Below are 53,835 nucleotides of genomic sequence, written 5' to 3'. Positions count from 1 at the left end.
CACGACGGGCAGCGCCTGATGGAAGAGCTGGGCAAGCTGTCGCAGCCTGCCCAGAACATGGCGCTGACCGCCGGTCGCGTGGTGGGCAGGGGCGTGTTGGACATCGCCCTGTCGGTGTTCCTGGCCTTCTTCTTTTTCCTGCATGGCGAGTTGCTGGCCGCTCGCCTGCACATTGCCTTGGCCCACCTGGCGGGCGAGCGCGCCACCTACCTGCTGGGCATCGCCAGAGGCACGGTCACCGGCGTGATCTATGGTGTGTTGGGCACGGCACTGGCCCAGGGTGTCTTGGCCGCCATCGGCTTTGCCATCGCGGGCGTGCCGGGTGCCGTGCTGCTGGGCGGGCTCACTTTCTTTCTGTCGGTGATCCCGATCGGGCCGCCCCTGGTGTGGGGTGGCGCGGCCATCTGGCTGTTCCAGCAAGGCGAACCGGGCTGGGCCGCCTTCGTGGTCGCATGGGGGTTTTTTTTGGTCAGCATGGTGGACAACGTCATCAAACCGCTGATCATCAGCCGAGGCTCCCGCCTGCCCTTCGCCATTGTGTTTTTGGGCGTGCTGGGCGGCGTGCTGGCCTTCGGGGTGATTGGTGCGTTCCTGGGCCCGACCTTCCTGGCCGTGGGATATCGCCTGGCCCATGAATGGACGTCCACTGAAGAACCGGGCCCGGACCAAGGGTAGTCAGGCCATCACCGGCGTGTCGAGCACCGCGCTCAGCGTCAAGCTCACATTGTTCTTCGTGGCATCCACATACGGGCAGATGCCCTTGGCGCGCTCAATCAGGTTGTCGGCCGTGGCCTGGTCCAGTGGCCCGGCCATGTGCACCGTCAGGGTCAGCGCCATGCGGTAGGCGTCTTCAAAGGTGATGAACATCGACAAGGCGGCCTCCACATAACAGCCTTTGAGCGGCAGGTGGCCCTTCTTGGCGATGTGCCTCACCGACTGTTCAAAGCAGGCGCCGAATGCACCTGCGAACAGTTGCTCGGGGTTGGGCCCATCGCCCTGGCCCCCCATGGCCGCGGGCACGGCCAGCTTGAGCTTGAAGCTGCCATCGTCGCTCTGGATGGTGCCAGTGCGACCGCCTTGGGTCAGCATCTGGGCTTTGTAGACAAGGTCCATGGAAGTCTCCGGTCAAACGTGGATGGGTCATGTTTGTCAGCTTCGAGACAGCTTGGACCGCTCGGCCTTGCTGTAGTTACTGAAATGCCCTTCGGCCGCCGCGCGCTGGCGGCCACTCTGGATGATGGCGGCACTGCGTCCTGGCGCCTGCGGTGCGCTCACGCACTTGGCCACCGCGGTTGAACCGCACTGCGGGCAAGCAGGGATGGTCGTGCTGCGCACCAGCAGCTCAAAGCGCTTGTCGCAAGCAGGGCATTGGTAGTCGTAGAGCGGCATGGCGGCAGGTCGGCAAAGCGACAAAGGTTCACGGATGGAGGGCCTTGTTTGCAAGATCAATGCCTTGCCAAATGGCTGACAAACCCGACAAAAATCACAAGGCTTTGTCGCGCATCGCTCAGTGTCATCAAGCCCACACCCGGTTGATTTATCCATACAAATCAACAACTTGATAAAAGTTGAAAGGGTGGCACTCAAGTTGCATAGAGACCCTTGAGTCCAGCATTGAACGCACAGACCAAGGAGCCCTTTCATGACCAAGTTGACCGTGCAGCCCAACCGCCCTGTGTATCTGGACTATGCCGCGACCACCCCGGTGGACCAACGGGTGGCGGCCAAGATGATTCCCTACCTGTGCGAACGTTTTGGCAACCCGGCCAGCCGCTCTCATGCCTATGGCTGGGCCGCCGAAGAAGCCGTCGAACTGGCCCGAGAACAAGTGGCCTTGCTCATTGGTGCCGACCCGCGCGAGTTGGTCTGGACCTCCGGGGCCACTGAGAGCAACAACCTGGCCATCAAGGGTGCAGCCCAGTTTCACCAAGCCAAGGGCCGCCACCTGATCACCGTGGCCACTGAGCACAAAGCCGTGCTGGACACCATGCGTGAGATGGAGCGTGCAGGCTGGGACGTCACTGTGCTGCCCGTGCTGGACACCGGCCTGGTCGACCTTGATCAGTTCAAGCAAGCCATCCGCCCCGACACCGTGCTGGCCTCGGTCATGTTCGTCAACAACGAAACGGGTGTCATCCAGGATGTCGAAGCCCTGGGCCAGATCTGCCGCAGCCACGGCGTGCTCTTCCATGTGGATGCAGCCCAGGCCACCGGCAAGGTCCACATCGATTTGAGCGTGATGCCCATCGACCTGATGTCGATGTCGGCCCACAAGAGCTACGGCCCCAAGGGCATCGGCGCCCTGTACGTGCGGCGCAAACCCCGTGTGCGCATCGAAGCGCAAATGCATGGTGGCGGCCACGAGCGCGGCATGCGCTCGGGCACCTTGCCCACGCACCAGATCGTGGGCATGGGCGAGGCCTATCACCTGGCGGCCCGCGAGATGGCCCCGGAGCTGGAGCGCATCCGCAGCCTGCGCGACCACCTGTGGGCGGGCCTGTCACGCATCGACCAGGTTCAGATCAACGGCGACTTCGAGCGCCGCACGCCGCACCACCTCAACGTCAGCTTCAACTATGTCGAAGGCGAGTCGCTGCTCATGGGCATGAAGGACATCGCCGTGTCGTCAGGATCGGCCTGCACCTCGGCCAGCCTGGAGCCCAGCTATGTGCTGCGCGCCATGGGCCGCACCGACGAGCTGGCCCACAGCTCGGTGCGCTTCACCATTGGCCGCTACACCACGATGGAAGAGATCGACTTCGTCATCGACCGTGTGTCCGACGTGGTGGCCAAGCTGCGTGACATGAGCCCGCTGTGGGACATGGTCCAGGCCGGCGTTGACCTCAACAGCATCCAGTGGGCAGCGCACTGATTGCCCCATCCCAACCCATCCCCGGAGAAACCACATGGCCTACAGCGACAAGGTGATTGAGCACTACGAAAACCCCCGCAACGTCGGCTCATTCGCCGCCGACGAAGAAGGCGTGGCCACCGGCATGGTGGGCGCCCCGGCCTGCGGCGACGTGATGAAGCTTCAGATCAAGGTGAACCCCGTCACTGGCGTGATCGAAGACGCCCGCTTCAAAACCTACGGCTGCGGCTCGGCCATCGCGTCCAGCTCGCTGGTGACCGAGTGGGTGCGCGGCAAGACGCTGGACCAGGCCTTGGCCATCAAGAACACGGCCATTGCTGAAGAGTTGGCCTTGCCCCCCGTGAAGATCCATTGCTCCATCCTGGCCGAGGACGCCATCAAGGCGGCCGTGGCCGATTACCAGGCCAAGCGAGCCCTGTCTGACCAGCCCATCTGCCACCCCAACTGACCACCCAAGGAGTCCGCCCATGGAAACCGCATTGACCGCCACCACCGCCGCCGACATGGCGCCCCCTGTTCCCTTGAACTTCAGCACCGCCGCCGCCGCCAAGGTGAGTGAGCTGATCGTTGAAGAAGGCAACCCCAACCTGAAACTGCGCCTGTACGTCACGGGTGGCGGCTGCTCGGGCTTTTCGTACGGCTTTGCCTTTGACGACCAGCTCAGCGACGACGACACCCGCATCGACAAAGACGGCGTCTCGCTGGTGGTGGACGCCATGAGTTTGCAGTATCTGATCGGCGCCGACATCGACTACGAAGACGGCCTGGATGGCTCGCGCTTCGTGATTCACAACCCCAATGCCCAGACCACCTGCGGTTGCGGCAGTTCCTTCTCGATGTGAGGTGAGCCATGTCCATCACCATGACCGAGGCGGCAGCCAGACACGTGCAAAAGTCCTTGAGCAAGCGGGGCAAAGGCGTGGGCCTGCGCCTGGCGGTCAAGACCAGTGGCTGCTCCGGGCTGGCTTACGCCATCGAGTTTGCCGACGAGGCCTTGCCCGAGGACCTGTCCTTTGAAAGCCATGGCCTGCAATTGCTGGTGAACGCCAACAGCCTGCCTTTCCTGGAAGGCACGCAGCTGGACTTTGTGCGCGAAGGCCTCAACGAGGGCTTCAAGTTCAACAACCCGAACGCCAAGGCCGAATGCGGCTGCGGCGAAAGCTTCGCGGTCTGAACCATCATGGCACTGCTTCAAATCGCCGAACCCGGTCAAAGCGCCGCGCCCCACCAGCACAAGCTGGCGGCCGGCATTGACCTGGGCACCACCAACTCCCTCATCGCCAGCGTGCAAAGCGCCCTGCCCCGTGCCTTGGCCGATGAGGCGGGCCGGGTGCTCTTGCCCTCGGTGGTGCGGTATGAAGCCGTGTTCCAGTCGCCCCCGGTGGTGGGCTTCGAGGCCCTGCATGCCCAAGCCCACGACCCGCTCAACACCATCGCCTCGGTCAAGCGCCTGATGGGGCGCGGCATGGCCGATGTGCTCAAGACGGGCGCGCCGTCCTACCGCCTCATCGACGAACCCGGCATGGTCAGCATTGACACGGCCGCTGGCACCAAAAGCCCGGTCGAGGTCTCGGCCGACATCCTGCGCGCCCTCAAGGCCCGTGCCGAAGCCTCGCTGGGCGGTGACCTGACCGGCGTGGTCATCACCGTGCCCGCCTACTTTGACGACGCCCAGCGCCAGGCCACCAAAGACGCGGCCCGCCTGGCCGGCCTGCACGTGCTGCGCCTGCTCAACGAACCCACCGCCGCCGCCATCGCCTATGGCCTGGACAAGGCCGCCGAGGGCGTCTTCGCGGTCTACGACCTGGGCGGTGGCACCTTCGACATCTCGGTGCTGCGCCTGTCGCGCGGCGTGTTTGAGGTGCTGTCCACTGGCGGCGACTCGGCCCTGGGGGGCGATGACTTCGACCGCGCCCTGGCCCTGTGGTTGGTCGATCAAGCCCAGCTGAACTGGACCACGCTGAACGCCAGCGAACAGCAGCATTGGCTGATCTCGGCCCGCGCCGCCAAAGAGGCTTTGTCCAGCTTCGACGCGGTGGACGTGGCGGGCATCACCTTGACCCGCGAAGTGTTCGCGCAACGCACGGCCGCCCTGGTCAAGCGAACCCTGATCGCCACCAAGCGCGCCTTGAAGGACGCCGAAATGGCCATTGAGGCCATTGACGGTGTGGTGCTGGTGGGCGGCTCCACCCGCATGCCCGTGATCCGCGAGGCCGTGGCCCAGTACTTTCAAAAGCCACCCCTGACCGACCTGAATCCCGATGAGGTCGTTGCGCTGGGCGCCGCCATGCAGGCCGATGCCCTGGTGGGCAATGGCCAGGCCGATGGCCAATGGCTGCTGCTGGACGTGTCGCCGCTGTCGCTGGGTTTGGAAACCATGGGCGGCCTGGTTGAAAAAATCATCCCCCGCAACTCGACCCTGCCCACGTCCCGCGCGCAAGATTTCACCACCTTCAAAGATGGCCAGACCGTGATGTCGGTGCATGTGCTGCAAGGCGAGCGCGAAGGTGTCAACGACTGCCGCTCACTGGCCCGCTTCGAGCTGCGCGGCATCCCACCCATGGTGGCCGGAGCCGCCCGCATCCGCGTGACCTTTCAGATCGATGCCGATGGCCTGCTGTCGGTGTCGGCCAGCGAGTTGAGCAGTGGCGCGCTGGCCGAGATCCAGATCAAGCCCTCGTATGGGCTGAGCGATGAGCAGATTGCCGCCATGCTGGCCGACAGCGTGGGCCGAGCGCAGGCCGACATGAAACTGCGCATGCTGCGCGAGGCCCAGATCGATGCCCGCCGCCTGCTGGACGCCACCGAATCGGCCCTGGCCGAAGACGGCCCTGCGCTGCTGTCACCCGCCGAGCGCCAGCACATCCTCGAAGCCATGAACCTGGTGGCCGAGCAACTGGAAACCGAAGCGGCCACCGAGGCCGTGAAAGCCGCCTGCCAGGCCCTCAACGCGGCCACCGGCCCCTTTGCCGCGCGCCGCATGGACGCCAGCATCAGGCAAGCCCTGACCGGCCGCGTCCTCGACTCCATCACCTGATTCTTCAAGGTCACTGCCATGCCTCTGGTCACAGTCCTGCCCCACGCCGAGCTGTGCCCCCAGGGCACGCAGTTCGAGATCAAACCCGGACGATCGCTGTGCGAGGGCCTGCTCAAACATGGCGTGGCCATTGAGCATGCCTGCGACATGGTGGCGGCCTGCTCGACCTGCCATGTGCTGGTCCGTGCGGGCGCCGACACCTTGCCCGAACCCGATGACGAAGAGAACGACCAACTCGACAACGCCTGGGGTGTGGAACCCTGTTCGCGTCTGGCTTGCTGCGTCAGGGTCAAGGAGGGCAACCTCACCGTCGAACTGCCCAAGCACAGCCGCAACCACGCCCGCGAACGCTGAAGCGAGTGTGTGAAATGGCGCAAACCCGACACGACATTTCAGGCGATTCAACGCGCCACGCCCCGTGAAGGCACTGGCACAGCGATTGCAATCAAGGCATCAGGCACCCCCGCCCCACACCCTCCGAGTCCACCCCCCATGCACAGCGCGATCATCAACGACACGACCTTGCGCGACGGCGAGCAGACCGCAGGCGTGGCCTTCACGCTGGTCGAGAAGTGCGCCATCGCCCGGGCCCTGTCGAACGCCGGTGTGCCCGAGCTGGAAGTGGGCGTGCCCGCCATGGGCCTGGCCGAGATCGAGTCCATCAACACCCTGGCGGCCATGGGTTTGAGCAGCCGCCTGATGGTGTGGGGCCGCATGTGCGAGGCCGATGTGACCGCGGCCCTGGCCTGCGATGTCGACATCATCCACCTGTCCATCCCCGCCTCCGATGTGCACCTTCAGCACAAGCTCAAGCAAAGCCGCCTGTGGGCCTTGGAGCAGATCGAAGCGTTCGTGGGCATGGTCCATGACGCGGGCCATGAGGTGTCGGTGGGCTTTGAAGACGCCTCGCGCGCCGACCCCGTCTACCTGGGCCAGATGGCTCGGCTGGCCCAACGTTGCGGCGCCCGGCGCATCCGCTATGCCGACACCCTGGGCGTGCTCGATCCCTTCTCCACGTTTGACTCAATTGCCCTGCTGCGCCACGCCGTGGACATCGAAATCGAGATCCATGCGCACAACGACCTGGGCCTGGCCACCGCCAACACCCTGGCCGCCTTGCGCGCGGGCGCCACCCACGCCAGCACCACGGTCAACGGCCTGGGCGAGCGGGCCGGCAACGCCGCGCTGGAAGAAGTGGTCATGAGCCTGCGCCATCTGCACGGCCTGGACTGCGGCGTGCGCACCACCGACCTGTACGGCATCTCGCAACTCGTGGCCAGCGCCTCGGGGCGGCCCGTGGCGGCCAACAAAAGCATCGTGGGCGAGGCCGTGTTCACGCACGAGTCGGGCATCCATGTGGACGGTCTGCTCAAGCACCCCGGCAACTACGAAAACTTCGACCCCGCCGAGCTGGGCCGCGAACGCCGCACCGTGCTGGGCAAGCACTCGGGCTCGCGGGCCGTGCGCGTGGCCTATCAAGCGCTGGGCCTGCCGGTGGTCGATCCGCAAGTGCAGCCGCTGCTGGAGCGCATCCGCGCCCACGCCGTGCGGACCAAACGCGCGCCCACGCCAGACGACCTGCAACGCTTTTTTCTGGAGGCCACGGCCTCCGAGGGGCAGCCCTCATGAAGCGCGATGACCCTGCCCTGCAAGCCATGGCCATGATGCACCCCCACCCCTCAGCCGCCTGGTGGTCGCTCATCAGAGAAGACGTCAACTGCGTGCTGGCCCGCGACCCGGCCGCCCGGTCGCGCTTCGAGGTGTGGACCATCTACCCCGGCGTGCAAGCCGTGGCCCTGCACCGCATGGCCCACGCCCTGTGGCGGCAAGGTTGGCGCTACCTGCCGCGCTGGATGTCCTTCGTGGCCCGCTGGTTCACCAACGTCGACATCCACCCCGGCGCGCGCATCGGCCGACGCTTCTTCATCGACCATGGCGCGGGCGTCGTGATCGGCGAGACCGCAGAGGTCGGTGACGACGTCACGCTGTACCACGGCGTCACCCTGGGCGGCACCACCTGGAGCCCCGGCAAGCGCCACCCCACGCTGGGCGATGGCGTGGTCGTGGGGGCAGGCGCCAAGATCCTGGGCCCCGTCACGCTGGGCGCACGGGTCCGCGTGGCGGCCAACTCCGTCGTCATCGACAACGTGCCCGAAGCCGCCACGGTGGTGGGCATTCCGGGCCGGGTGGTGGTCAGGCGCCGCCGCACCGTCAACAGCCTGCCCGACGACCTGCTGCTGGACCTGGACCACCACCTCATCCCTGATCCGGTGGGCAAAGCCATCGGTTCCCTGCTCGACCGTATTGGCAACCTGGAACAGGAAGTCAAGCGCCTTCAACACACCGAAGACACCCCCACCGGAGCCCGATCATGACCGACACCCTCGCTCTGCAACTGCGCCAGCTTTCATCGGCTGAAGACTTCCTGCAATTCTTTGGCGTGCCGCACGACCTGTCCGTGCTCAACGTCAGCCGCCTGCACATCCTCAAGCGCTTTTACCAGTACATCCGGCAAGAGCCCCAGCTGCCCGAGAACAACGAGCAAGCGCTCTACCAGTGCTACCGCACGCTGCTGGTCAAGGCGTATGAAGACTTCGTCAAGTCCACCCCCGCGCAAGAAAAAGTCTTCAAGGTGTTCCAGGATGTGGACGGCCACCAGCACGTGAGCCTGCAAAGCCTGAAGGCCTCGCTGCCCGCCCGGCCCCAGACCACCACGGCCTGACCGCAGCCCCCTCACAGGAGCCTCACCATGCACATCGTCGTCTGCATCAAGCAAGTGCCTGACTCGGCCCAGATCCGCGTCCACCCGGTCACCAACACCATCATGCGCCAGGGTGTACCGGCCATCGTGAACCCGTACGACCTGTTCTCGCTGGAAGAGGCCCTGCGCCTGAAGGACCAGTTTGGCGGCCGCGTCACGGTGCTGTGCATGGGCCCACCACAGGCTGAAGAGGCCTTGCGCAAATGCGTGTCCTTCGGGGCCGACGATGCCGTGCTGGTCACCGACCGGGCCTTTGCCGGGGCCGACACCCTGGCCACCTCGTACGCACTGGCCGCCGCCATCCGCAAGCTGTCCAGCGAACAGGCCGTGGACCTGGTCTTCACCGGCAAGCAGACCATCGATGGCGACACCGCCCAGGTCGGCCCCGGCATCGCCAAGCGCATGGGCCTGCAACTGCTGACCTATGTGTCCAGCATCAAAGAGACGCAACTGGACGAAGGCACCATCACCGTCGAGCGCCGTGGCGAAGGCGGTGTGCAGGTGCTCAAGACCCGCCTGCCCGCGCTGATCACCATGCTTGAAAACACCAACGAGATGCGCTTCGCCAGCCTGCCCGCCATGATCCACGCCGCTGGCCACCCTGTGCGCAAGTGGAACAAGGAAGACGCCGGCATCGAAGACCTCACCAAGATCGGCCTGAAAGGCTCGCCCACCGTGGTCAGCAAGGTCTTCGGGCCCACGCCTCGGTCAGAGAAGGCCGAGATGGTGAACCTGGACACCACCACCCTGCGCGACATGACGCTCAACCTGCTGCAGTCCATCTTCACGCGCCACCCCACGCTCGAACAAGACCTGATCAACAAGGGAGTCACGCCATGAGCGTCGCCGCCAAAGCCCCCCTCAAGCCCGCAGGACGCGGCCGCAACCTGGAGTTGTCCGATGAGCTCAAGGCCTACAAGGGCGTGTGGGTCTTCATCGAGCACGAGCGTGGCCACGTGCACAGCGTGTCGTGGGAGCTGCTGGGCGAAGGCCGCAAGCTGGCCGACCAGCTGGGCGTGACGCTGAGCGGCGTGCTGCTGGGTGGTCTTGATGAGCCCTTAAACCAATTCGCCAAAGAGGCCTTCAGCTTTGGCGCCGACCACGTCTACCTCACCCGCGACCCCGTCCTCAAGGGCTACCGCAACGAGCCCTTCACCAAGGGCCTGACCGACCTGGTCAACAAGTACCAGCCCGAGATCGTGCTGCTGGGCGCCACATCACAAGGCCGTGACCTGGCGGGCTCCGTGGCCACCACGCTGCTCACAGGCCTGACCGCCGACTGCACCGAGCTGAACATCGACCCCGTGACCCGCGCCCTGGCCGCCACACGCCCCACCTTTGGCGGCTCGCTGCTGTGCACGATCATGACCCTGGCCTACCGCCCACAGATGGCCACCGTGCGCCCCCGCGTCATGGCCATGCCCAACGCCGACACCACGCGCACCGGCACCACCAGCGAAGACACGCTGGGCCTGATCGAAACCAACATCGTCACCAAGCTGCTGGACTTCATCCTCGACACCAACTCCAACAAGATCAACCTGCCCTATGCCGACGTGATCGTCAGCGGCGGCAAGGGTTTGAAGAACCCCGAAAACTTCAAGCTGGTGTTCGACCTGGCGCGGGTGCTGGGCGGCGAGGTGGGCGCCACCCGGCCCTGCGTGCAAGCTGGCTGGGTCGAGGCCGACCGCCAGGTGGGCCAAACCGGCAAGACCGTGCGGCCCAAGCTCTACATCGCGGCGGGCATCTCGGGCGCCATTCAGCACAGGGTGGGCATGGAGGCCGCGGACGTGATCGTGGCCATCAACACCGACCCCAACGCCCCCATCTTCGACTTTGCGCACTACGGCATCGTGGGCAACGCCTTGCAGGTGCTGCCCGCCCTGACCCAGGCCTTCCAGGCGCACCTGGACCAACGCATCCGCAAAGTGGCTTGAACGCCCACCCAACCGCCCCGGAGCCTCACCATGAACGTGAACAAAACCTTTGACGCCATCGTCGTGGGCGCGGGCCCCGCGGGCAACGCCGCCGCCTACACCATGGCCAAGGCGGGCCTCAAGGTCCTGCAAATCGAGCGCGGCGAATACCCCGGCTCCAAGAACGTGCAAGGCGCCATCCTGTACGCCGACGCGCTGGAACGCATCATCCCCGACTTCCGCGACGACGCCCCACTCGAGCGCCACATCATCGAGCAACGCATGTGGGTGCTGGACGACGACTCCTTCGTGGGCAGCCACTTCCGCAGCGAAAACTACAACAAGCCGCCCTACAACCGCTACACCATCATCCGCGCGCAGTTCGACAAGTGGTTCTCATCCAAGGTGCGCGAAGCCGGTGCCCTGCTGATCTGCGAAACCACCGTGCAAAACCTGATCATGGACGGCGACCAGGTGGTGGGCGTGCGCTGCGACCGCGAAGCCGGCGATGTGTTCGCCGACGTGGTCATCCTGGCCGATGGCGTGAACAGCACGCTGGCGCGCAAGGCGGGCTTCCACCCCGAGATCAAGGCGGGCAACGTGGCCCTGGCCGTCAAAGAGATCCTGTTCATGCCCGAAGAGCTGATCCAGCAGCGCTTCAACATCAAGGGCGACGAAGGCGTGGTCATCGAGATGGTCGGCAAGATCACCGACGGCATGATGGGCACGGGCTTTTTGTACACCAACAAAGACTCGCTCACCATTGGCGTGGGCTGCATGCTGTCGGACTTCAAGAAGAACGAGCAAAAGACCTCGCCTTACCAGTTGCTGGAGCACATGAAGCGCCACCCCTCGATCGCCCCCATGATTCAAGGCGGCGAGATGAAGGAGTACTGCGCCCACCTGATCCCCGAAGGCGGCTTCTTCGCCATCCCCCAGGTGTACGGCCATGGCTGGATGATCGTGGGCGACTCGGGCGGCTTCGTCAATGCCGTGCACCGCGAAGGCTCCAACCTGGCCATGACCACGGGCCGCCTGGCCGCCGAAACCGTGATCAACGCCAAGGCCGCCAACAAGCCTTTCAGCCAGGCCACGCTGAAGGCCTATCAACGCGCGCTGGACGACAGCTTCGTGATGAAGGACTTGAAGAAGTACCGCGACATGCCCAAGGTCTTCCACGAGAACCCGCAGTTCTTCACCACCTACCCCGAACTGATCAACCAGGCGGCCCGCACCATGGTGACGGTGGACAACGTGGACAAGAAAACCAAAGAGCGCCAGATCTTTTCCAGCTTCCGCCAGACCCGCTCCATCACCGGCTTGGTGGGCGATGCCTACAAGCTGTGGCGGGCCATCCGCTGAACCGCACCACACCAGGAGCCACGCCATGCAACCCATCCAAGTCAATGTGGAAGAAAAGCTCTTCCAGAACCGCTACAAAGTCGACGCGGGCCGCCCGCACATCAAGATCAAGGACGCCGAGGTCTGCCGCACCGACTGCAAGGAGCGTTCTTGCACCTATGTGTGCCCGGCCTCTTGCTACAAGGAAGAAGGCAACGGCGCCGTCACCCTGATCACCGACGGCTGCCTGGAGTGCGGCAGCTGCCGCATCATCTGCTCGGACTTCAGCAACGTGGACTGGGAGTACCCGCGCGGCGGCCACGGCATTTTGTTCAAGTTTGGCTGAGCGGGCGCACCCACCATGGACGACATCCACGTTTTTCTGGCGCACGCCATCTTGCTCGAGTTCGAGGCGGCGCGCCGCTATGAGGACCTCAAGGCCACGATGGGCACGGCGGGCAACCACGAGGCCGAAGCCTTCTTCGGCAAGATGGCCGAGTTCTCGCGCCTGCATTTAAAAGACGCCATGCAACGCGGCGGCTTTCGAGACCTGCCCCAACTGGCGCCCGAAGAATGCCAGTGGCCCGAGGGTGTAAGCCCGGAGCAGGCCGCTTGGGCGGGCGTGGATGGCTTCATCGACGTGGCCTCGGCCTACCGGCTGGCGCTGGATGGCGAAGAGCGCAGCCAGTTGTTTTACGCCGCCATTGCGGCCTCCACAAGCGACCACGAAGTGCGCCGCATGGCCCGCGAGTTTGCCAAGGAAGAGAGCGAGCACGTGGCCGAGCTGGAGCGGATCATGGCCCGCCTGGCGGCCTGAGCTTTTTTCATTTGATCCATCTGGAGTTGACCCATCATGTCCCGTCCCGACCGCAGTGTTTTCGTGTGTTCACAGCAGCGCCCGCCCGGCCACCCGCGTGGCAGTTGCGCCGCGCAGGGCGGCCAGGCGGTGTTGCAGGCATTCTGGAAAGAGGTGCAGGCGCGCAATGCCCATGAGCAAGTGGGCGTGACCTACTCGGGCTGCCTGGGGCCCTGCGATGGCGGGGTGAACGTGGTGGTGTTTCCGGAGAGCGTGCTGTACAGCCGCGTGAAGCCGGAAGACGTGCCCGAGATCTTCGAGAAGCACCTGCTGGGTGGCGAGGTGGTCAAGCGCCTGGCCGCCTCGGCCGGGTCATGGTGAACCTTTTCACGGGCGAGACCTCGGCCGAGTTGTTCGGCGGCGAGGTACCGCCACAGGTCAAGCACCTGGTTGAAGAGGCCCGCAAGGCGGCTACGCCCGAGCGCGCGCTGGCCTTGTTGTGGACGGCTCAGGTGTGCGCGCCGGAGTGCCCTTCGCTGTACTACCTGCTGTACAAGCTGCATGCTCAGGGAGCCGACTTTGAGCAGGCCGAGCTGGCCGCCTTGAAGGGCTTGGATGTGGCCGCCGAGCAGGCGCATTTGCCCGACGACTGGCGCGCGGTGACGGCTGAGATGGCCGACTTCATGGCGCCGGGGCCGGCGCGGTTTTGGCTGTTCACCTTGAAGGCGCTGGCTTTCATCAGGCTGCGTCGGCAGGATTTGGTGTCGGCGCAGTTGTACTTGGACAAGGTGCTGCAGTTTGATCCGCTGGGCGGGACGGGGGCGCTGGTGATTGAGGCGTTGATCAAGGGGGCGCGGGGGTGAGGTAACCGGCTCATGGGTGTTGGGGAAGATGGGCTGGGGACGACCCGTTGGGGTCACCCGTCAATCCCCTTGCGACAGATGGCTTTGCAGCGATGGCGGACGGTCGTTGCAGGCTACTCGGCAGCGTTGACTGTCTGTAGTCGCGCAGACGCCGCCCGCTTGTCTCTGGTCGGCGGCTGCCCGTACATCCGGGTGTATTCGCGGCTGAACTGCGACGTGCTCTCGTATCCCACCTCAAATGCGACTTGGCTAAGGATCTTGCCGCTGGAGACGATCAAGCGGCGGGCCTCGATCAACCTCAGCTGTTTTTGAAACTGCAGTGGCGTTAGTGATGTGATGGCTCGAAAGTGCTGGTGAAAGCCTGAGCGGCTCATGCCGGCCGCCTCAGCCAAGCGCTCGATCGACACTGGCTTGGCATAGTTGTCGCGCAAGATCGCCGCCGCTCGGGCGATCCGCCTTGCGTGGCTGTCCGGCAAGCCCAAATGTCGGATGGCCAGGCCTTGACGGCCCAACAGCAACCAGTGGTGAATTTCCCGGACCAAGCTGTCCTTGAGCACCGCGAGGGATTCCGGGCGATCCAGGAGCAGCACCAGCCGACGCAGGGCGTCACCCAGTTCCTCGCGTGTGTCCTGCCTGGACGGAGCCGAATGGACTTCAGGCGCGTTCACAACAAGGTCGGTGATCACGGAGAGATCCAGGTCGAACGCCAACGCCAGGTAGGGGTCCGCGACGCTGGCCCTGCTGATCCGGCTGACCGTCGGCATATTGCCGGTGACGACCATCGTGTCGCCAGCGGCATAGGATGTTGTGCCACTGCCCAGGCTGACTCGCTTGCAGCCCTGCAGTACCAGGCACACCAAAGGCTGCACCACCGTGTGCTCGAGTTCGCTGGGCGATGTGCGTCTCACCAGGTACAGGCCGCGTACAGGCGTGACGACGCCAACAGCCGCCTCGCTCTGCCGTTCGGTGTGGCGCTGGACAGCCTGCTTGAGGTCATGGGCCATGGCGCATTATGGCTGGCACGACAGGCGACACACCATCGGCTTGGACAATCAGGCAAGAAACATCGACGTTCGAGCATGTGCCTGGCTGTGCTGGAGCCCACAGTGGGAACCTCAATTCAGGAGATACCCACATGCCCCACGCTCCCACACCGGACGCTCTGCCATTCTCTGATCAGTCCCTCGCGGCTCACCGAGGGGTGCAGGTTCTGGGCGACCAAGGTTCGGAAGGCCGCAAGGCCTTCTTCATCCAGATTGAAGCCCGTCCTGGGCAGGAGGAGGCAGTTCTGCAGATGCTGCAAGACATCAGGGCCTGCGTTGACGCTGAACCCGCGACTGGCCCGTGGTTCGCCGTCAGGTTCTCACAGACAAGCTTCGGCATCTTCGAGGCCTTCTCCGACTTGGCCGGGCGTCAGGCACATGTGGAGGGCGGTGGTGGCGACATCTTCCGTGATGTCGCGCGCATGAACGCCATCCTGGCCGACGCTGCAAAGGTGCATCGCGTTGATGTGCTCATGAGCAAAGACCACTTCTCCCATCGACGAGAAGGCTGATCCGATGATCAGACTGCAACCCGGGTCACGAAGCCACCGTGCTGGAGCAATGGGCCGTCCCGGCTGACATGGGTTTTTGTGCAAACCGAAACGCCTACAAGCAGCCTGTGGTCGACGGCGGCTCAGGGTCGGTTCCGCTCGGTTACCGCAAGTCGGGTCGGCCATTCAAGATTGGGTCGTGGAAGCAAGCTGTTCTTTTGCTGACACCACGATAGGCGGCTTCGCAGCGAAGGACTAAACCGCTCGCGCGGTACCCGCTACGGCGAGGTTGAGGCATTTCGTTGCACCGCAGGTTCTGCGAAGTTGACGACCGAGGCAATCCGCCTCGTTCTTCAACGGAGCAGCAACCATGGACTCGACGACTCATTCTGCCCCCCTGCGTCAGCGCATGCTCGAAGACATGCGCATGCGCAAGCTGGCGGCCTACCTCAAGCGCTCACCCGATACGGCCACCGTGGAGGATCTGCGCAATTTCCAACTGCATCTGGTGGACACGGGCACCTCGCCCGTCACTCTCAATGCCACGCTCACCGGACTGAAGTTCTTCTTCGACATCACGCTGGGCCGCATCGAACTGATGGCCAAGATGCAGCCGGTGAAGCTGCCCCGCACCTTGCCTGTTGTACTGAGCACCGAGGAAGTTTCTCGCCTTCTCGCTGCGGCCCGCAACATCAAGCATCAGGCGGCCCTGTCGGTGGCCTATGGTGCTGGCCTTCGCGCCAGCGAGGTGATTCACTTGAAGGTCACCGATGTGGACAGCCAGCGCATGACCTTGCGTGTGGAGCAAGGCAAGGGCGCCAAGGATCGCTATGCCATGCTCAGCCCGGTCTTGTTGCAGCGCCTTCGTAATTGGTGGCGAGTCGGTCACGCCCAGGGCAAGATGTTGCCCGGCGGTTGGTTGTTTCCAGGCATGGCACCCATGGATCCGTTGACAATCCGCCAACTCAACCGCGCCGTTCATGCAGCGGCCGAGGCCGCCGGTACCTGGCACTAGCTCGAATCGTCCCACTCAGAACTCATGTTACATTCTTCCAAAGGGGGAGAAATTGGTATACGTAGATGATGCCGATGTATCGAAGTACGGTCGGGGCTGGTTCCATCTCACGGCGGACAGCCTTGATGAGCTTCATGCCTTCGCTGCTCGCGTTGGACTAACCACCCGCGCCTTCCATCGCGGGGCACGCCATCCCCACTACGACATCACTGCTGCTCAGCGTCTGAGGGCTCTTCGCAGCGGTGCACTCCCTGTCAGCCCTCGAGAAGTGGTGCGCATCGCCAGGCAAATACCCACACCGGCGCCAATCGTCGCCACGTCGAGCAGCGACGCGCAGCTTGCCCTATTCGCCTAAGGCGTTCCAACATCGTGTACGTCCGCGCCAATTCCCTGGACGACCTTTTGGCCAAGGTATATCAGCGGCTCTTGACGCGCGGCACTCGCATTGAACCCACAAAGGGTCCGGCTCGTGAAATCTACGGCGTCTTGCTGAAGCTGTCGGCGCCACGTCTGCGCCTCAGCCGCACCGAGTCGCGCGGCATCCTTTTCAGCGGCCTCGGCGAGCTGCTCTGGATACTGGCAGGCAGCAACGCATTGGACTTCATCGAGCATTACATCTCGGACTACACAAAGTCATCTGATGATGGATTGACCATACACGGCGCGTACGGCCCCAGGATATTTGGCAAACGCCCGAACAACCAATTGGCACGCGTCATTTCATCATTGAAGACCAAGCCAGACTCGCGTCAAGCAGTGGTGCAGTTATTCGACCGCCGTGACACTCTCGAGTATCACCGCGACATCCCCTGCACCTGCACTATGCAGTTTGTCATCCGGGACCGGCGGCTGCACATGCTGACATCCATGCGGTCGAACGATGCCTGGCTCGGCCTGCCGCACGACGTGTTCGCGTTCACCATGATCCAGGAGCTTGTAGCCCGGTCATTAGGCGTCGAATTGGGAGAGTACACACACTCTGTCGGTAGCCTGCACCTGTACGAACGGGATGACAAGAAGGCCATTCGCTACCTTGACGAGGGTTGGCAGCCGCGGCGTCCGATGCCGCCGATGCCCAAGGGCGACCCGTGGACATCCGTACAAACCCTCTTGGACTTTGAGGTGGCGGTGAGAAGCGGCGACGTGAGCGCCATAGACCCGCGGGAGTCCATGGCGCCCTACTGGGCGGACCTGGCCACCCTCCTGGCGATCCACAAGGCGGGCAAGACAACTGGCAATCAGAACGAAATCAAGCGGTTGAAGCGGCGCCTGCACGACGACGTTTACGCCATGTACATCAACAAGCGCTACGGGGTTATACCTTCGGTCAAGGACCAAGTGACGATCTTCGATGGCAGTAACGAAACATCAAAGGCCACGGCATGAACGCGTACGAAAAGGAACAACGGGCATTGGCTCTGGAGGCCCAACTCCTCGACTTCCACCGGCACAACATGCCGCTTCCCGGGATTGTGCCTCCCGAGAACATGCTTGCCTTCGTCTGGCAACTCATCGACAGCATTCAGCGAGTGTCATATGTACAGACCGTTCGCACCCGCCCCATCAGCGCGTCACGTGCCAATCCGCAGAGCCCATTCTTCGACCCCATCAGGGCAGCCGTGGCCATCTCTGCGGAACAGGCGGAGGAGGCCTGCTGGCTCGTCTTCCTGGCCACCCACTGCGGCCGGAACCTTAGAACTGAGTGGCGGCTTGCTGCTGAACTCTATGGTGCCTCAGAAGCGGTGCCATGGACCTGGGCGCGGGTCCTAGACGATCCACAGTCCTATGCCGACTGGGTCGAGGATCACCACGGGACCTTCGTTGGCAAATTTGGTAATCACCGCAAGTACGAGTCACTCAAGCCGGGTCCCAAAGGGACGGGCGCCATCGTTCGTAGCTACGTCGCCTGGATAACCGCTTTTGGCTCACACGCGGCAATGATTGCACAGGCACAGGCGCAAGCCAACGGGAATGCCCGTCGCGCCTTCGGTTTGCTTTATCAACAAATGAACGCGGTGCGGCGCTTTGGCCGCACGGGCCGCTTCGACTACCTCACCATGCTTAGCAAGGCTGGGCTCGCCAACATCGAAGCGGATTCGACATACATGAACGCGGCAACCGGGCCGAAGCGCGGCGCCAGGCTGCTATTTGATGGCCAGATCGACTCGAAGACCGGAGCCCGCGTCTTGGAGGCACGTGTGGCCACGCTCGAGCAGAGTCTCGGGGTCGGCATGCAAGTCATGGAAGACGCCATGTGCAACTGGCAAAAGAGCCCTAATCTCTACCTGCCTTTCCGCGGTTAGACCTACTCGGCCCAGGAGTACCGTTTCTTAAGGAAATTCAGCTTGTCCTGACGCACTAACCCACGGTGCTGAAGTTGCCCGACCACGATGCCGGGCGAAATGGACAAGTTCTTTGCGAACCTCATGATACTTCGATGCTCATGGGGCAACGCCCGCAAGGCCGCTTCTTCTGACGACGGGATAAGTAACTGGCCAGCAAACTTATTCGCTTCCTCCTCCTCGTAGCTATCGAGCTCACGCCGTTCGGACCACTCGAGAAACAACCGGTCTTCATGAAGCACCAGATGACCGGCTTCGTGGAAAAAGGTAAACCAGAAGTTGTCGTCACGCAGGTAGCGAACGCTGAGCTGCAAGATCGCCTTGCCGTTCTTGACGCGAGTCGCGCCGCTCGTGGGACATCCCTTTGGCGCGCGAACAATTACAACAGCGACGCCGCAGGCAGCACACTGCTCCTGCAACTGTGGAATGAACTCAGCAGGCTTGTGAAGACGGGTCAGCGATTTCAACGATGGCAGCAAGCGTTCAAAGCATTCACGCGACCAAGTGCCCACCGACAACCCGGCCGCCGCCAGCTCTCCCTGTCTAAGCCACGTGGCGACCGATGCCGACTGCGCCGTAAAGACGGGCGACGTACGATAAGCCGTTATGCCGGCTTGGTCCGAAAGCCATCTATCGCGCCACTCATCGACAGTACTGACCTCGAAAAATTCCAGCGCCTGCCGGAGTTTTTCGCCCGTCGAAGTCACTGCCTTCAGCCACCCATACCGCGTCATATCTGCAAAGGGAAGGCTTGATACCCACTGCTTGCCGTCATCTTGCAGTGCCTTAACATCGCGCCTGTACTGAGCCTCTCGCGCCAGCCAGAAACGCTCGCTGGCCCCAACCACGCCGGCTAGGCTCTTGGCACGGGTAACCGTGATGGGCAACTCTCCGTTGAGAAGTTGCGAAAGGTCTTTTAAGGGAACCCCAAGCGCCCGCGCCAAGTCGATGGATTGCAGGTTCTTCTTGGCTGCAAGCTGTCGCACGGTCTCACCCGGAGGAGATGCCCATGCTGGGAAGAATTCGGTGGAGCGCGTCACAGGTTGCCTCCAATATGGATGACCTTCAGTCTTGAAACCTTAGCCCAATCGACGGCTTCGCCGCTCATCGGGACATTCTGATGGTTCACTTCGCAGTAGAGGTATTGCCGTTCACTGAGTCCAAAACGTATCAGTCCCACCTTCAACCCGCAACTCTCAAACTCCAGCCCCATCTCCACCAGCTCTGCGACCGTTTCAACGGCTTCCAGATCGGCAAGATACCTACGCAAGACCGCAGCGGCACTCTCCCCAAGCTCACGCTTGGCCCTCGTGGGACTCTCACACGTGGAACGCAACTCTATTGACCGAAACGCGACCTCGAGCCCCATGAGCCGATTGTCTACGAAATATCGCAGTGCATGACCGGCAGCGCGCGCAACACCAGCAAGTTATGGATGCACCTATTTCTGGCAATCGTACGGAGTCGAAATTGGGGGGCTTCAGCCATGCAACTGCTGGATTGAAGGGATAGCACTTGGATAGGCCCACATCATGACAAAGACCTCGGTGGTGAACCGATCGACTTTCACGCCGTTTGACAGTCGCTCCACCGCAAGAACGACTGGGGCGTTAACGCCATCGGCTTTCACGGTTTCGTGAACTTGCCAAGAGGGCACCGGCTCGCGGTTTTTACTCCGCCGCCCTGATCAGCGCTGATGCGCGCAGAGCGGACGTTGGTGGATGTCCGCTCCAGCCTAAAGTGGATCCTCACGACCGGCGGCTTGACGCTTCTCCCCCTTCCACCGCTCACTCCAGCGAAAGCACCCGAGAAAGGTGTCCATACACGGCCGACACCCGGCGCAGATGGCGTGACTCTGGGTGTGCCAGCAGCCACAGCTCCGTCTCACCCTCGTCAAGCGCTTCGGTCAAAGGCAGCAGCTTCGGGTTGGACTGCGCCATGAACAGCGGCAGGATGCCCACGCCCAGGCCCAGGCCGACCAGCTCCATCACCGTCAAGATGCTGTTGACACGGTAGCTCGGCACCACCTTCGGAAAGTGCCGCTTGCGCCACAACACCGAAGGGTGTTCCGGCAGTGCATCGTCCGGCGTCACCCATGCCGCCTTGCCTGCCTCGACATCCTGGTAGCGCTTGATGGGCCCCTTCTTCGCTGCGAACAAGGCCACGCGAATGGGGCCCACGCGCTTTCCCACCAGATGCTGCGGCGGCCGCTTCGTGGCGCGCACGGCGATGTCGGCGTCGCGTCGTGTCAGGCTGGCCAGCTCGTTGCCGGTGTGCAACTCGAAGCTCAGCAAAGGATGCAGCGCCCTGAGCTCCTTCAGTGCTGGCGCCAGCAGGCCGTGCAGGATGGTGTCGGTGGTGGTGATGCGCACGGTGCCCGACACCTCGTCGGGCCGCAACTGGGCCGCTGACCGCGCCGACTCCAGTGCCGCCTCCAGGTGCTCGCCGTGCTCGGCCAGCGCCAGCGCCAGCTCCGAAGCCTGGTAACCGGCGCGTGAACGCTCAAACAGCGCCTGCCCCAAGCCGCGCTCGATGCGCTGCAGCGAACGGAACACCGTGGAGGCGTCCACGCCCAGCCGCTCGCCGGCATCGGCCAGGGTGCCTGAGCGAACCAGAGACAAGACCGTCTCCAGATCGGCCGCGCTCAACTTGTATTGCGTGGATGCATTCATGGTTTGCGGCGGCGCCTATTTTCATTGCGATATCGCAATCGTACAGTCAACCCATCGTCAACCCAATGAGGAAATGCAATGAACCCCACCGACACCCACGGAGCCCAGTCTTACGGCGTGACCCTGCTTCGCGTCAGCCTGGGCGTGATGTGGATCGCCCATGCGCTGCTGAAGCTGTTCGTTTTTACCTTGCCGGGCACGGCCCTGTTCTTTGCAAGCGTCGGCTTCCCCGGCTTCCTGGCCTACCCCGTGTTCGCTGCCGAACTGCTGGGCGGCCTGGCGCTGGTGTTCGGCGTCTATGCGCGCCAGGTATCGCTGGGCCTGGTTCCAGTCATGGCGGCGGCCGCGTCGGTGCACCTGTCCAATGGCTGGGTGTTCACCAGCCCCAATGGTGGCTGGGAGTACCCGGTGTTCTTGACTGTGGCATCCATCGCCCTTTGGTTGATGGGCGACGGTGCGATGGCCGTCCGGCGCAGCCGCCGCTTTGTGCCAGCACTTTGAGGAGAGGCCCATGACCGCCAAACTCACCCTGGTCAGCCACAAGCTGTGCCCCTACGTGCAGCGCGCTGCGATCGTCCTCGCGGAACAGGGCATCGCCTTCGACCGGGTCGACATTGATCTGGCTCACAAGCCCGACTGGTTTCTCACCGTCTCACCCCTGGGCAAGACGCCGGTGCTTCTCGTCAACGGCAGGCCGATCTTCGAATCGGCGGTGATCTGCGAATACCTCGACGAGACGGCATCACGCAGGCTCCATCCCCAAGACGCCTTGGAGCGCGCCCGGCATCGTGGCTGGATTGAATTCGGCTCGGCCGTATTGAACGCCATCGGTGGGTTCTACAACGCGCGCGATAAGGAAGCGCTCTTGGCCAAGGTGGCGAACATCCGCAGCATGTTCGAGCAGCTCGAAGCCGAGTTGGCCCAAGGTCCGTACTTTGGGGGTGAGCGCTTCACGATGGTGGATGCGGCGTTCGGACCGGTGTTCCGCTACTTCGACGTGTTCGAGCAGTTCGAGGACTTCGGGTTCTTCGCCCGCACCCCCCGCGTCCGTGCCTGGCGCGCCGCGCTGGCCGCAAGGGCATCAGTCCAAGCTGCGGCCAGCCCGTGCTATCCGACATCGCTGCGCACGTTCCTGCTGGCACGCGAAAGCGCGCTCTCTACGCGCATTCAAGCGTCTGTCGCCGCGGGCCAGATGTGAGTCTGGGACTTTCTGAAGTGCGCACCCCAACCGCTTTGATTCAACAAAATCTGCGTCATGGCCAACGGTTTGGTGGGACGACGGCCAGCTCGGCCGCCGGCCTCAGTACCGCAAACAGAACGATCGCCATGGCCGACAACCCGGCGGCCAGCGAGAACACCAGCACGGGTGATTTGGCCCAAAGCGCGCCAGCGATCAGCGAAGCGGGCAGATAGAGCAAGCCCGTGACGAAGTTGTAGATGCCGACAGCACTGGCGCGGCGTTCCGGCTCGATGTCGGCAATGAAGGCCTTGCTCTGAGCCTCGTCGATGGCGTAGAACACGCCGTAGGCCGCAAAGCCGACGACGACCTCCCAGCGGCTACTGGCCAGTATCAGCCAGACGTTGATCAACCCATACAGGCCATAGCCCACCATCACGATGGTGCTGCGGCCGATGCGATCGCCCAACATGCCCGCCAGCGGTGCAGAGATGACGCAGATGGTGTTGAAGAAGGCATACAGCAACACGATCTGCGCCACGCCAAAGCCCATGCTGTGCGCGCGCAGCAGCAAAAATCCCAGGCTGAAATAGGCCAGCGAAAAGGCACCGGCCGGAATCAGGAAGCGCTTGAATCCGGGGCTGAGCGCGCCCCAGTTCCGGGTCAGGCTCTCGCGCTCATGCGGTACGCCGGGCTGGTCCTTCATCAGTGACAGCAGCGCGATGCTCAGCAGCGCAGGCACAAAGGCTATCCAGAAAAGCACGCGGTAGGTGCCTGGAGATTCGCCTAGCCAGCTCAGCAGCCCATACGCGGCCAGCGGCCCCAGCACAGCGCCAGCCTTGTCCAGCGCCTTGTGCACGCCGAAGGCGTATCCGCGCGTCTTCTGCCCTGCCACGCTCGACAGCCACGCATCGCGCGGCGGGCCACGAAAGCCCTTGCCAAGGCGCTCGATCACGCGAAACAGACTCAGCCCGACCACCGAACTGGTGACCAGCAAAATCACCTTGGCCAACGTCGAGAAACCGTAGCCCGCCAAGACGTAGGCCTTGCGCTTGCCGCTGCGGTCGGACAACCAGCCTGCCAGGTAGTTCAGCGAAGAGGCCGAAAAGTCCGCCAGACCCTCGATCAGGCCCAGCAGGGCACTGGACGCGCCGGCCACACTGGTGAAGAAGATCGCAAAAACCGAAAAGATCATCTCGGAACTGAGGTCGGTCAACAGGCTGACGAAGCCGAGCTTCACGACGTCGGCAGGAAGCCGTTGCGGCCGTTGCGGATCAGGGCTTTTCAAAGTGTCTCCTCAGCATCACGCCATCTGAGTGATCGTCTTGCGAAACCTGGCCAGCGACAAGGCAAACAAGCCCGCCCCAATCACCAACAAAAACAAGAACGGTGGCCACACCACCTCGATGCCCGCGCCGCGAAAAAGAATCGCCTGCCCCAACTCCACGAAGTGCGTGGTCGGGGCCACCAGCATCAGGGTCTGAACCAGCACCGGCATGCTCTCGCGCGGGGTCATGCCGCCAGACAGCATTTGCAGCGGCATCATCGTCAGGATCAGCAGCATGCCGAACTGCGGCATGTTGCGCGCCACCGTGGCCATGAAAATGCCCATCGAGGTGGTGGCAAACAGGTGCAAGGTGGCGCCCGCCAAAAACAGCGCCACCGAGCCTTCAATCGGCACGCGCAACAAGCCCTGCACCACAAAGGCCAGCGAGGCGGCCGCCGAGACCAGCACCACCAGCCCCATGGCCCAGACCTTGGCCAGCATGATCTCGGTGGGTGTGACGGGCATCACCAGCAGGTGCTCGATGGTGCCGTGCTCGCGTTCGCGGATCAGTGCCGCGCCGGTCAGGATGATGGACAGCATGGTGACGTTGTTGATAATCTCCATCAAGGCGCCAAACCAGGCCTGCGTCAGCGCGGGGTTGAAGCGCATGCGCAGCGCCAGGTCAACCGGCGACACCGCACTGCCCCGCTGGCGCTGCACAAACTCGCTCACCTCGCCCACCACGATCTGCTGGGCGTAGCCGCTGCCCACAAACGCCTGGCTCATGCGCGTGGCATCCACGTTGAGCTGCAGCGCGGGCGACCTGCCCGCCAGCACATCGCGCTGGAAGTTGGGTGGGATGCTGAGCGCGAAGGTGTACTCGCCCGCGTCCAGGCCCCGGTCCACCTGCGCCGCCGAGATCATCGACGGCGTCTTGAACTGGGGCGGATAAAACGCCGACACGATGCGCATCGACAGCGGTGACACGTCCTCGTCCACGATGGCGATGGGCGCCATGTGCAGTGTTTCGGGTATGGCGGTGGCGGCGGTGTAGACCGACACGGTGAAGCTGAAGAAGATCAGCACCAGCATGGTCGGATCACGCACCAGGCTCCACAACTCCTTGATGCCCAGGCGGTAGATGTTGGCGATGCGGCGGCGCATGTCAGTCCCCCTGCTTTTTCAGCAGCGCCACGGTGGTGACCAGCAAGATGGGCACCGCTGCCAGCAGAGGCCAGATGTCGCCATGCAGGTCGGCAAAACCCAGCGCCTTGCTGAACACGCCGCGGCTGATGTTCAGCATGTGGCTGGTGGGGTAGATCTCACCGATCACGCGGCCCAGGCCCTCCAGCGAAGAGACAGGGTTGATCATGCCGCCGAACTGGATCGCGGGCAGCATGGTGCCAATCATCGTGAAGAACATGGCCGCGATCTGGCTGCGCGTGAAGGTGGAGGCCAGCAGGCCGATGCCGGTGGTCACCACGCAATACACCAGGGTGCTGAGCGCCAGGGTTGCGAAGCTGCCCTTGACCGGCACACCGAACACGGTCACGGCCAGCAGCATCATCAAAAAAAAGTTCAGCATCGCCAGCGCCACGTAGGGGGCTTGCTTGCCCAGCAAAAACTCGGTGCGCGTGACCGGGGTGACATAGAGGTTGATGATCGAGCCCAGCTCCTTTTCACGCACCACGGCCAGCGCGGCCAGCATGGCCGGCAGCATCAGCAGCAGGATGGGGATCACCGCGGGCACCATGGCGGGCAGGCTCTTGACATCGGGGTTGTAGCGAAAGCGCGTCTCGATGCTCACCGGGCTGGTCACGGCCGAGCCGGTCCGCGCGCGCGCCTGTTCAAACAGCCAGCCCTGGTGCATGCCTTGCACGTAGCCCTGCACGGTCTCGGCGCGCTGGGGCATCGCGCCATCGACCCAGGCGCTAATCTGCACCGGGGTGCCGCGCTGGGCATCGCGGGCAAATCCCGACGGGATCTCAATGGCCAACGACAACTCGCCATTGCGCATGCGCCGATCCAGCTCGGCATAGTCGGCGATCGGCGGCTTCTCGGCGAAATAGCGCGAGCCCGACAAGTTGAGGGTGTAGTTCTGGCTCAGCGTGGTCTGGTCGCGGTCGAGCACGGCGTAGCTCAGGTTTTCCACGTCCATGCTGATGCCAAAGCCCATCACGAACATCAGGATCACCGAGCCGCCCAGCGCCAGGGCCCCGCGCACGGGGTCGCGCTGCAACTCCAGGGCCTCGCGCCACATGTAGCTGATGGCGCGGGCCAGGCTGAAGGCGCGGCGGCGACGGGGCTTCGCGGCGGGCATCACCGGGCTGACCTCGGGCGCGGTCTTGGCCACGTCCGTCGGTGCGCCACCTCCGGCATCCATCAGGTGGCCGATGAAGGCCTGCTCAAGCGAGGTCACGCCCCGCTGTTGCACGATCTCGGCCGGTGTGGCGCTGACCAGCACCGCGCCCGCGTGCATCAGCGAGATGCGGTCACAGCGCTCGGCCTCGTTCATGAAGTGGGTGGAGATGAAGATCGTGACCCGGTCCTGGCGCGACAGCGTGATCAGCAGCTGCCAGAAGTTGTCGCGCGCCACCGGGTCCACGCCGGAGGTGGGTTCGTCCAGGATCAGCAGTTCGGGGCGGTGCACCATCGCCACCGCCAGCGACAGACGCTGGCGCATGCCCAGCGGCAGGCCGTCGGGCAAGGCATCAAGCACCTGGTCCAGCCCGAAGCGCTGGACCATCTCGGCCACCCGCGCTGGGATGTCCGCCTCGGCCACATGGAACAGCCGCGCATGCAGCACGAGGTTCTGGCGCACGCTCAGTTCGCTGTACAGCGAGAAGGACTGCGACATGTAGCCCACACGTCGGCGCGTGGCGATGTCCTTGGCATCGACTTCTCGGCCAAACAACCAGGCCTGGCCCTCGCTCGCGGGCAGCAGGCCGGTGAGCATCTTCATCGTGGTGGACTTGCCGCAGCCGTTCGAGCCCAGGAAGCCGAAGATCTCGCCCCGGCGGATGCGGAAGTTCACGTGGTCTACCGCGACAAAATCGCCAAAGCGCATCGTCAGGTTTTTGGCCTCGATGGCGATGTCTGCGCGGTCACCCTCATGCAGAGGCGGAATGCTCACCGCTTGGTGCCCGCGCCGCTTGGCTTCAGGCAGCAGGGCAATGAAGGCCTCTTCCAGATTGGGGCTGGCGCTGCGCTCCAGCAGTTCCTGCGGCGTGCCCGTGGCCAGGACCTGGCCATCATCCATGGCCACCAGCCAGTCGAAGCGCTGGGCCTCGTCCATGTAGGCGGTGGCCACGATCACGCTCATGCCCTTGCGCTGCTGGCGAATGCGCGCGATCAGGTCCCAGAACTGCGCCCGCGCCAGCGGATCAACGCCGGTGGTGGGTTCGTCCAGGATCAGCAGGTCAGGATCGTGGATCAAGGCGCAGCACAAGCCCAGCTTTTGCTTCATGCCGCCTGACAGCTTGCCAGCCGGTCGGTCCAGGAAGGGATGCAGGCCGGTGCTGCGCGTCAACTCATCAATGCGGCGGCGGCGCTCGGCGGTGCCATGGCCGAACAGGCGGGCGAAGAACTGGAGGTTTTCTTCCACCGACAGCGTGGGATACAGGTTCTTGCCCAGGCCTTGCGGCATGTAGGCGATGCGCGGGCAGACCTCGTCGCGATGCCGCTTGCGCGCCATGTCGCCACCCAACACCGCCACCCTGCCCTGTTGCACCGCGCGGGCGCCCGCCAGCAAAGCCAGCAGACTCGACTTGCCCACGCCGTCCGGGCCGATCAGGCCCACCATGTGGCCCGCCGGGATGTCCAGGCTGACGCCATCGAGCGCCACGGTTTTGCCGTAGCGCAAACCAACCCCCAGCAATTGCGCCACCAGCCCGTTGGCCGGGGCCTGGGGGGCGCCTTCAATCACTGCGGCACCTTGACCGTCAGTTCAGGCGGCCAAGGGGCCTGAGGATCGAGCTTGAGCCAGGCCACGCCCGGCAAGCCGGTCTTGACCTGCTGCAGGTGCTTGCGCAGCAGATCGGGGTCGATCTTGGCCTTGACGCGGAACATCAGCTTCTGGCGTTCGCTGGCCGTCTCCACGGTCTTGGGCGTGAACTGCGCCACGCTGGCGACGAAGGACACTTTGGCCGGGATCACATAGGCGGGCGCGGCATCAAGCACGATGTGCACCTCGCTGCCCAGGGCCACCTTGCCCGCGACAGTTTCGGGCAGGAAGAAGGTCATGGACACATCAGACAGATCGACGAGGTTCAGCACTTTGCCACCACCGCCCAACACCTCGCCCGGCTGGGCAATGCGGTATTGCACGCGCCCGGCACGCGGTGCCCTGAGCAGGCTGTCGGCGATGTCGGCCTGCACGCGCGCGATGGAGGCTTGTGCCGCGGTGACGGCCGAGCCCGCCCCCACGACCTGCGCTTTCGCGGCATCGATGGCCGCCTGTGCGGCAGCCACTTGGGCTTGGGCAGCCGCCACTGCCGCGTGCACGCTGCGAACTCGGGCACGGTCGTCGTCAAGCTCCTGCCGCGAGGTGGCGCCCTCGCGCGCCAAGGTTTCAGAACGCACAAGGCGCCGCTGGGCGGCGTCCAGCTCGCTCTCACGCTGAGCCACCAGCGCCTGAGTGGCCGCTTTGTCACTCACGCGCGCGGCCACCTGGGCCTCAGCACTGGCAACCGCATTGACGAGCTGCTGGTGCTGCGCGCGGGCTTCGTCGCGTTGCGCCTCCAGCGACTGCACCTGCATCTTCGCCAAGGGCTGACCGGCCGCGACGAACTCCCCCTCGGCGACCATGATGTCGTCAACGCGGCCCGGGAGCTTAGTGGCCACATCCACCTCGGTGGCTTCGATGCGGCCATTGCCACTGACGAAGCCCGCACCGGGGCCAGCGGTCTTCAAGCGGGCCCAGCCGTAGTAGCCCGCCAAAGCGAGCGCCGCCACGATCAGGAGGGGAATCAGTTTGGGCTTGAGGTTGGGGATCATGAGAGGGTTAACTCTAGTGCAAGCTTTGACCCTGTGGACTGATGCAGGTCAAGCCACCTGTCGGCCCATCCGATTTAAGCTGCCCCCCACCAATCAAAAAAGGACACAGCATGCACACCCCCACCAAACTGATTTCAACCCTCATTTTTGCTCTGGCTGCTGTTGGCAGCTCGTTCGCCCAGGGCAAAGAAGAAGACCACAAGGCACACCATCCCCAAGCGGCTGCCAGCATGGCCTCCAAGCCTGCCGGGATGGGCAGCATGCATGACATGCATGAAAAGCATCAAAAGGAAATGACGAAGATCCACGGCACCAAGAACGCGGCCAAGCGCCAGAAGCTGATGGACAAGCACATGAAGGAGATGCATGAGCACATGGACCAGAACGGTGGCATGGACAAAGACGGGAACATGGGCATGATGGGCAAGGACGCCCCAATGGGCGCCAAGCCAATGCAAGGTGCTGCCAGCAAGTAAGGCCACCTCGCGGGGTCACTGAGGCGGGTCCGCAGGGCCAAGCCCCCCGATGGGGCATGGGGTCATTGGTCTGTGGGTACGATCCCCGCATGACCAAGCTCAAAATCGATTTTGTCTCTGACATCTCCTGCCCCTGGTGCGCCATCGGGCTGTCGGCCCTGGAGCAGGCCTTGGATCACCTTCAAGGCGAGGTGTCGGCCACCTTGCAGTTTCAGCCCTTTGAGTTGAACCCGCAGATGCCCCCCGGTGGCCAGGACATTGGTGAGCACCTGGCCCAAAAATACGGCTCGTCGCCCGAGCAGCAGGCCCAGATCCGCGAGACGATTCGCCAGCGGGGCGCCGAGGTCGGCTTCGACTTCAGCCCAGCCGGGCGCGGCCGCATTTACAACACCTTCAACGCGCACCGCCTGCTGCATTGGGCCGGTGTGGAGCACGCGGGCCAACAACTGGCCCTGAAAAAATCCCTGCTGCAAGCCTGCCACCGTGAGCGCCAGAGCATGGAATCGCCCGAGGTGTTGCTGGCTTCGGTCCGCGAGGCCGGGCTGGACGAGCAACGCGCGCAGGCCATCCTGAACAGCGCAGAGTTCACCGACGAGGTGCGGGCGCAAGAGGCGTTTTACACCAACAGCGGCGTCCATTCAGTGCCCGCGGTGATCATCAACGACGAGCACCTGATCTCGGGCGGGCAGCCCGTTGCCGTGTTCGAGAATGCCTTGCGCCAGATCGCGGCGCAGTTGGCCCTCAACGAATCAGGGCCGCGCCCTTGATCTGCGCAAACACCGCCTGGCCTGGCACCAGGTTCAAGGCGTCGCGCGAGCGCCGTGTGATGCGGGCCAGCAGCACGGGCGCCGGTTGGGCAGCACCACCATCGGGCGACTGAAGGCGAAGCTGCAAGGTCACCGTGTCGGGGCCGTCGTCTCGCAAGGCCTCGACGTGGGCGGGCAGGATGTTGACGATGCTGCTGTCGGCGCGGTGGCTCAGGGCCACGCTCACGTCGCGGGCCAGCACGCGCACGCGCACGGCTTGCCCCACGGGGGCCAGGTGCAGGCCCACCCACAACGGCAGGCCGCTCACGTCGATGCGGCTTTGCCCGTAGCGAGCATCGTGCTCGGCCACCGTGCCAGGCAGCATCACGCTGGCTTCGTCCAGTTGGCTCAAGGGCAGGTCCAGCCGGGCCAGCAAGTCTCGGGCAGAGCCACTGGCCACCACCCGCCCGACCGACATCAGCACCAGGTGGTCGGCCAGTCGAACGGCCTCATCCAGGGCATGGGTCACGTAGATCAGGGGCACGCCGGACTGTTGGTTCAGGCGCTCCAGAAAGGGCAGCACCTCGGCCTTGCGTTGCGCGTCAAGCGCGGACAAGGGCTCGTCCATCAAGAGCACGCGCGGGCTGGTCAACAGCGCCCGCGCGATGGCCACGCGCTGCCGCTCGCCACCCGACAATCGATCAGGCCGACGGTCCAGCAGGTGGGCAATGCCGAGCAGGTCCACGGCCTCGTCCATGCTCACCCTTCGATCAGCCTTGGGCGTGCGCTGCAAGCCATAGTGCAGGTTGCCCTGGACCGTGAGGTGCGCAAACAAGCTGGCCTCTTGAAAGACGTAGCCAATGGGGCGCTGGTGGGTGGGCAGGAAGTGGTGGCCGTTTTGCCAGACCTGGCCGTTCACCTGCACCGAGCCTTGGGCCCTTTCCAGCCCCGCCAGGGCGCGCAGCACGGTGGTCTTGCCGCAGCCCGAGGGGCCCAGCAACACGCTCACGCCCTGCCCTGGCAGCCTCAGGGACACATCCAGCGCAAAGCCGCCGGGATAGCTCAGTTTGAGGTCGACCTGGATGTCAGACATGAGCCGCCCCTTGTTGGCGCAAGGCGCGCCCGTTCAAGAAGTACAGCAGGAACATCACGGCAAAGCCAAAGCCAGCCATGCCTGCCGCCAGCAGGTGCGCCTTGCCGTAGTCCATGGCCTCCACGTGCCCGTACAAGGCCACCGACAGCACGCGTGTGGCACCGGGGATGTTGCCGCCGATCATCAGCACCACGCCGAACTCACCCACCGTGTGCGCAAAGCCCAGCACAGCAGCCGTCAAAAATCCGGGTCGGGCCAGGGGCAGGGCCACGGTCACAAAGCGGTCCCAGGGGCTGGCGCGCAAGGTGGCGGCCACTTCCAGCGGGCGCGAGCCCAAGGCTTCAAATGCCTGGTGCAACGGCTGGACCACGAAGGGCAGCGAATGCAGGATGGACGCCACCACCAGCCCCCAAAAGGTGAAGGGCAACAGGCCCCAACCCAGCCAATGCGTCAAGCGGCCCACCGGCCCTTCCGGCCCCATCAGCATCAAGAGGTAAAAGCCGATGACGGTGGGCGGCAGCACCAGGGGCAAGGCCACCAAGGCCGCCACCGCGCCCTTGAGCCGCGAGTGCGTGCGGGCCAGCCACCAGGCGATGGGCGTGCCCAGCAACAACAGCAGTGCGGTGGTGACGCTGGCCAACTCGGCGGTCAGCCTCAGCGCTTGCAGGTCATCGGCGTCCAGCATCACAGGCCGTAACCGTAGGCCTTGATCACGGCCTGGGCCTTGTCGCCGCGCAGGTAGGTCATCAAAGCGGCGGCGGCCGGCTTGCCTTCGCCTTTCTTGAGCACGGTGGCATCTTGCAAGAGGGGGTCGTACAGCTTGGCGGGCACCACCCACCATGAGCCCACGGTGGGCTTGTCAGGCGGGGCCACTTGAGACAAGGCCACGAAGCCCAGTTCGGCATTGCCGGTGGCGATGAACTGGTACGTCTGGGCAATGCTGTCGCCCTGAACGAACTTGGGCAGCAAGCTGTCGTACAGGCCCAGGGCCTTCAAGGCTTGCTCGGCCGCAGCGCCATAGGGGGCCAGCTTGGGGTTGGCCAGCGCCAGGTGCTTGAAGCCGCCCTTGCTCAAGACCTGACCCTGCTTGTCCACGAAGCCCGGCTTGGCGCTCCACAGCACCAGCGTGCCTTTGGCGTAGGTGAAGTGCTGGCCTTTGACGGCCAGGCCCTCGTCTTCCAGCTTCTTGGGGGTTTCGTTGTCGGCGGCCAGCAGCACCTCGAACGGCGCGCCTGATTTGATCTGCGCGTAGAACTTGCCCGTGGACCCGGTGATGGCCACGGCGGTGTGGCCGGTGTCGGCCGCGAAGTCAGCGGCGATTTTTTGAAAGGGCCCGACGAAGTTGGCGGCCACGGCCACTTGCACCTGATCGGCCTGCGCCGAGCAGCCCATGAGGGAGAGCACACCCGCCAAAACCAGCCTGTTCATCACCCGCTCCTGCATACATGGGCCTCCATGATGACCCATGAATGGGTTCAAACGCTGGCGGCGGCGTGCGTGAAGCACTTCTTCGGACAGATCTTGGAGCAAGCCGTGCAACCAATGCACAGCGCCTGCTTCGCGATGGTCATGACCTTCTTTTCGTATTCTTCGTCGTCGTCATCGTCATCGGACGCGATGGCAACGCGCTCGCCCTCGGCGTCCAGGCCCACCAACTCCAGCACACCACGCGGGCACACTTTGAAGCAACGGCCACAGCCGATGCAGTTGGCCTCGTTGATCTGCTGAACAAATTGGGGCTCCCAGGTTTCACCGCTGGGCATGGTGATGAAAAAAGTGCTCATGGCGTACTCGCGGCGGCGGCCTTGCGGGCCTCGGTCAGGGCAGCGTGGGCATCGTGGCAACGCTGGGCCACGCTCAGGATGTTTTCCCAATGGGTGGGCAGGTCTTCTGACAGGTCGTGCAGGTCCATCTTGGCCTGCGTGGCCTGGGCGTTCAGCTTCCTGATCCTGAGCTTGAGTTCATCGGCGTCCATGCGGGTCTCTCCTGGCGCTCAGGCACCGTAGTTGGCCACGTCGGGGTATTGGCGCACCATGGCGATCCCCTCGGACAGGTACTTGCCGCCCTGCTCGGCCAACTTGGCCAGTGAGGCGAAGCCGAAGCGGTGCACGTCGCGAAGCTGCTTGTTGAACACGACCAGGCGACCGGCCAGCAGCACCAGGCGGCCAAAGCCTTCATGGCTCATCTTCATCATGGGGCTGACCATGTTGCCGGTCTCGCGCTCGATGGCCACGCCCACGGCGTTGTAGAACAACTCCATGCGCCACAGGATCTCGGGGTCGGGGTCGCAAATGATGGGCAACTCGCGGCGCTGCTCGGCGCTCAGGATGTAGGGGCCGAGCAAAGCCAGGTCCGACTTGCCCTCCCAGGCGCCGTGGGTGTCTTGCGCGCGCAGCACCTTGATGAGTTCGCTCACGAAGGGGGTGGCCATGAGGGCCTCGTCCGTTGGCGTGGTGGGTGCGTCCAGTGTGGCTTCAGCCATGATTGACCTCGTCTTCGTCTTCAAAGTTGGGGGTGGCGTTGTCAAGGCCCTTTTGCAGGGCCTTGCGCAACCAGGGGGGTGGCGTGCCCTTGAGCACGTCTTGCAGCTTTTCAAGGATGTCCAGGATGGGCTCGGGCTGGGCCACCTTGATCGGATGGATCTTGCTGGCGACCACGCGGGCGGCAGCCGAACCGCCAATGGCCGCCACGTACAAGATGGCGCAGTCCTTGATGGCTTCCAGCTTGGGGGCCAGCTTGTCTTCGTCGCCGTCTTCTTCCAGCTTGCCGCCGAACTCGAAGTTCTCGACGAAGGTGTAGCCCGCCGGGGTCACGTCGTAGACCAGGATGTTTTTGGCCCAACCAAAGTGCGCGTCCACGCGCTGCTTGTCCTGGGTGCTGAAGGCAATTTTCATGGTTCGACTCCGTCAAGGGTCAGGGGCGAGGTCAGCTCGGGCTCGGCCACGATGGGCCGGGCCACGCGCTGGGCGATGTCGGGCAAGGGCCAGCTGCCCTCGTGGGCGTGCGGGATGTGGGCCATCATCAAATTGGCCACCTCGAAGATGAACTGGCGCGTGCCTCGGTAGCCCACCATCACGCGGTGGGCATTGCCGATGCGGTCAAAGATCGGAAAGCCCAGGCGCAGGAAAGGCTTGTTCAGGCGCTCGGCGGCCTGGCGTCCGTGGGAATGTGTGATCAACAGATCGCAGTCGGCGGCGCCTTTTTCCAAGTCTTCCAGGTCGCCCAGCAAGGCGGTGTCGGCGGGCAGTTGCGCCAGCACCGCAGAGTGCGTGGTGGTGACACAGCAGGTGAGCAGCGCGCCCATCTCGTTCAGCAATGAGCCCGCGGCGAACATCAGGTCGGGCTCGGCCCCAATGGCCACCTTCACGCCGCCCAGGTAGAAGTGGCCATCCAGCATGGCATCCAGCAACTGGCTGCGCTGGCGGCGGTACTTGGCAGGCACGGGCTGGCCGCTCAGCTCGGACAGCAGCATCAAGAGGCGGTCATTGCACTCCAGGCCGGTCAGCCGATCGAACAGGTGGTAGGGCGTGCCGGTGAGCGCCTCCAGCGCCGAGGCCGCATCGCGCATCTGCTCACCAATGGCCAGTGTGGCCACCGACGTGGCCAGGCCGCGGACCTCGTCCAGCGTGGTACCGCCCAGGGTGGTGCCGCGCCAGTCGGCAGGGATGTGCCCGTCCAGCGATCCGGACACATCGGGCAAGGTGATCACGCTCAGGCCAAAGGCTTGGATGATTTCCTTCAGCTCGTCCAGATCGCCCGGTGTGAGATGGCTGCCGGGCAGCAAGTTGACCTGCCGGGCCACACGCTCTTGCCCGATGAAGGCCTGCTCGCCCGTGACCGGGGCCACCACGCTTTTGATGATGCCGGTCACGGCGTGACGCCAGCCGTCTTCAAAAGCGCCCACGTAGTCGGGCGTCGATACGTAGACCAGGGCCGTGTCCTGCAACTCGGGTTTGCGTTGCAGGGCCGTGGCCAGGTAGCCGTCCACGTCGTCGCCCTTGGTTTCGGTGAGGCCAGTGGAGCAGATGGCGATGATGGCGGGCGCGGCGCGCTTGCGGATGTTGAGCAGCGCGGCCTCGATGTTCTCGTACCCACCCATGATGGTGGTGACTTCGTTCATGGCGGTGGTCTGCAGCGGGATCGCCTCCTTGAAATGGCGCACCAGCAGCACCAGGCCAAACGAGGTGCAGCCTTGCGAGCCATGCATCACGGGCATGCAGTTGTCCAGGCCCATGAAGGCGTAGCTGGCGCCCAGGGGCTGGCTCATCTTCAAGGGGTTGACCGTGCAGGCCTTTTTGGATTCGAGGGTTTTGGCCATGGCGGGCTCCTTCAGACGGCCAGCAGGCCAGCGTCGGCTTCGTCCCACGGGGCGGGGATGCGAACCTGCTGCCACACGGGGTTGTAGAGCGCCTTGTCGATCTCCTCCACCAGCTCGACCATGCCTTCGTAACCGGCATAGGCGTGGTGTCGTTCCTGGTTGATGTCCAGCCAGGGCATGCGCGCCTTCAGGGCGATGAACTGCGAGCGGCCGCCCGACAGCATGATGTCAGCGCGGGCATCGCGCAGCATGTTGTACATCTCGCGCGGGGTCATGTCGTCAATCATGTGGGCGTCGTCACCCATGATTTCCTTGATCTTTTCCTTGTCTTCCTTGGTGGATTTTTTGACCGAGGTGCCCACGATTTCCATGCCCACCTCTTGCAGGGCCGACACCACCGACCAGCTCTTGACGCCGCCGGTGATCAGCAGCACGCGCTTGCCGTTCAGGCGCGCCTTGTAGTACTCCAGCCGTTTCCAGGCACGGGCCTCTTCGACCTCGACCAGGCGCTCGGTGCGGTCGATCAGATCAGCCCCGGCGCCACGCTGCACCAGCAGGCTCGCGATCTGACGCAAGGTCTCGCTGGTGTCGCCAATGCCGTAGAACGAACCTTCGAAGTAAGGGATGTCCCACTTTTGCTGCATGCGCGTGGCGATGTTGATCATCGACTTCGAGCACACCATCATGTTGACCTTGGCGCGGTGGCTGCTGGCCACCTCGTGGTAACGGCCATCGCCCGAGATGCACGACAGGATGCGCACGCCCAGGGCATCGAGCAAAGGCTTCACCTGCCACAACTCGCCCGAGAGGTTGTACTCGCCAATGATGTTGATGTCGTAAGGCGTGGTGAAAGCGGGCTCTTCGGTGCCGATGACGTAGTCCAGGATGGCCTCCCCGCCCAGCTTGTTGCCCAGGTTCTTAGGGCCTGCAAAGCCGGGGCTGTTGACGGGGATCACGGGCTTGCCGAACTTTTCGCTGGCGCGTTTGCACACGGCCTCGATGTCGTCGCCAATCAGTGCGGTCACGCAGGTCTGGTAGACGAACACGGCCGGTGGATCGTATTTTTCGATGATCTCGCGGACGGATTTGAACAGGCGCTTTTCGCCGCCGTAGATCACGTCCAGCTCGCTGATGTCGGTGGTGAAGCCGGTGCGGTACAGCTGCGATCCGGACGAGGCGCTGTGCCGGTTGTCCCAGGAGTTGCCTTCGCAAGCGATGGGGCCGTGCACCAGGTGGGCCACGTCCACGATGGGCTGCAAGGCGATCTTGGCGCCATCAAATGCGCAACCCCCTGCGGCCGCGCCGGGCGAGAGCTGCTTGGTGCAGCCCTTCTTGCGCTCTTTCGCGCTTTTGCCAACGTTCTTGTCGCAGCCCGGTTCGTCAAAAACTTCGGCGATCTTTTGCTTGAGCGATGCAGACATGGTCAACTCCAGATGCGACGCGTCACACGTCTTCGGCCAGCACTTCCAGGGACAACAACTGTTCTCTCAGGGCGTGGCGCGCACGCCAGCCACCCAAGGCTTCAAACAAGGGCTCTTGCCCTTCAATGGCGGCAATGGCCTGCTGGTCCGTCCAGTACACGCGGTGGATGCCGGTGCGCTGGCCCAGGGCGGCCAGACAGGCCTGCTCCAACTTGATCGGCTCGGGCTGGTAAATCCCTGCACCCAAGAGGTGGTCGGCGCGAAACAAGCTGGTGTCCCAGCCATGCTGATCGCCCAGCGCGGCGATCGCGGGAAAGGCTTGCCGGGCGGCCTCGTCCAGCGGGCCATCACGCACCAGGTCCATCAGTTCACGCGCTGAAATCTCGTCAAACACTTCCCACGGCTGCAAGGGGTCCTGGGCCTGCACCTTGCGCAGCAGGTCCTGCCCATCAAAGGTAAACCAGGCCTGGGCTTCCTGAGGCCCCTGGATTTCCAGCACGTAGATCATGGCCGCCCCTTCACTCCACGCCTTCGGCCTGCGCCTTGGCCCAGATCACTTTGCGAAAGCGCTCGGCAATGGCGACCGGGTCGTTGACGAAGGCGCGCCTGGTCGTGTCCATGGCCCCTTGCGCGATCGCGGCCTCGTCATGGCGCAAAGGCACACGCCCCGCCATGTGGGTCGCACCGGGCACGGCCTTCTGGATGGCCTGGCGGTTGGGGTGCTCGATCAAGGGCACCAGGGTGTCGGCCTCGGGCCGCCCGCCCAGGCAGAGCTGGCCATCGATCACCTCGACCAGGCGACCGTCCTGGGTGGTTTTGACATAGGTGGAGGTGTTGGCATCCATGGTCAGAAACTCACCACGATGTCTTCATTGCGGACAATGAACTGACAGGCCAGGCGCCAAGGTGGCGGCATGTCTTTGGTCTCGGCATCCTCTATCTGCTGGGCCGTGATCTTGCCGGCCAGCTTGAGCACCGTCTTCTCCTTCTGGGTCAAGGCGACGCCGTAAGGCGCATTGCCCGACAGCACGCTGACCTGCACTTGGCAGGAGCCGCATTCGCCGTTTTCGCATTCGAACTCGACCGGCACCTTGTTCGCCTTGGCCAAGGCCAGCAAGGTGCTGGTGTCGCCAGCGATGGCATACACCGTCAGGTCTTTCTTCATGATCGGGGAAGTGAAGGTCACGTTGGCCATGGTGATCTCGCAATTTGCAGTTCAGAAGAAAATCCTCCGGTGGCCGGACTCAGCACCGGCGCCCGGAGGTCCCACATCAGCGGATGATGTCGTACGAGTAGTCGGTCTTGCCGGGCACGATGGTGTTGGCATCGAGCGCCTCGAAGTACTCGTCCAGCAGCGTGATCAACACGCGCATCGCACCGTCGTAACCCCAGATGGGATAGCGGTGGTAGTGGTGGCGGTCAAAGATGGGGAACACCATGCGGATCAGGGGCACGTTCGTGTCACGCTCCAGGTACTTGCCGTAGGTGTTGCCGATCAAGAAGTCCACCGGCTCGGTGTGCAGCAAGGAGCGCAGGTGCCACAGATCGCGCTTGGGGTAGACCTTGCAACCCTTGCCATAAGGCGACGAATCAAACAGGGCCCTCACCTTCTTTGCCCAATCCTCCGTGCCATTGGTGGCCAGCACGTGGGCAGGCTCGGCGCCCAGCTCCAGCAGGAACTGCGTCATGCCCAGCATCTGGTCAGGGTCGCCATACATGGCATAGCGCTTGCCGTGCAAGTGAGCCTGGCTGTCGGCCATGGCGTCGACCAGTTGACCGCGCTCCAACTCCAGCTCGGCCGGGATGGGTTTGCCGGTGACCTTGGACAAGGCCATCAGGAACTGGTCGGTGCCCGTCACGCCGATGGGGCTGTTGAGCACCACCACCTCGTGACCCTTGGTCTTGAGGTACTTGATGGTTTTTTCGCTGCAAAACTCCTGGAAGACGATGGTGGCCTTGGCGTGCAGGCCGCGGACCACGTCTTCCTTGGTGGTGCCGCCCTCGTACATGCGGAACTCGCCATCGGTGGGCGTGTTCCACACTTCAGACGGGTCACAGATGATGTTGTAGTCGATGCCGAACAGGCCGAAGATGCGCTTGATCTCCTTCATGTTGCCGACCACGAAACCATCGAAGCCGCCGATGAAGTTGACCGTGTCGTTGGGCACGCGCTCCAGGGCAGGCACGGTGCCGGCCTTGCCATCCCAGAAGTGCTGCAAGATGCCCAGCACGGCGTTGTCGTAACCCGTGATGTGGCTGCCCACAAAAGCGGGGGTGTGTGCAAACGGCACATCGAACTCGGCGGGCACGCTGCCTTTTTCCTTCGAGGTTTTGATGAAGGCGTTCAGGTCATCACCAATCACCTCGGCCATGCAGGTGGTCGACACGGCGATCATCTCGGGCTTGTAGAGGTTGTAGGTGTTGGCCAGGCCATCGACCATGTTGTTCAGGCCGCCGAACACAGCCGCGTCCTCCGTCATGGACGAGGACACGCAGGAGGTCGGCTCCTTGAAGTGGCGCGAGAAGTGCGAGCGGTAGTACGCCACACAGCCTTGCGAGCCATGAACGAACGACAGGGTCTTGGCAAAACCGTTGGCGGCGTACACCGCGCCCAGCGGTTGGCAAGCCTTGGCGGGATTGACGGTCAAGGCTTCGCGGGCGAAGTTCTTTTCCTTGTAGTCCTCGGTCTTGGTCCATTCGACGATCTGCTTGATCTTGTCGTCAGGGTGGTTGAACTCGAAGGCTTTCTTGCCTTCGAGCATCTCCACGTATTCCGGTTCACGGAACAGGAACTCGTGGTCCAGGATCTTGTCTGCGCTTTGTGGCATGGTGATTCTCCAGTCGGTGTCTATCGGGGTCAGGCGGCAGCGAGTGCCTTCCAGGGCGCACGGGTCAGGCCCCAGATCGGGCTGCTGATGGCCATGTCCATGTCACGCGCAAAGATCGCGAAGCCGTCATAGCCGTGGTACGGGCCGGAGTAGTCCCAGCTGTGCATTTGGCGGAAGGGCACGCCCATCTTCTGGAACACATACTTCTCCTTGATGCCCGAGCCGATCAGATCGGGCTTGATCTTCTCGACAAACTGCTCGAACTCGTAGCCGGTCACGTCGTCATAGATCAGGGTGCCGTCTTTGACGTAGTGCGTGGTGCGCTGGTAGTCGTCGTTGTGGCCGAACTCGTAGCCGGTGCCGACCACGTTCATGCCCAGGTCTTCATACGCGCCAATCACGTGACGGGGGCGCAGGCCGCCCACAAACAGCATCACGGTCTTGCCTTCCAGGCGGGGCTTGTACTTGTCGATCACAGCCTGCATCAAGGGCTGGTAGCGTGCGATGACTTCTTCGGTTTTGGCCTTGATGGTGTCGTCGAAGTGGCTGGCGATTTCGCGCAGGGACTTCTCGATCATGGTCGGGCCGAAGAAGTTGTACTCCACCCAAGGGATGGCGTACTTTTCTTCCATGTACCGGCTGATGTAGTTCATCGAGCGGTAGCAGTGGAGCACGTTGAGCTTGGCCTTGGGGGTGTTTTCCAGCTCGGCGATGGTGCCGTCGCCGGACCACTGAGCAATGACGCGCAGGCCGATTTCTTCTAGCAGGATGCGGCTGGACCAGGCATCGCCACCGATGTTGTAGTCGCCAATGATGGCCACGTCATACGGGGTGGCTTCGAACTCGTGCTCTTTCTTGGTGTTGCCTTCGAACACCCAGTCGCGGATGGCGTCGTTGGCGATGTGGTGGCCCAGCGATTGGGAAACGCCACGGAAACCTTCACAACGCACCGGCACGATGGTGTGGTTGTTGTGCTCTTTGGACTTCTTCTTGGACACCGCTTCGATGTCGTCACCGATCAGGCCGATGGGGCATTCGGACTGCACCGAGATGCCTTTGTTCAGCGGGAACAGCTCTTGAATTTCGTCAACGATCTTTTCCAGCTTCTTGTCACCGCCAAAGACGATGTCTTTTTCCTGGAAGTCGGACGTGAATTGCATCGTCACGAAGGTGTCCACACCGGTCACGCCGATGTAGTAGTTGCGCCGTGCCGCCCAGCTGTACTGGCCGCAGCCGACCGGGCCGTGCGAGATGTGGATCATGTCCTTGATCGGGCCCCACACCACGCCCTTGGAGCCTGCATAAGCGCAACCGCGGATCGTCATCACACCGGGCAATGACTTGATGTTGGACTTGACGCCGCAATCGGGCTTGCCTTCTTCAAAGGTACCCAGGTGCTTGGCGCGCCGTTTGGCCATCTTCTCGGGATAGGCCTTCAGGACTTCATCAATCAAGGCCTTGTTGGTGGCCTTGCGTTCTTCAACGGTCATGCTCATGGTGGACTCCGTGATGTGCATTCGGGGATGGACCGAGGGAGAGGCCCCTCGGCCCCCCCTCCCTACTTAGGCTGCCAGCTCGGCAGCGGCTTTGCCGACTTGGGTTTCGTCGACCGTCTTCATGATCCCGTGCTCCATCAGCAGGTCTTCCAGCTGATCCATCGTGATGGGGGTGGGGATGGTGCCGTTACCGGCGTTCGCATGGATCTTCTGAGCCAGCACGCGGTACTCTTCGGCCTGCTTGGATTCAGGCGCGTACTCCAGCACGGTCATGCGGCGCAGCTCGGCGTGCTGCACGATGTTGTCGCGTGGCACGAAGTGGATCAGGCGCGAGCCCAGCATCTTGGCCAGCGATTCAGCCAGTTCCAGTTCCTTGTCGGTCTGGCGCTCGTTGCACACCAGGCCGCCCAGGCGCACACCACCCGAGTTGGCGTACTTCAAGATGCCCTTGGAGATGTTGTTGGCGGCGTACATGGCCATCATTTCGCCGGACATGACGATGTAGATTTCCTGGGCCTTGTTCTCGCGGATGGGCATGGCGAAACCGCCGCAAACCACGTCGCCCAACACGTCGTAAGACACATAGTCCACGCCCTCATAGGCGCCGTTTTCTTCCAGGAAGTTGATCGAGGTGATCACACCGCGACCAGCGCAACCCACTCCGGGTTCCGGGCCACCGGATTCCACGCAGCGGATGTCGCGGTACCCCACCTTCATGACGTCTTCCAGCTCCAGGTCCTCCACCGAACCGGCTTCAGCGGCCAGCGACAGGATGGTGTCCTGGGCCTTGGCGTGCAGGATCAGGCGGGTCGAGTCGGCCTTGGGATCACAGCCGACGATGAGGATCTTCTGACCCATCTGGGCCAGCGCAGCCAAGGTGTTTTGTGAGGTGGTGGATTTTCCGATGCCACCCTTGCCGTAAAAGGCGATCTGTCTCAATGAAGCCATTTCAGTTCTCCAGAAAAGCTGAGGTTTAAAAGCAGGTTGCGAAGCCGCGACCCTGATGTGCCTTTGGTGTCGTTGTAGGTCTTCGTATCGCCACGTTCTGGCCAGACATGGTCTGCGCAGGGTCTCTATCGCAACTGCCGTGCCACCACACTCCAACTCATTCAAGCCATTGATTTCATTGATGAATATGGCTTTTTACGCAGCAGCAAAGCCCTTTGATTTGTTTGTTCGGAACCCGACAAAACAGATCATTCGCGTCGTGAACTTCACATGTGCGACGAGGGCGGCCCGCCCCCGTTTCACCCTGCCTCATAGGAGCGGTGGGCGCACGGGATCACTGGTATGCCGATTGCATTAGTGGGGCACATGAACCCCACGACCATCGCCCCGCCGCCTGCCAACCCGCACTACGAGCAAATCGGTGGTGAGCAAGGCATTGGCCAGTTGGTCGAGGCCTTCTACCGATTGATGGACACGCTGCCACAAGCCGCCAGCATCCGGGCCATGCACGAGCCCGATCTGGCCATGACCAAACGAATCTTCAAGCTGTTCCTGAGTGAATGGCTGGGCGGACCCCATGGGTATTCAGCCCAGCGAGGCCACCCCCGACTGAGACAACGGCACATGCCCTTTCACATCGGGGTGGCCGAGCGCGATGCCTGGCTGCTCTGCATGAGCGGCGCATTGCAGGAAGTCGTGCCTGACGCAGTGTTGCGCGAGCAGCTCATGCAGGCATTTTTCAAGACGGCGGATTTCATCCGCCAAGACCGACCGAGTTGACCCTGAAGGAAACCACCATGAGCCTGACCATCGAACAGACCCCCATCGAAAAAACGGCCCTGGGCCGCTTGGACAAGGGTCGACACCTGCAAAACCCTGTGTTCAAGGGCCTCACGCACAAGCCAGGCCGCTTCGGCTTTCGCGGTGAACTGGCCTTGCGGTTTTCAGCCCAACTGGCCGACGAGGCCCGCCCGCCCGAGCTGACCTGCGACCAGGTGATGGCGATTGCCTTGACGGGCGAAACCACCATCCCCTTCTTCGCAGGCTACCTGCTGTCGTTCGAACATTTGAAGGACGTGGCCGAAGTGCTGGGCAGCGCGCTCACCGCAGGCGGCAAGTACTTCCTTTTCTGCAACAACATGGACCTGAGCAAGAAGTACCAGGTGCCTTACAAAGGCGCCATGTTCTACGTGCTGCCGCTGGACGAGGGCACGGTCTACAACGAGTTGCTGGAGTTGCTCTACCTTGAGAAGAACGACCTCAAGAAGCTGGACACCGCAGGCAAGCTGGACGCCATTGCGGACACCGCCCTGAAGTACGACATCACCTTCGACACCATCACCTATGCCGAAGGACTGAGCTTGATGGGCCCGGTGCGCAACCCGAACGAGAACCGGCCGGTTTGACCGGGCCAGGCCGTGCATGGGCTACTGGAAGTAGCCCAGCATGCGCTCAATCGCCATGGTCAGCGGTGTCTGCATCATCGGCAGGGTCAGCCACAGCCCCGTCAGTCCCACACCCAAGGTCAAGGGGAAGCCGATCGAGAAGATGTTCATCTGCGGCGCCACGCGCGAGATCAAACCCATCACCAGGTTGACCAGAGACAGCATGGCCACCACGGGCAATGACACCCACAGGCCGATCTTGAAGATCTCGGCGCCCCAGACCTGAGGCTGAATCACGCTCAAGAAAGCCAGCGGTTGCGGCGCAACGGGAAAGGTGTTGAAACTGTGCACCACGGCCGCGGTGAGCAGCAAGTGGCCATTCATGACCACGAACAACCACGCGGCACAGGTGCCATAAAAGCGGCTCACGGCGGTGGCCTGGCCGCCGCTCATGGGATCAAAAAAGCTGGCGAAGTTCAAGCCCATTTGCAGGCCCACGATTTCACCGGCGAACTCGATGGCGGCAAACACCACGCGGGCGGCAAAGCCCATGGTCAGGCCGATGAGCACCTGCTGCGCCAGCACCATCAAGGCTTCGGGCGAGTTGAGGGCCACCACGGGCATCTCGGGCAAAGTGGGTTGGGCGGCCAGCACGATCAGCACGGCCAGGCTCATGCGAACCCGCCTGGGAATCGCGCGCATCGACAAAATCGGCGCGGACGTGAACAAGCCCAGCACGCGAAAAAATGGCCACAGCCAAGGCGTGATCCACGCCATCACCTGGGCTTCGCTGAAAGTGATCACCCTTCAGCCCACCACGTTGGGGATCGACTGCAGGACTTGCTGGATGTAGTCCACCAGAGTGCTGAGCATCCATGGCCCGGCAATGCCCAGGGTGGCAAACGCGGCCAACAGCTTGGGCACGAAGGACAAGGTCGCTTCGTGGATCTGTGTGGCAGCTTGAAAGATGCTGACGATCAGCCCCACGGCTAGCACCACCATCAGGATGGGCGCGCACACGGTGAGCAACACCAGCAAGCCATCTCGACCAATGGTGAGAACTTGTTGCGGATCCATGGCCTTTGCCCCTTCCTGCTACTGCGCAAAGCTGGCGGCCAGTGAACCCAACAGCAGGTTCCAGCCATCGGCCAACACGAACAGCATGAGCTTGAAGGGCAAGGCCACCATCACGGGTGACAGCATCATCATCCCCAGGCTCATCAGCACACTGGCCACGATCATGTCGATGACCAGGAAGGGGATGAAGATGAGGAAGCCAATCTGGAAAGCGGACTTGAGTTCGCTGGTGACAAAGGCCGGCACCAGCACGCGCAGCGGCACAGTCTCGGGCTTGACGTCGCCTTCGATCTTGGCCAGGCGCACGAACAGGCCCAGGTCAGACTGGCGCGTTTGTTTGAGCATGAACTGGCGCATGGGGCCTTGGCCACGGTCCATCGCTTCGCTGAAGCTGATCTGGTTGGCGGCGAAGGGCTCGTAGGCGTCTTTGTAGACCTTGTCCAGCGTGGGGCCCATGACGAAAAGCGTCAAGAACAGTGAGAGGCCGACGATAACTTGATTGGGCGGCGCAGCTTGCGCACCAATGGCCTGGCGCATCAGACTCAGCACGATGACGATGCGCGTGAAGCCCGTCATCATCAACAGTAGCGCGGGCAGAAAGCTCAGCGCCGTGAAGAACAGCAAGGTCTGGATGGGCACCGAGTAGTTGGTGCCACCCGCGCCCTGCCCGATCAGCAAGGGCAAACCGCCGCCCGGCGTGGGCACGGTCTGGGCCATCACGGCCACCGAGCAGGCAGCCAGCCCCAGGGCCACAGCCGTGGCCTTCAAACGCTTCGAAAAATGCATGAGGTGTCCTGGTCGGTCGCTCGTCAAGTCCTGGGCGTGTCCCCGGCGTCTGAAGCGCGGCGGAGCAAGATCGGGAACGTCGAGGCGGTTCCCTCGCGCTCTGCCTGCTCCTGGCTGTCCTGCGTGGGCTGCAGGCTGTGCAGGGCCGTGATGCTGTGCGCGGTGACGCCCAGCACCAACCAGGTCTTTTGATCGCCCGCGCCCAGCTCGACGGTGACGAGGCGCTGGTTGGGACCCAGTGACAACTGGCTCACGGTCTTGAGCACCGCATCGCCAGCGCCCATGCGGTTCTTGGCCAGGCCCGATTTCTTCAAAACGTACAAGCTCAGCGGGATCATGGCCACGATGAACACGAACCAGAAGATGAGCATTCCTGTTGATTGCATAGAGGTCTCCTTGTGCTGAATGGGTCAGTTGCCGCGACTCAGGCGGCGCATGCGCTCGGACGGCGTCACGATGTCGGTCAAACGAATGCCGAACTTGTCATTCACCACCACCACTTCACCTTGGGCAATCAGGAAGCCATTGACCAGCACGTCCATGGGCTCGCCGGCCATCGCATCCAGCTCCACCACCGAACCCTGGGCCAATTGCAGGATGTTCTTGATGGGGATGCGCGTGCGGCCCAACTCCACCGTCAGCTGCACGGGGATGTCCAGGATCATGTTGATGTCGTTGCCCGCCGGATTGATCGACGAGGCCGCGGCGAAATTGGCAAAGGCAGCCGGTGTGCCTTGCGCGGCCGGACTGGCCACTTCGCTGGCCGAGCCGAAGATGTCATCGGCCGACTCGGTCGATGTGGTCTGCTGCGCCAGCGCGGCTTCCCACTCTGCGGCCATCGCGTCCTGTTCTGCGTTCGGGGCGGCGTCGGCGGAAGTCGTTTCGGGTTCAGTGTCAGACATGTTGGTCTCCCAGCCAACCGTGGTTGGCCGTGGTCAGTAGCTTGTCAATGCGCAAGGCGTATTTGCCGTTGGAAGTGCCGTAGTAGCACTCCAGGATGGGTACACCGTCCACCTTGGCTTCAATGAGTTTTTCAAGGTCCAGCTCGATGAAGTCACCGGGCTTGAGGGACAGCAGTTGCTCCACCGTGGCCGGGGCATGGGCCATCTCGGCCACCAGTTCCACTTCAGCCGCCTGGATCTGCTGCGTGAGCAGCTTCACCCAACGGCGATCAGGCTCGGCCGAGTCACCCTGGATCGACGAAAACAGGATGTCGCGGATCGGCTCCAGCGTGGAATAGGGAATGCAGATGTGGATGGTGCCGCTGGCATCGCCAATCTCTAGCGTGAACGAGCAGCACACCACGATCTCGGCCGGTGTGGCGATGGTGGCGAACTGGGGCTGCATCTCCGAGCGCTGGTATTCCAGCTCCAGGGGATAGATGCCGCGCCAGGCCTTTTTGTACTCTTCGGAGATGACCTCGATCAGGCGCAGGATGATGCGTTGCTCGGTGGGCGAGAAATCACGCCCTTCGATGCGGGTGTGGTACTTGCCGGCGCCGCCAAACAGCGAGTCGATCACGGCGAAAACCAGCGTGGGATCGCAAACCACCAGGCCCGAACCGCGCAGGGGTCGGATGGCCACGATGTTGAAGTTGGTGGGCACCACGATCTCGCGCAGGAAGGCGCTGTACTTCTGCACCTTGATGCCACCCACCGACACTTCAGGCGACTTGCGGATCAGGTTGAACAGACCAATGCGGATGTTGCGGGCAAAGCGCTCGTTGACGATTTCCATCGTGGGCATGCGCCCGCGAACAATGCGCTCCTGATTCGCGAGGTTGTAGTCGCGAATGCCCTCTTTGGGCACGTCTTCCTGCTCAAGCTTCTGGCTTTCACCAGTGATGCCTTGCAGAAGGGCGTCGACTTCGTCTTGCGAGAGGATTTGCTGATTCATGGCCTGGCTACTGCGGTTGGCTCACTGAACGATGAAGTTGGCGTAGTTGACTTTGACGATCGGGTTGTACTGCTCGACCTTCTTTTTCTTCTTCTTTTTCTTCTTGGGGGGAGCGTCTTCATCGGTCGCTTCATCGGCGGCCGCGTCCGGGGCTTCAGGCTCGTCGATCTCGTAACCCATGGCGCGGGCGGCCTCGCGGCGAATTTGCTCGGCCAGTTGCTCCTTGCCTTCCTGAGTCAGCAGCTGATCAGAGGTTTTGTGCGACAAGATCATCAGCACCGCGTTGCGGATGGCGGGCATGTAAGTCTTGATTTCCTCGGCAACCTTCGGATCGTCTACCTGCAGGGTCAGGCCGATCTGGGCGAAGCGTTCGGTTTCCTTGTCGGCCAGGTTGACGATGAACGGGTCCAGCGGCACAAAGGCCGGTGGAGTGGCGTGCTCGTCCTTGCCATGCTTGGGCTTGGGCGCCGCTTTGGCGTGCGAGCTTTCGGCGGTATCGCCATCCTCACCCTCAGCGACTGCAGCCGCTGCCGCAGCGTTTTTCTTCATGATGAAGACCGCGGCGCCCCCACCGATCACCACCAGCAGCAACACGGCCGCCACGATGATGATGATGAGCTTTTTTGGCCCCTTCTTAGGGGCATCGCCTTCGGCAGGCGCCGCAGCGGAAGCAGCTGACATTCGCAAATCTCCTGGAATTCAAGCCTTTCGACCCTGAAAAAGTCGAAAGAGGCATAATGGGATTATTGGAAGTCAGGGCCAAACTGAAGAACCGATAAGCGATGTGAAATCCGCGCGATTCTGGACAGGGCAGGCCCAGTCCTATGCATACAGGTCAAGGCCACCTCGTCGCCCTGCCTGGGCGGCCGCCGCGGCCATGCGACCTTCGTGTGATTCACCACCGGACGAATCCAGACCCGAGGACCCACCGCCCCAGGCCGGAGCGCCACCAGGCTGACCCGAGGCCTGGTTGAACTGTTGCTGAGGCGATTGATCGGACACGCCCGATCCACCCAGGCTGAAACCGGCGTCGTCCAACGAGGCGGACAACATCGGCAGGCTGGCCTCAATGGCACGCCTAGTTTCAAGGTTGGCCGCCGCGAAATCAACCTGCGCCGACTGCCCATCCAGTGAAATTTTCACGCTGATGGGGCCCATCTCGCCAGGATTGAGGTGCAGCTCGGCCGACATCGTGCCGTCTTCACCCACGGCGTTCACCCACAGGCCCACACGGTCGGCCAGGGCTTGCGGAAATTCAGGGCTGTTCACCGAAGGCGCCAGGGTGGCGCTGGTCTGGGCCGTGGCGCTGGCTTCGGCGGTCTTGCCAGCCAGGCCGCGCATCATTTCGGTGGACAAGGTGTTGGCAAAATCTGCGCCCTTGGCCGACGAGTCGGCAGCGCCATCCAGCACGGCCATGCGGCCTTCGGCGGCTTGCAGGGTCGACACGTCAATGGCGCCCGCTGCCTTGTCCGTGGCGGCGCTCATGGCCGCCAGTGCATCGTGGCCCGTGGCGGCGACTGGCATGGCGCCATCCTTGGCTTGCAGTTGCGCTTCGTTGGCATCCGCACCGGCTTTCTGGGCATCACCGCCCAGCGCTGCCGTCTTGGCCGCACTGTGCGTCAAGCTGGCCAGCCAAGCCAACATCGAAGAGGGATCGCTGGACGTGGCGCTTTCGGCCGGTTGCTGGTCCTTGGCCGCGACTTCGCTCGCTGTGGCGGCCACTTTGCCTTCGTCCACAGACGCCTGGTCCTGGCCCGCCGCGTTGCTGCGGTCGGCCTTGTCAGCACCCTCGTTCACCTTGCCTTTGCTGGCATCAACCTTGGCCGATTTGTTAGCATCGCTGGAGGCCGTCTTGGGCTTTTCAGCCTTGGGCGCGTGCGCCGTCTCGGAATGGGTCACCGGGGCCTGGCGCTTGGCCTGTGCGGCATTGGCCTGGGCACGTGCCAAGGCATTGCGGGCCTCCACCGAGGTGGACGAGGGCCCCTGCCCTGCGCTGGCTTTGGCGGGCGCAGTGGCATTGGCCGACAACTGGGACGCCGTGGCCGCCGGTTGAGGCGTGGCCGCAGCGGCGCGGGCCATCCAGCGCGAGAAATCAGATTGCATGGCCGCCTGATCAGCGCCGCCCGCCGGGGTGGACGATGACGACAACTTCGCCGCCCAATCGGTCGCCGCGCTGTTGGTGGTGCCGGATTTGCCAGAGTTGGTGGTGTTGAGGGGACCGTTCATGTCACAACCTTTCGAAATCATTCATCAATTCAATAAGACGTCGGCACGAAGCTGGTGGCCGAGCCCATGGACGACGACAGCGGTGAGCCACCCCGGCCCGCACGCGCGGCCTGTTCGTCGGTGGCTTTCTGGTCACGGCGCTGTTCGCGCTGAGCCGATTCAAGCTGGCGCCGATCAATCAGTTGGCCAACAGCGGCCACCTTGCGCTCGCGCTCGATCAGTTGCAGGCGGCATTGCTCCATGAACACCACCGCCTGTTCGACCCGCTTGTCCTGCTCGGACACCGCATCGCCCAGGCGCGCGGTGAAGTCCTGGTAGCAACGCATGATTTCCATCCCGCCAGATTTGGAGAACTGGGTGCTCCAGCGCTGCTGGTATTCCTTGCGCCAATCCGCCAGGGACTGGGCCTGCTGGCGCGCGGCATCGTGGGCTCGGCGTGCGTTTTCCATTTGCGAGACGGCATCGTCCCGCGCCCTTTCGGCTGAACCAAGCAAGATCAACAAAGGCTGGATGGTGCTCATGTCAGTCGCTCACGATGTGGCGCAGTTGCTCGACGCTGTCGTCCAGGAGCGCGGGCAAGTGCATGTCTTGTTGGAGCATGGCCACCATGGCCGGATGCAGATTCACGGCCAGGTCCAGGTCGCGATCGTGTCCGGGCACGTAGGCGCCCAGCTGGATCAAATCCTTGGCCTTGCTGTATTTGGACCAAAGCTGGCGGAAACGGCGCGCCGAATCGATGTGCTCGCTGCTGGCCACGTTGTTCATCACACGGGAAGCCGACTTCTCGATGTCGATGGCCGGGAAGTGCCCCGCCTCGGCCAAGTCGCGCGACAGCACGATGTGGCCATCCAGGATGGCGCGGGCCGCGTCGGCGATGGGGTCTTGCTGGTCGTCACCCTCGGACAGCACAGTGTAGAAGGCGGTGATCGAACCATGGCCGTTCAGGCCATTGCCGCTGCGCTCCACCAGTTGGGGCAGCTTGGCAAAACACGAAGGCGGATAGCCCTTCGTGGCAGGCGGCTCGCCAATGGCCAGGGCGATTTCGCGCTGGGCCATGGCATAGCGGGTGAGCGAATCCATCAGCAGCAGCACGTGCAGGCCCTGGTCACGAAAGTGTTCAGCCACGGCGGTAGCGTAGTTCGCGCCCTGCATGCGCGTCAATGGGGGTGCATCCGCAGGGGCGGCCACCACCACCGATCGGGCCAGGCCGTCTTCGCCCAGGATGTCTTCGATGAATTCCTTGACTTCACGGCCCCGTTCGCCGATCAGGCCCACCACGATGACGTCGGCCTGGGTGTAGCGGGCCATCATGCCCAGCAGCACCGATTTACCGACGCCGGAACCGGCGAACAGGCCGATGCGCTGGCCGCGCCCCACCGTCAGCATGGTGTTGATGGCACGCACGCCGGTGTCCAGGGGCAGGCGCACGGGGTCGCGCTCCATGGCGTTCATGGGGCGACGCACCAGGGGCTCGCTGCGCACGTGGTTCAGGGGGCCATGGCGGTCCAGGGGCTCACCATGGGCATTGACCACGCGGCCCAGCAGGCCACTGCCGATGGGCAGGTGGCGGGTGCGGTCTTCGCTGCGGCGCCAAGGGTGGTTGGGGCGACCCAGCAAAGGCGGGTTGATGGGAATGGCTCGCGGCACCACGCGGGCGCCGCTGGACAGTCCGTGCGCTTCGGCGGTCGGCATCAGGTAGGCGCGGTCGCCCGCGAAACCCACCACTTCGGCCAGCACTGGCTGGGCTTCCAGGCGGGTTTCAGAATGGATTTCACACACGGCCCCCACCGGCAGGCGCAGGCCAGCGGCCTCCAGCACCAGGCCAGCCACGCGGACCAGCTTGCCTTGGTTTTCCAGGGGCACCGGGGTGCTGGCACAGTCGTCCAGGTCGCCCAGGAAGCGATTCCAGCGGTCCATGGCCACGCCTTGGCCGGCGGCGCGAATGGGCATGTTCATGCGGCATCTCCACGGGAAGGCAGTTCATCATCCATGTCAGTGCTGTCACCGTTGTCCACGGGGGTGTAAGGCACTTCGTGCCCACCATGCCACTCGGTCTGGCTGCCCATCGCGGCGGCAGCACGAAACCAGCGCGCCTCCACGCTGGCATCGACCACGGCAATGTCGGACTCGACCACGCAACCGCCGCGTGTCACGGCGGTATCGGGCAACAGGCGGGCACCACGGGCTTGCAGCACATCGGTCAAAGACCCCAGCGCCAGCGCATGGTCGTCGGGGTTCAGGCGCACCACGATCTGCTTGGCGGACGACAGCAACACACTCAGGGCCTCTTCGGCCACGGTCAGCACGGCTTCGGGGCGTTGGTCCAGCTCGCTTCGCACAACCTGGCGGGCCAGCTCGAGCGCCACGCCGGCAATCCGGCCAGCCAGTTGCTGCTCCAGCGACTCCAGGCGATGGTGGAAATCGGATGCCAGGGCGCCGATCTGATCGTTCATGTAAGCGGCCAACTGCGCCGCCTGGGTCTGCTTGTAGCTTTCCAGCGCAATCAGGCCATTGCGGTAGCCATCCTGGTAGCCCGATTTGTGGGCCTTGTCGACCAGCTCTTCCACATTGGGAGAAGGCGCTGGCGGTGCAGGCGGCGGCGGTGGCGGGGGCGCCTCTTCGCCTGGCATGCCACCCACCAGGGGTTGGCGCTTGATGCTGGTGACGTTGGCTTTGGGTGCTGGCTTGGGCGCAGGCCGGGCGGTGGCCGCGGCAGGTTTGACCCCAGCGGCCGACTTGACGGTCAAGGGCACACTGGCAGCGGCCCGCTCCGAAAAGGTTTGCTTGCGCACACCCGACTCGCCAGCGGCGTCGGCGTTGTCGGCTGAGGGCTTCTCGAATGTCTGGGGGTTCCAGGCGGCAAACGATCCCAGCTCTTCCCGGGGGATGAAGCGCGTGTACGAGCTCGGCACATTGCTGCCACTGCCGTTGCCATTACCGCCGTTGTTGTTGTTTCCACCACCTGGCGGCACCGGTTTAGACGTACTCATCGTCGCCTCCGCTGGCCAGCGCTATCTGGCCTTCGTCGGCCAAGCGCCGCACGATCTTCAGCATTTCCTTTTGCTCGCCCTCGACCTCGGACAGCTTGACCGGGCCGCGCGATTCCAGGTCTTCGCGCAGCGTTTCGGCCGCACGGCTGGACATGTTCTTGAACACCTTCTCCCGAATCTCGGGCGTGGCGCCCTTGAGCGCGATGATGAGCGATTCGGTCTGCACTTCCTTGAGCAGGGCCTGGAAGCCCTTGTCGTCCAGTTTGGCCAGGTCATCGAAGGTGAACATGTTGTCCATGATCTTCTGGGCCAAGTCCGCATCGCTTTCGCGGATGTAGTCCAGCACCGAGGTCTCCAGGCTGGAGCCCATCAAGTTGATGATTTCCGCCGCCGGCTTCACGCCACCCAGTGAAGACTTGCGAATCTGGCTGCCACCCGCCAACACGCGCGACAGCACCTCGTTCAAGTCCTTCAAGGCTTGCGGCTGGATGCCGTCCAGCGTGGCAATGCGCACCATCACTTCATTGCGATGGCGGTCCGAGAACGACTTCAGCACCGAAGAACACTGATCAGGATCCAGGTGAACCAGGATGGCGGCCACGATTTGGGGGTGTTCGTTGCGCAGCAGTTCGGCCACCGACTGGGCATCCATCCACTTCAGGCTTTCGATGCCGGTGACATCGCTGCCCTGGATGATCCGGTCGATCAACAAATTGGCTTTCTCTTCGCCCAAGGCCTTGCGCAACACAGCCTTGATGTACTCGTCGGTGTCGGGCACCAGCACGCCCAGGTCGAGCGAATCATCCGCGAAGCGCGTCAACACCTTTTCGACGCGGTCGCGCGGCACCGACTTGAGTTTGGCGATCGTTTCACCCAGGCCCTGCACTTCTTTGGGCTCCAGGTGTTTAAAGACCTCGGCAGCCTCTTCCTCGCCCAGTGACATGAGCAAGATCGCGGCGTCTTCGAGTCCTTTGTCATCCATGTTCATTCGTCCTTGACTAACCAGCCATCCACTCGCGCATCACACCGGCCATGGCCGCGGGGTTCTCGCGAGCCAGTTGCCGCGCCGCTTCCAGGCGGGCATCACCCGTGGGTGCGCCCAGGGCGGGCAACATCTGGCCGTTCGGGCCCATCACCATGCCGGGCGGAATCGTTGCCAGACCGGGCAGTTCCTGCAGGTCATCGACCACCGCGTTCAATTTGGGTTGCTTGTCTTCGTCAGACACGACGGGCTGGGCGGCCTTGATCGCAGGGCGAATGGCGCCAAACACCACAATCAGTGCCGCCAGTGTCAAAGCGCCCGGCACGGCCAGCGTGCGCAACAGGTCCACCGTCTCCGGGCTCTTCCAGAACGGCGTGTTGTCGGGCTCGTCTTTCACCACCTGGAACGGCGTGTTGATCAGCTTGACCGAATCGCCGCGTTGCTCGTTGAAGCCAATGGTTTCGCGCACCAGCGCCGTCAGCTTGTCCAACTCTTCCTGGCTGATCGGCTGCACCGTGGTCTTGCCCTTGGCATCGGTCACCGAGCGGCTGTTCAGCACCACAGCGGCGTTCAAGCGCT

At 63.3% G+C, this 53,835-nt stretch carries 65 protein-coding genes and 1 pseudogene (2 of these 66 only partly in view); 28 read left to right on the top strand and 38 right to left on the bottom strand.

Annotated features, from left to right (window positions below):
• Positions 1–675 carry the 3' portion of an AI-2E family transporter gene (locus PSV38_RS16480; RefSeq protein WP_300549297.1) on the top strand. It extends 384 nt beyond the left edge of the window, so only the last 675 of its 1,059 coding nucleotides appear in the window; the start codon falls outside the window, past its left edge; it ends in the stop codon at positions 673–675.
• Here the strand turns inward: PSV38_RS16480 and PSV38_RS16475 are convergent, their stop codons facing one another.
• The gene (locus PSV38_RS16475; RefSeq protein ID WP_300549296.1) at positions 676–1,113 is read right to left on the bottom strand and encodes an Ohr family peroxiredoxin; all 438 of its coding nucleotides are present in this window, start codon (positions 1,111–1,113) and stop codon (positions 676–678) included.
• A gap of 36 nt (positions 1,114–1,149) precedes the next feature.
• The gene (locus tag PSV38_RS16470; protein WP_300549294.1) at positions 1,150–1,389 is read right to left on the bottom strand and encodes a zinc ribbon domain-containing protein; all 240 of its coding nucleotides are present in this window, start codon (positions 1,387–1,389) and stop codon (positions 1,150–1,152) included.
• A 253-nt stretch (positions 1,390–1,642) separates the two neighbouring features.
• On the opposite strand from PSV38_RS16470, the gene PSV38_RS16465 reads away from it, so the two are divergent.
• The 16 genes from PSV38_RS16465 (at position 1,643) to PSV38_RS16390 (ending at position 13,586) form a co-directional block, all read left to right on the top strand.
• Entirely contained in the window at positions 1,643–2,872 is a 1,230-nt protein-coding gene (locus PSV38_RS16465) for an IscS subfamily cysteine desulfurase (protein ID WP_300549292.1), read from the top strand.
• A 34-nt stretch (positions 2,873–2,906) separates the two neighbouring features.
• Positions 2,907–3,320, top strand: a complete 414-nt coding sequence (gene iscU, locus PSV38_RS16460; RefSeq protein ID WP_300549290.1) for a Fe-S cluster assembly scaffold IscU — start codon at positions 2,907–2,909, stop codon at positions 3,318–3,320.
• Between the two features lie 19 nt (positions 3,321–3,339).
• Positions 3,340–3,714, top strand: a complete 375-nt coding sequence (gene erpA, locus PSV38_RS16455) for an iron-sulfur cluster insertion protein ErpA (protein WP_300549288.1) — start codon at positions 3,340–3,342, stop codon at positions 3,712–3,714.
• Positions 3,715–3,722: 8 nt separating this feature from the next.
• Positions 3,723–4,046 carry an iron-sulfur cluster assembly protein IscA gene (gene iscA / locus PSV38_RS16450; RefSeq protein WP_230179622.1) on the top strand — a complete coding sequence of 108 codons (324 nt, stop codon included), beginning with the start codon at positions 3,723–3,725 and terminating at the stop codon, positions 4,044–4,046.
• 6 nt (positions 4,047–4,052) lie between these two features.
• Positions 4,053–5,909 carry a Fe-S protein assembly chaperone HscA gene (hscA, locus tag PSV38_RS16445; RefSeq protein WP_300549286.1) on the top strand — a complete coding sequence of 619 codons (1,857 nt, stop codon included), beginning with the start codon at positions 4,053–4,055 and terminating at the stop codon, positions 5,907–5,909.
• A gap of 18 nt (positions 5,910–5,927) precedes the next feature.
• Positions 5,928–6,263 carry an ISC system 2Fe-2S type ferredoxin gene (gene fdx, locus PSV38_RS16440; protein WP_300549284.1) on the top strand — a complete coding sequence of 112 codons (336 nt, stop codon included), beginning with the start codon at positions 5,928–5,930 and terminating at the stop codon, positions 6,261–6,263.
• 138 nt (positions 6,264–6,401) lie between these two features.
• Positions 6,402–7,538: a homocitrate synthase gene (gene nifV / locus PSV38_RS16435; protein ID WP_300549266.1), complete on the top strand. Its 1,137-nt coding sequence runs from the start codon at positions 6,402–6,404 to the stop codon at positions 7,536–7,538.
• Positions 7,535–8,284 (top strand): serine O-acetyltransferase, encoded by a 750-nt coding sequence (gene cysE / locus PSV38_RS16430; RefSeq protein WP_300549264.1) that lies wholly within the window; start codon positions 7,535–7,537, stop codon positions 8,282–8,284. Before nifV ends, cysE begins: the two co-directional genes overlap by 4 nt.
• A complete protein-coding gene (nifW, locus tag PSV38_RS16425) occupies positions 8,281–8,631 on the top strand; it encodes a nitrogenase stabilizing/protective protein NifW (RefSeq protein ID WP_300549262.1) in 351 nt (116 codons plus the stop codon). The genes cysE and nifW overlap by 4 nt, the downstream gene beginning before the upstream one ends.
• 27 nt (positions 8,632–8,658) lie before the next feature.
• Positions 8,659–9,510 carry an electron transfer flavoprotein subunit beta/FixA family protein gene (locus PSV38_RS16420; protein WP_300549260.1) on the top strand — a complete coding sequence of 284 codons (852 nt, stop codon included), beginning with the start codon at positions 8,659–8,661 and terminating at the stop codon, positions 9,508–9,510.
• The gene (locus PSV38_RS16415) at positions 9,507–10,607 is read left to right on the top strand and encodes an electron transfer flavoprotein subunit alpha/FixB family protein (protein ID WP_300549259.1); all 1,101 of its coding nucleotides are present in this window, start codon (positions 9,507–9,509) and stop codon (positions 10,605–10,607) included. Before PSV38_RS16420 ends, PSV38_RS16415 begins: the two co-directional genes overlap by 4 nt.
• Before the next feature lie 30 nt (positions 10,608–10,637).
• The gene (locus PSV38_RS16410) at positions 10,638–11,948 is read left to right on the top strand and encodes an FAD-dependent monooxygenase (protein WP_300549257.1); all 1,311 of its coding nucleotides are present in this window, start codon (positions 10,638–10,640) and stop codon (positions 11,946–11,948) included.
• Positions 11,949–11,973: 25 nt separating this feature from the next.
• On the top strand, positions 11,974–12,273 hold the full coding sequence (locus PSV38_RS16405; RefSeq protein WP_230179614.1) for a ferredoxin family protein: 300 nt from the start codon (positions 11,974–11,976) through the stop codon (positions 12,271–12,273).
• A 15-nt stretch (positions 12,274–12,288) separates the two neighbouring features.
• On the top strand, positions 12,289–12,744 hold the full coding sequence (locus tag PSV38_RS16400) for a ferritin family protein (RefSeq protein ID WP_300549254.1): 456 nt from the start codon (positions 12,289–12,291) through the stop codon (positions 12,742–12,744).
• Between the two features lie 36 nt (positions 12,745–12,780).
• A complete protein-coding gene (locus tag PSV38_RS16395) occupies positions 12,781–13,104 on the top strand; it encodes a (2Fe-2S) ferredoxin domain-containing protein (RefSeq protein WP_300549252.1) in 324 nt (107 codons plus the stop codon).
• Positions 13,098–13,586 carry a hypothetical protein gene (locus PSV38_RS16390; RefSeq protein ID WP_300549249.1) on the top strand — a complete coding sequence of 163 codons (489 nt, stop codon included), beginning with the start codon at positions 13,098–13,100 and terminating at the stop codon, positions 13,584–13,586. Before PSV38_RS16395 ends, PSV38_RS16390 begins: the two co-directional genes overlap by 7 nt.
• Positions 13,587–13,699: 113 nt before the next feature.
• Here the strand turns inward: PSV38_RS16390 and PSV38_RS16385 are convergent, their stop codons facing one another.
• The gene (locus tag PSV38_RS16385; RefSeq protein WP_300549247.1) at positions 13,700–14,590 is read right to left on the bottom strand and encodes an AraC family transcriptional regulator; all 891 of its coding nucleotides are present in this window, start codon (positions 14,588–14,590) and stop codon (positions 13,700–13,702) included.
• Between the two features lie 131 nt (positions 14,591–14,721).
• Between PSV38_RS16385 and PSV38_RS16380 the strand changes: the two genes are divergently transcribed.
• From PSV38_RS16380 to PSV38_RS16360, 5 genes and pseudogenes are all read left to right on the top strand, one after another.
• Entirely contained in the window at positions 14,722–15,141 is a 420-nt protein-coding gene (locus PSV38_RS16380) for a hypothetical protein (RefSeq protein WP_300549245.1), read from the top strand.
• Between the two features lie 349 nt (positions 15,142–15,490).
• A pseudogene (locus PSV38_RS16375) lies at positions 15,491–16,120 on the top strand (tyrosine-type recombinase/integrase); the annotation flags it as partial.
• Complete coding sequence (locus PSV38_RS16370; protein WP_300549243.1) at positions 16,101–16,490, top strand: DUF4031 domain-containing protein; 390 nt, start codon at positions 16,101–16,103, stop codon at positions 16,488–16,490. The pseudogene PSV38_RS16375 and the gene PSV38_RS16370, both read left to right, overlap by 20 nt.
• A 14-nt stretch (positions 16,491–16,504) precedes the next feature.
• Positions 16,505–17,521, top strand: coding sequence for a thymidylate synthase (locus PSV38_RS16365; protein WP_300549240.1), 1,017 nt, complete (start codon positions 16,505–16,507; stop codon positions 17,519–17,521).
• Positions 17,518–18,438 carry a hypothetical protein gene (locus tag PSV38_RS16360; protein WP_300549237.1) on the top strand — a complete coding sequence of 307 codons (921 nt, stop codon included), beginning with the start codon at positions 17,518–17,520 and terminating at the stop codon, positions 18,436–18,438. The genes PSV38_RS16365 and PSV38_RS16360 overlap by 4 nt, the downstream gene beginning before the upstream one ends.
• A 2-nt stretch (positions 18,439–18,440) precedes the next feature.
• Here the strand turns inward: PSV38_RS16360 and PSV38_RS16355 are convergent, their stop codons facing one another.
• The 3 genes from PSV38_RS16355 to PSV38_RS16345 form a co-directional block, all read right to left on the bottom strand.
• On the bottom strand, positions 18,441–19,517 hold the full coding sequence (locus PSV38_RS16355) for an ImmA/IrrE family metallo-endopeptidase (protein ID WP_300549235.1): 1,077 nt from the start codon (positions 19,515–19,517) through the stop codon (positions 18,441–18,443).
• On the bottom strand, positions 19,514–19,747 hold the full coding sequence (locus PSV38_RS16350; RefSeq protein WP_300549234.1) for a hypothetical protein: 234 nt from the start codon (positions 19,745–19,747) through the stop codon (positions 19,514–19,516). Before PSV38_RS16350 ends, PSV38_RS16355 begins: the two co-directional genes overlap by 4 nt.
• Positions 19,748–20,264: 517 nt before the next feature.
• Positions 20,265–21,149, bottom strand: a complete 885-nt coding sequence (locus PSV38_RS16345) for a LysR family transcriptional regulator (RefSeq protein ID WP_300549232.1) — start codon at positions 21,147–21,149, stop codon at positions 20,265–20,267.
• Positions 21,150–21,227: 78 nt separating this feature from the next.
• Between PSV38_RS16345 and PSV38_RS16340 the strand changes: the two genes are divergently transcribed.
• Both PSV38_RS16340 and PSV38_RS16335 read left to right on the top strand, forming a co-directional pair.
• Positions 21,228–21,650, top strand: coding sequence for a DoxX family protein (locus PSV38_RS16340; RefSeq protein WP_300549231.1), 423 nt, complete (start codon positions 21,228–21,230; stop codon positions 21,648–21,650).
• 10 nt (positions 21,651–21,660) lie between these two features.
• Positions 21,661–22,347 carry a glutathione S-transferase family protein gene (locus PSV38_RS16335; protein ID WP_300549230.1) on the top strand — a complete coding sequence of 229 codons (687 nt, stop codon included), beginning with the start codon at positions 21,661–21,663 and terminating at the stop codon, positions 22,345–22,347.
• A gap of 55 nt (positions 22,348–22,402) precedes the next feature.
• Here the strand turns inward: PSV38_RS16335 and PSV38_RS16330 are convergent, their stop codons facing one another.
• From PSV38_RS16330 to PSV38_RS16315, 4 genes are read right to left on the bottom strand one after another with little or no spacing between them, the layout of a single operon-like run.
• Positions 22,403–23,614 (bottom strand): MFS transporter, encoded by a 1,212-nt coding sequence (locus PSV38_RS16330; RefSeq protein ID WP_300549229.1) that lies wholly within the window; start codon positions 23,612–23,614, stop codon positions 22,403–22,405.
• 15 nt (positions 23,615–23,629) lie between these two features.
• A complete protein-coding gene (locus PSV38_RS16325; protein ID WP_300549228.1) occupies positions 23,630–24,757 on the bottom strand; it encodes an ABC transporter permease in 1,128 nt (375 codons plus the stop codon).
• A 1-nt stretch (position 24,758) separates the two neighbouring features.
• The gene (gene rbbA / locus PSV38_RS16320) at positions 24,759–27,479 is read right to left on the bottom strand and encodes a ribosome-associated ATPase/putative transporter RbbA (protein ID WP_300549412.1); all 2,721 of its coding nucleotides are present in this window, start codon (positions 27,477–27,479) and stop codon (positions 24,759–24,761) included.
• Between the two features lie 35 nt (positions 27,480–27,514).
• Complete coding sequence (locus tag PSV38_RS16315) at positions 27,515–28,588, bottom strand: HlyD family efflux transporter periplasmic adaptor subunit (RefSeq protein ID WP_300549226.1); 1,074 nt, start codon at positions 28,586–28,588, stop codon at positions 27,515–27,517.
• A 110-nt stretch (positions 28,589–28,698) separates the two neighbouring features.
• Between PSV38_RS16315 and PSV38_RS16310 the strand changes: the two genes are divergently transcribed.
• Positions 28,699–29,064 carry a hypothetical protein gene (locus PSV38_RS16310; protein WP_300549225.1) on the top strand — a complete coding sequence of 122 codons (366 nt, stop codon included), beginning with the start codon at positions 28,699–28,701 and terminating at the stop codon, positions 29,062–29,064.
• 89 nt (positions 29,065–29,153) lie between these two features.
• Positions 29,154–29,831 (top strand): DsbA family oxidoreductase, encoded by a 678-nt coding sequence (locus PSV38_RS16305; protein ID WP_300549223.1) that lies wholly within the window; start codon positions 29,154–29,156, stop codon positions 29,829–29,831.
• On the opposite strand, the gene modC is transcribed toward PSV38_RS16305, so the two are convergent.
• The 15 genes from modC to nifH form a co-directional block, all read right to left on the bottom strand.
• Positions 29,806–30,903 (bottom strand): molybdenum ABC transporter ATP-binding protein, encoded by a 1,098-nt coding sequence (gene modC / locus PSV38_RS16300; protein WP_300549221.1) that lies wholly within the window; start codon positions 30,901–30,903, stop codon positions 29,806–29,808. The genes PSV38_RS16305 and modC overlap by 26 nt on opposite strands.
• Complete coding sequence (gene modB / locus PSV38_RS16295) at positions 30,896–31,588, bottom strand: molybdate ABC transporter permease subunit (RefSeq protein WP_300549219.1); 693 nt, start codon at positions 31,586–31,588, stop codon at positions 30,896–30,898. Before modB ends, modC begins: the two co-directional genes overlap by 8 nt.
• Complete coding sequence (gene modA, locus PSV38_RS16290; protein WP_300549218.1) at positions 31,588–32,331, bottom strand: molybdate ABC transporter substrate-binding protein; 744 nt, start codon at positions 32,329–32,331, stop codon at positions 31,588–31,590. Before modA ends, modB begins: the two co-directional genes overlap by 1 nt.
• A gap of 47 nt (positions 32,332–32,378) precedes the next feature.
• On the bottom strand, positions 32,379–32,687 hold the full coding sequence (fdxB, locus tag PSV38_RS16285) for a ferredoxin III, nif-specific (protein WP_300549216.1): 309 nt from the start codon (positions 32,685–32,687) through the stop codon (positions 32,379–32,381).
• The gene (locus PSV38_RS16280; protein ID WP_300549214.1) at positions 32,684–32,878 is read right to left on the bottom strand and encodes a CCE_0567 family metalloprotein; all 195 of its coding nucleotides are present in this window, start codon (positions 32,876–32,878) and stop codon (positions 32,684–32,686) included. Before PSV38_RS16280 ends, fdxB begins: the two co-directional genes overlap by 4 nt.
• Positions 32,879–32,896: 18 nt before the next feature.
• The gene (locus PSV38_RS16275; protein ID WP_300549212.1) at positions 32,897–33,385 is read right to left on the bottom strand and encodes a NifX-associated nitrogen fixation protein; all 489 of its coding nucleotides are present in this window, start codon (positions 33,383–33,385) and stop codon (positions 32,897–32,899) included.
• Complete coding sequence (gene nifX / locus PSV38_RS16270) at positions 33,378–33,797, bottom strand: nitrogen fixation protein NifX (RefSeq protein ID WP_300549210.1); 420 nt, start codon at positions 33,795–33,797, stop codon at positions 33,378–33,380. Before nifX ends, PSV38_RS16275 begins: the two co-directional genes overlap by 8 nt.
• Positions 33,794–35,221, bottom strand: coding sequence for a nitrogenase iron-molybdenum cofactor biosynthesis protein NifN (nifN, locus tag PSV38_RS16265; protein ID WP_300549208.1), 1,428 nt, complete (start codon positions 35,219–35,221; stop codon positions 33,794–33,796). Before nifN ends, nifX begins: the two co-directional genes overlap by 4 nt.
• An 11-nt stretch (positions 35,222–35,232) precedes the next feature.
• Positions 35,233–36,642: a nitrogenase iron-molybdenum cofactor biosynthesis protein NifE gene (gene nifE / locus PSV38_RS16260; RefSeq protein WP_300549207.1), complete on the bottom strand. Its 1,410-nt coding sequence runs from the start codon at positions 36,640–36,642 to the stop codon at positions 35,233–35,235.
• Positions 36,643–36,664: 22 nt separating this feature from the next.
• Entirely contained in the window at positions 36,665–37,150 is a 486-nt protein-coding gene (locus tag PSV38_RS16255; RefSeq protein WP_300549205.1) for a hypothetical protein, read from the bottom strand.
• Positions 37,151–37,160: 10 nt separating this feature from the next.
• Positions 37,161–37,487, bottom strand: a complete 327-nt coding sequence (locus PSV38_RS16250) for a hypothetical protein (RefSeq protein ID WP_300549203.1) — start codon at positions 37,485–37,487, stop codon at positions 37,161–37,163.
• 2 nt (positions 37,488–37,489) lie between these two features.
• Complete coding sequence (locus PSV38_RS16245; RefSeq protein WP_300549202.1) at positions 37,490–37,837, bottom strand: 2Fe-2S iron-sulfur cluster-binding protein; 348 nt, start codon at positions 37,835–37,837, stop codon at positions 37,490–37,492.
• A 76-nt stretch (positions 37,838–37,913) separates the two neighbouring features.
• The gene (gene nifK, locus PSV38_RS16240) at positions 37,914–39,470 is read right to left on the bottom strand and encodes a nitrogenase molybdenum-iron protein subunit beta (protein WP_300549200.1); all 1,557 of its coding nucleotides are present in this window, start codon (positions 39,468–39,470) and stop codon (positions 37,914–37,916) included.
• A gap of 29 nt (positions 39,471–39,499) precedes the next feature.
• A complete protein-coding gene (gene nifD, locus PSV38_RS16235) occupies positions 39,500–40,966 on the bottom strand; it encodes a nitrogenase molybdenum-iron protein alpha chain (protein WP_300549198.1) in 1,467 nt (488 codons plus the stop codon).
• 66 nt (positions 40,967–41,032) lie between these two features.
• Positions 41,033–41,914: a nitrogenase iron protein gene (gene nifH, locus PSV38_RS16230; protein ID WP_300549196.1), complete on the bottom strand. Its 882-nt coding sequence runs from the start codon at positions 41,912–41,914 to the stop codon at positions 41,033–41,035.
• Positions 41,915–42,280: 366 nt separating this feature from the next.
• On the opposite strand from nifH, the gene PSV38_RS16225 reads away from it, so the two are divergent.
• Both PSV38_RS16225 and PSV38_RS16220 read left to right on the top strand, forming a co-directional pair.
• Positions 42,281–42,694 (top strand): group II truncated hemoglobin, encoded by a 414-nt coding sequence (locus PSV38_RS16225; protein ID WP_300549194.1) that lies wholly within the window; start codon positions 42,281–42,283, stop codon positions 42,692–42,694.
• A gap of 17 nt (positions 42,695–42,711) precedes the next feature.
• The gene (locus PSV38_RS16220) at positions 42,712–43,320 is read left to right on the top strand and encodes a hypothetical protein (protein ID WP_300549192.1); all 609 of its coding nucleotides are present in this window, start codon (positions 42,712–42,714) and stop codon (positions 43,318–43,320) included.
• A gap of 21 nt (positions 43,321–43,341) precedes the next feature.
• Here PSV38_RS16220 and fliR read toward each other — a convergent pair whose 3' ends face one another.
• The 13 genes from fliR to fliF form a co-directional block, all read right to left on the bottom strand.
• The gene (fliR, locus tag PSV38_RS16215) at positions 43,342–44,103 is read right to left on the bottom strand and encodes a flagellar biosynthetic protein FliR (protein ID WP_300549190.1); all 762 of its coding nucleotides are present in this window, start codon (positions 44,101–44,103) and stop codon (positions 43,342–43,344) included.
• Positions 44,104–44,106: 3 nt separating this feature from the next.
• Positions 44,107–44,376 carry a flagellar biosynthesis protein FliQ gene (gene fliQ / locus PSV38_RS16210; protein ID WP_300549188.1) on the bottom strand — a complete coding sequence of 90 codons (270 nt, stop codon included), beginning with the start codon at positions 44,374–44,376 and terminating at the stop codon, positions 44,107–44,109.
• An 18-nt stretch (positions 44,377–44,394) separates the two neighbouring features.
• Positions 44,395–45,093, bottom strand: a complete 699-nt coding sequence (fliP, locus tag PSV38_RS16205) for a flagellar type III secretion system pore protein FliP (protein ID WP_300549409.1) — start codon at positions 45,091–45,093, stop codon at positions 44,395–44,397.
• A 92-nt stretch (positions 45,094–45,185) separates the two neighbouring features.
• The gene (locus tag PSV38_RS16200; RefSeq protein WP_300549186.1) at positions 45,186–45,548 is read right to left on the bottom strand and encodes a flagellar biosynthetic protein FliO; all 363 of its coding nucleotides are present in this window, start codon (positions 45,546–45,548) and stop codon (positions 45,186–45,188) included.
• 24 nt (positions 45,549–45,572) lie between these two features.
• Positions 45,573–46,064 carry a flagellar motor switch protein FliN gene (gene fliN / locus PSV38_RS16195; protein WP_300549184.1) on the bottom strand — a complete coding sequence of 164 codons (492 nt, stop codon included), beginning with the start codon at positions 46,062–46,064 and terminating at the stop codon, positions 45,573–45,575.
• A complete protein-coding gene (gene fliM, locus PSV38_RS16190) occupies positions 46,057–47,058 on the bottom strand; it encodes a flagellar motor switch protein FliM (RefSeq protein ID WP_300549182.1) in 1,002 nt (333 codons plus the stop codon). Before fliM ends, fliN begins: the two co-directional genes overlap by 8 nt.
• A gap of 21 nt (positions 47,059–47,079) precedes the next feature.
• Positions 47,080–47,739 carry a flagellar basal body-associated FliL family protein gene (locus PSV38_RS16185; protein ID WP_300549180.1) on the bottom strand — a complete coding sequence of 220 codons (660 nt, stop codon included), beginning with the start codon at positions 47,737–47,739 and terminating at the stop codon, positions 47,080–47,082.
• A gap of 141 nt (positions 47,740–47,880) precedes the next feature.
• The gene (locus PSV38_RS16180; protein ID WP_300549178.1) at positions 47,881–49,284 is read right to left on the bottom strand and encodes a flagellar hook-length control protein FliK; all 1,404 of its coding nucleotides are present in this window, start codon (positions 49,282–49,284) and stop codon (positions 47,881–47,883) included.
• 29 nt (positions 49,285–49,313) lie between these two features.
• Entirely contained in the window at positions 49,314–49,805 is a 492-nt protein-coding gene (gene fliJ, locus PSV38_RS16175) for a flagellar export protein FliJ (protein ID WP_300549177.1), read from the bottom strand.
• A 1-nt stretch (position 49,806) separates the two neighbouring features.
• Positions 49,807–51,240, bottom strand: coding sequence for a flagellar protein export ATPase FliI (fliI, locus tag PSV38_RS16170; protein WP_300549175.1), 1,434 nt, complete (start codon positions 51,238–51,240; stop codon positions 49,807–49,809).
• Positions 51,237–52,274, bottom strand: a complete 1,038-nt coding sequence (locus tag PSV38_RS16165) for a flagellar assembly protein FliH (protein WP_300549173.1) — start codon at positions 52,272–52,274, stop codon at positions 51,237–51,239. The genes fliI and PSV38_RS16165 overlap by 4 nt, the downstream gene beginning before the upstream one ends.
• The gene (fliG, locus tag PSV38_RS16160; RefSeq protein WP_300549171.1) at positions 52,261–53,256 is read right to left on the bottom strand and encodes a flagellar motor switch protein FliG; all 996 of its coding nucleotides are present in this window, start codon (positions 53,254–53,256) and stop codon (positions 52,261–52,263) included. Before fliG ends, PSV38_RS16165 begins: the two co-directional genes overlap by 14 nt.
• A 16-nt stretch (positions 53,257–53,272) precedes the next feature.
• Positions 53,273–53,835, bottom strand: partial view of a flagellar basal-body MS-ring/collar protein FliF gene (gene fliF, locus PSV38_RS16155; RefSeq protein WP_300549169.1) — the end only. Its footprint extends 1,165 nt past the window's final position; the window shows 563 of its 1,728 coding nt (coding positions 1,166–1,728); its start codon lies off the right edge, out of view; it ends in the stop codon at positions 53,273–53,275.

Origin of the sequence: Aquabacterium sp. (genome assembly GCF_029946005.1) — a bacterium.
In the GTDB taxonomy this organism is placed as follows: domain Bacteria; phylum Pseudomonadota; class Gammaproteobacteria; order Burkholderiales; family Burkholderiaceae_C; genus Aquabacterium.
This window is presented reverse-complemented; position numbering and strand designations above follow the sequence as displayed.

Excerpts from the sequence above, each read along its gene's own strand:
- PSV38_RS16475 (WP_300549296.1), bottom strand. The coding sequence starts at position 1,113 with ATGGACCTTGTCTACAAAGCCCAGATGCTGACCCAAGGCGGTCGCACT.
- PSV38_RS16470 (WP_300549294.1), bottom strand. The coding sequence starts at position 1,389 with ATGCCGCTCTACGACTACCAATGCCCTGCTTGCGACAAGCGCTTTGAG.
- PSV38_RS16465 (WP_300549292.1), top strand. The coding sequence starts at position 1,643 with ATGACCAAGTTGACCGTGCAGCCCAACCGCCCTGTGTATCTGGACTAT.
- iscU (WP_300549290.1), top strand. The coding sequence starts at position 2,907 with ATGGCCTACAGCGACAAGGTGATTGAGCACTACGAAAACCCCCGCAAC.
- erpA (WP_300549288.1), top strand. The coding sequence starts at position 3,340 with ATGGAAACCGCATTGACCGCCACCACCGCCGCCGACATGGCGCCCCCT.
- iscA (WP_230179622.1), top strand. The coding sequence starts at position 3,723 with ATGTCCATCACCATGACCGAGGCGGCAGCCAGACACGTGCAAAAGTCC.
- hscA (WP_300549286.1), top strand. The coding sequence starts at position 4,053 with ATGGCACTGCTTCAAATCGCCGAACCCGGTCAAAGCGCCGCGCCCCAC.
- fdx (WP_300549284.1), top strand. The coding sequence starts at position 5,928 with ATGCCTCTGGTCACAGTCCTGCCCCACGCCGAGCTGTGCCCCCAGGGC.
- nifV (WP_300549266.1), top strand. The coding sequence starts at position 6,402 with ATGCACAGCGCGATCATCAACGACACGACCTTGCGCGACGGCGAGCAG.
- cysE (WP_300549264.1), top strand. The coding sequence starts at position 7,535 with ATGAAGCGCGATGACCCTGCCCTGCAAGCCATGGCCATGATGCACCCC.
- nifW (WP_300549262.1), top strand. The coding sequence starts at position 8,281 with ATGACCGACACCCTCGCTCTGCAACTGCGCCAGCTTTCATCGGCTGAA.
- PSV38_RS16420 (WP_300549260.1), top strand. The coding sequence starts at position 8,659 with ATGCACATCGTCGTCTGCATCAAGCAAGTGCCTGACTCGGCCCAGATC.
- PSV38_RS16415 (WP_300549259.1), top strand. The coding sequence starts at position 9,507 with ATGAGCGTCGCCGCCAAAGCCCCCCTCAAGCCCGCAGGACGCGGCCGC.
- PSV38_RS16410 (WP_300549257.1), top strand. The coding sequence starts at position 10,638 with ATGAACGTGAACAAAACCTTTGACGCCATCGTCGTGGGCGCGGGCCCC.
- PSV38_RS16405 (WP_230179614.1), top strand. The coding sequence starts at position 11,974 with ATGCAACCCATCCAAGTCAATGTGGAAGAAAAGCTCTTCCAGAACCGC.
- PSV38_RS16400 (WP_300549254.1), top strand. The coding sequence starts at position 12,289 with ATGGACGACATCCACGTTTTTCTGGCGCACGCCATCTTGCTCGAGTTC.
- PSV38_RS16395 (WP_300549252.1), top strand. The coding sequence starts at position 12,781 with ATGTCCCGTCCCGACCGCAGTGTTTTCGTGTGTTCACAGCAGCGCCCG.
- PSV38_RS16390 (WP_300549249.1), top strand. The coding sequence starts at position 13,098 with ATGGTGAACCTTTTCACGGGCGAGACCTCGGCCGAGTTGTTCGGCGGC.
- PSV38_RS16385 (WP_300549247.1), bottom strand. The coding sequence starts at position 14,590 with ATGGCCCATGACCTCAAGCAGGCTGTCCAGCGCCACACCGAACGGCAG.
- PSV38_RS16380 (WP_300549245.1), top strand. The coding sequence starts at position 14,722 with ATGCCCCACGCTCCCACACCGGACGCTCTGCCATTCTCTGATCAGTCC.
- PSV38_RS16370 (WP_300549243.1), top strand. The coding sequence starts at position 16,101 with ATGCAGCGGCCGAGGCCGCCGGTACCTGGCACTAGCTCGAATCGTCCC.
- PSV38_RS16360 (WP_300549237.1), top strand. The coding sequence starts at position 17,518 with ATGAACGCGTACGAAAAGGAACAACGGGCATTGGCTCTGGAGGCCCAA.
- PSV38_RS16345 (WP_300549232.1), bottom strand. The coding sequence starts at position 21,149 with ATGAATGCATCCACGCAATACAAGTTGAGCGCGGCCGATCTGGAGACG.
- PSV38_RS16340 (WP_300549231.1), top strand. The coding sequence starts at position 21,228 with ATGAACCCCACCGACACCCACGGAGCCCAGTCTTACGGCGTGACCCTG.
- PSV38_RS16335 (WP_300549230.1), top strand. The coding sequence starts at position 21,661 with ATGACCGCCAAACTCACCCTGGTCAGCCACAAGCTGTGCCCCTACGTG.
- PSV38_RS16325 (WP_300549228.1), bottom strand. The coding sequence starts at position 24,757 with ATGCGCCGCCGCATCGCCAACATCTACCGCCTGGGCATCAAGGAGTTG.
- PSV38_RS16315 (WP_300549226.1), bottom strand. The coding sequence starts at position 28,588 with ATGATCCCCAACCTCAAGCCCAAACTGATTCCCCTCCTGATCGTGGCG.
- PSV38_RS16310 (WP_300549225.1), top strand. The coding sequence starts at position 28,699 with ATGCACACCCCCACCAAACTGATTTCAACCCTCATTTTTGCTCTGGCT.
- PSV38_RS16305 (WP_300549223.1), top strand. The coding sequence starts at position 29,154 with ATGACCAAGCTCAAAATCGATTTTGTCTCTGACATCTCCTGCCCCTGG.
- modC (WP_300549221.1), bottom strand. The coding sequence starts at position 30,903 with ATGTCTGACATCCAGGTCGACCTCAAACTGAGCTATCCCGGCGGCTTT.
- modB (WP_300549219.1), bottom strand. The coding sequence starts at position 31,588 with ATGCTGGACGCCGATGACCTGCAAGCGCTGAGGCTGACCGCCGAGTTG.
- modA (WP_300549218.1), bottom strand. The coding sequence starts at position 32,331 with ATGAACAGGCTGGTTTTGGCGGGTGTGCTCTCCCTCATGGGCTGCTCG.
- fdxB (WP_300549216.1), bottom strand. The coding sequence starts at position 32,687 with ATGAGCACTTTTTTCATCACCATGCCCAGCGGTGAAACCTGGGAGCCC.
- PSV38_RS16280 (WP_300549214.1), bottom strand. The coding sequence starts at position 32,878 with ATGGACGCCGATGAACTCAAGCTCAGGATCAGGAAGCTGAACGCCCAG.
- PSV38_RS16275 (WP_300549212.1), bottom strand. The coding sequence starts at position 33,385 with ATGGCTGAAGCCACACTGGACGCACCCACCACGCCAACGGACGAGGCC.
- nifX (WP_300549210.1), bottom strand. The coding sequence starts at position 33,797 with ATGAAAATTGCCTTCAGCACCCAGGACAAGCAGCGCGTGGACGCGCAC.
- nifN (WP_300549208.1), bottom strand. The coding sequence starts at position 35,221 with ATGGCCAAAACCCTCGAATCCAAAAAGGCCTGCACGGTCAACCCCTTG.
- nifE (WP_300549207.1), bottom strand. The coding sequence starts at position 36,642 with ATGTCTGCATCGCTCAAGCAAAAGATCGCCGAAGTTTTTGACGAACCG.
- PSV38_RS16255 (WP_300549205.1), bottom strand. The coding sequence starts at position 37,150 with ATGATCTACGTGCTGGAAATCCAGGGGCCTCAGGAAGCCCAGGCCTGG.
- PSV38_RS16250 (WP_300549203.1), bottom strand. The coding sequence starts at position 37,487 with ATGGATGCCAACACCTCCACCTATGTCAAAACCACCCAGGACGGTCGC.
- PSV38_RS16245 (WP_300549202.1), bottom strand. The coding sequence starts at position 37,837 with ATGGCCAACGTGACCTTCACTTCCCCGATCATGAAGAAAGACCTGACG.
- nifK (WP_300549200.1), bottom strand. The coding sequence starts at position 39,470 with ATGCCACAAAGCGCAGACAAGATCCTGGACCACGAGTTCCTGTTCCGT.
- nifD (WP_300549198.1), bottom strand. The coding sequence starts at position 40,966 with ATGAGCATGACCGTTGAAGAACGCAAGGCCACCAACAAGGCCTTGATT.
- nifH (WP_300549196.1), bottom strand. The coding sequence starts at position 41,914 with ATGGCTTCATTGAGACAGATCGCCTTTTACGGCAAGGGTGGCATCGGA.
- PSV38_RS16225 (WP_300549194.1), top strand. The coding sequence starts at position 42,281 with ATGAACCCCACGACCATCGCCCCGCCGCCTGCCAACCCGCACTACGAG.
- PSV38_RS16220 (WP_300549192.1), top strand. The coding sequence starts at position 42,712 with ATGAGCCTGACCATCGAACAGACCCCCATCGAAAAAACGGCCCTGGGC.
- fliQ (WP_300549188.1), bottom strand. The coding sequence starts at position 44,376 with ATGGATCCGCAACAAGTTCTCACCATTGGTCGAGATGGCTTGCTGGTG.
- fliP (WP_300549409.1), bottom strand. The coding sequence starts at position 45,093 with ATGGCCCAGACCGTGCCCACGCCGGGCGGCGGTTTGCCCTTGCTGATC.
- PSV38_RS16200 (WP_300549186.1), bottom strand. The coding sequence starts at position 45,548 with ATGCAATCAACAGGAATGCTCATCTTCTGGTTCGTGTTCATCGTGGCC.
- fliN (WP_300549184.1), bottom strand. The coding sequence starts at position 46,064 with ATGTCTGACACTGAACCCGAAACGACTTCCGCCGACGCCGCCCCGAAC.
- fliM (WP_300549182.1), bottom strand. The coding sequence starts at position 47,058 with ATGAATCAGCAAATCCTCTCGCAAGACGAAGTCGACGCCCTTCTGCAA.
- PSV38_RS16185 (WP_300549180.1), bottom strand. The coding sequence starts at position 47,739 with ATGTCAGCTGCTTCCGCTGCGGCGCCTGCCGAAGGCGATGCCCCTAAG.
- PSV38_RS16180 (WP_300549178.1), bottom strand. The coding sequence starts at position 49,284 with ATGAACGGTCCCCTCAACACCACCAACTCTGGCAAATCCGGCACCACC.
- fliJ (WP_300549177.1), bottom strand. The coding sequence starts at position 49,805 with ATGAGCACCATCCAGCCTTTGTTGATCTTGCTTGGTTCAGCCGAAAGG.
- fliI (WP_300549175.1), bottom strand. The coding sequence starts at position 51,240 with ATGAACATGCCCATTCGCGCCGCCGGCCAAGGCGTGGCCATGGACCGC.
- PSV38_RS16165 (WP_300549173.1), bottom strand. The coding sequence starts at position 52,274 with ATGAGTACGTCTAAACCGGTGCCGCCAGGTGGTGGAAACAACAACAAC.
- fliG (WP_300549171.1), bottom strand. The coding sequence starts at position 53,256 with ATGGATGACAAAGGACTCGAAGACGCCGCGATCTTGCTCATGTCACTG.